The organism is Nonomuraea deserti (assembly GCF_004348685.1).
Lineage (GTDB): Bacteria > Actinomycetota > Actinomycetes > Streptosporangiales > Streptosporangiaceae > Nonomuraea > Nonomuraea deserti.
In genome coordinates, this window is record NZ_SMKO01000020.1 from 1 (window position 1) to 55,437 (window position 55,437).

The 55,437-nt window shown below is 70.4% G+C and carries 53 protein-coding genes and 4 tRNA genes; 32 read left to right on the forward strand and 25 right to left on the reverse strand.

Annotated features, from left to right (window positions below; all coding sequences use genetic code 11):
- Window positions 1-104 precede the first annotated feature (104 nt).
- Genes E1292_RS11020 through E1292_RS11030 form a run of 3 tightly spaced genes read left to right on the forward strand, consistent with a single transcriptional unit; the run spans window position 105 to window position 2,442 of the window.
- Window positions 105-944 (forward strand): replication initiator, encoded by an 840-nt coding sequence (locus E1292_RS11020; RefSeq protein ID WP_342775639.1) that lies wholly within the window; start codon window positions 105-107, stop codon window positions 942-944.
- A complete protein-coding gene (locus E1292_RS11025; RefSeq protein WP_132594695.1) occupies window positions 944-1,126 on the forward strand; it encodes a helix-turn-helix domain-containing protein in 183 nt (60 codons plus the stop codon). Before E1292_RS11020 ends, E1292_RS11025 begins: the two co-directional genes overlap by 1 nt.
- Window positions 1,126-2,442, forward strand: a complete 1,317-nt coding sequence (locus E1292_RS11030) for a tyrosine-type recombinase/integrase (protein WP_220446765.1) — start codon at window positions 1,126-1,128, stop codon at window positions 2,440-2,442. Before E1292_RS11025 ends, E1292_RS11030 begins: the two co-directional genes overlap by 1 nt.
- A 71-nt stretch (window positions 2,443-2,513) precedes the next feature.
- On the opposite strand, the gene E1292_RS11035 is transcribed toward E1292_RS11030, so the two are convergent.
- Together E1292_RS11035 and E1292_RS11040 are read right to left on the reverse strand one after the other, a co-directional pair.
- Window positions 2,514-2,586, reverse strand: a tRNA-Lys gene (locus E1292_RS11035).
- Window positions 2,587-2,635: 49 nt separating this feature from the next.
- Window positions 2,636-3,790 (reverse strand): acyl-CoA dehydrogenase family protein, encoded by a 1,155-nt coding sequence (locus tag E1292_RS11040; protein WP_132594697.1) that lies wholly within the window; start codon window positions 3,788-3,790, stop codon window positions 2,636-2,638.
- A 93-nt stretch (window positions 3,791-3,883) separates the two neighbouring features.
- On the opposite strand from E1292_RS11040, the gene E1292_RS11045 reads away from it, so the two are divergent.
- The gene (locus tag E1292_RS11045) at window positions 3,884-4,174 is read left to right on the forward strand and encodes a PspC domain-containing protein (protein WP_132594699.1); all 291 of its coding nucleotides are present in this window, start codon (window positions 3,884-3,886) and stop codon (window positions 4,172-4,174) included.
- Here E1292_RS11045 and E1292_RS11050 read toward each other — a convergent pair whose 3' ends face one another.
- Together E1292_RS11050 and E1292_RS11055 are read right to left on the reverse strand one after the other, a co-directional pair.
- Window positions 4,175-5,440, reverse strand: a complete 1,266-nt coding sequence (locus tag E1292_RS11050) for an MFS transporter (protein WP_342775640.1) — start codon at window positions 5,438-5,440, stop codon at window positions 4,175-4,177.
- A 110-nt stretch (window positions 5,441-5,550) separates the two neighbouring features.
- Window positions 5,551-5,901 carry a metallopeptidase family protein gene (locus E1292_RS11055; protein ID WP_220446766.1) on the reverse strand — a complete coding sequence of 117 codons (351 nt, stop codon included), beginning with the start codon at window positions 5,899-5,901 and terminating at the stop codon, window positions 5,551-5,553.
- A gap of 33 nt (window positions 5,902-5,934) precedes the next feature.
- On the opposite strand from E1292_RS11055, the gene E1292_RS11060 reads away from it, so the two are divergent.
- The 7 genes from E1292_RS11060 to E1292_RS11090 all read left to right on the forward strand — a co-directional run bounded on the left by E1292_RS11060 (window position 5,935) and on the right by E1292_RS11090 (window position 9,455).
- Window positions 5,935-7,494 carry a metallophosphoesterase family protein gene (locus E1292_RS11060; RefSeq protein WP_132594705.1) on the forward strand — a complete coding sequence of 520 codons (1,560 nt, stop codon included), beginning with the start codon at window positions 5,935-5,937 and terminating at the stop codon, window positions 7,492-7,494.
- A tRNA-Glu gene (locus E1292_RS11065) sits at window positions 7,495-7,567 on the forward strand. It abuts the gene before it with no gap.
- 89 nt (window positions 7,568-7,656) lie between these two features.
- Window positions 7,657-7,731 (forward strand) — tRNA-Asp (locus tag E1292_RS11070).
- 5 nt (window positions 7,732-7,736) lie between these two features.
- Window positions 7,737-7,810, forward strand: a tRNA-Phe gene (locus E1292_RS11075).
- 85 nt (window positions 7,811-7,895) lie between these two features.
- Window positions 7,896-8,048: a CPCC family cysteine-rich protein gene (locus E1292_RS55705; RefSeq protein ID WP_132594824.1), complete on the forward strand. Its 153-nt coding sequence runs from the start codon at window positions 7,896-7,898 to the stop codon at window positions 8,046-8,048.
- A gap of 223 nt (window positions 8,049-8,271) precedes the next feature.
- On the forward strand, window positions 8,272-9,081 hold the full coding sequence (locus tag E1292_RS11085; RefSeq protein ID WP_132594707.1) for a hypothetical protein: 810 nt from the start codon (window positions 8,272-8,274) through the stop codon (window positions 9,079-9,081).
- Window positions 9,078-9,455 (forward strand): GntR family transcriptional regulator, encoded by a 378-nt coding sequence (locus tag E1292_RS11090; RefSeq protein ID WP_132594709.1) that lies wholly within the window; start codon window positions 9,078-9,080, stop codon window positions 9,453-9,455. The genes E1292_RS11085 and E1292_RS11090 overlap by 4 nt, the downstream gene beginning before the upstream one ends.
- 273 nt (window positions 9,456-9,728) lie before the next feature.
- Here the strand turns inward: E1292_RS11090 and E1292_RS11095 are convergent, their stop codons facing one another.
- The gene (locus E1292_RS11095) at window positions 9,729-10,103 is read right to left on the reverse strand and encodes a hypothetical protein (protein ID WP_220446767.1); all 375 of its coding nucleotides are present in this window, start codon (window positions 10,101-10,103) and stop codon (window positions 9,729-9,731) included.
- Window positions 10,104-10,254: 151 nt separating this feature from the next.
- Between E1292_RS11095 and E1292_RS11100 the strand changes: the two genes are divergently transcribed.
- The 4 genes from E1292_RS11100 to E1292_RS11115 all read left to right on the forward strand — a co-directional run bounded on the left by E1292_RS11100 (window position 10,255) and on the right by E1292_RS11115 (window position 15,566).
- Window positions 10,255-10,776 (forward strand): ATP-binding protein, encoded by a 522-nt coding sequence (locus E1292_RS11100; RefSeq protein WP_132594711.1) that lies wholly within the window; start codon window positions 10,255-10,257, stop codon window positions 10,774-10,776.
- A 99-nt stretch (window positions 10,777-10,875) separates the two neighbouring features.
- Window positions 10,876-11,448: an RNA polymerase sigma factor gene (locus E1292_RS11105; protein ID WP_132594713.1), complete on the forward strand. Its 573-nt coding sequence runs from the start codon at window positions 10,876-10,878 to the stop codon at window positions 11,446-11,448.
- Window positions 11,441-12,319 (forward strand): CU044_5270 family protein, encoded by an 879-nt coding sequence (locus E1292_RS11110; RefSeq protein ID WP_132594715.1) that lies wholly within the window; start codon window positions 11,441-11,443, stop codon window positions 12,317-12,319. Before E1292_RS11105 ends, E1292_RS11110 begins: the two co-directional genes overlap by 8 nt.
- 88 nt (window positions 12,320-12,407) lie before the next feature.
- Window positions 12,408-15,566: a S8 family serine peptidase gene (locus tag E1292_RS11115; protein ID WP_132594717.1), complete on the forward strand. Its 3,159-nt coding sequence runs from the start codon at window positions 12,408-12,410 to the stop codon at window positions 15,564-15,566.
- Window positions 15,567-15,572: 6 nt separating this feature from the next.
- Here E1292_RS11115 and E1292_RS11120 read toward each other — a convergent pair whose 3' ends face one another.
- Window positions 15,573-17,612 carry a cellulose binding domain-containing protein gene (locus E1292_RS11120; protein ID WP_132594719.1) on the reverse strand — a complete coding sequence of 680 codons (2,040 nt, stop codon included), beginning with the start codon at window positions 17,610-17,612 and terminating at the stop codon, window positions 15,573-15,575.
- Window positions 17,613-17,786: 174 nt separating this feature from the next.
- On the opposite strand from E1292_RS11120, the gene E1292_RS11125 reads away from it, so the two are divergent.
- Window positions 17,787-18,776 carry a helix-turn-helix domain-containing protein gene (locus E1292_RS11125; RefSeq protein ID WP_132594721.1) on the forward strand — a complete coding sequence of 330 codons (990 nt, stop codon included), beginning with the start codon at window positions 17,787-17,789 and terminating at the stop codon, window positions 18,774-18,776.
- Here the strand turns inward: E1292_RS11125 and E1292_RS11130 are convergent, their stop codons facing one another.
- Window positions 18,777-22,400 (reverse strand): S8 family peptidase, encoded by a 3,624-nt coding sequence (locus tag E1292_RS11130; RefSeq protein ID WP_132594723.1) that lies wholly within the window; start codon window positions 22,398-22,400, stop codon window positions 18,777-18,779.
- 131 nt (window positions 22,401-22,531) lie between these two features.
- A complete protein-coding gene (locus E1292_RS11135; RefSeq protein ID WP_132594725.1) occupies window positions 22,532-23,890 on the reverse strand; it encodes an alpha/beta hydrolase in 1,359 nt (452 codons plus the stop codon).
- Window positions 23,891-23,989: 99 nt separating this feature from the next.
- Here E1292_RS11135 and E1292_RS11140 point away from each other — a divergent pair, with 99 nt between their 5' ends.
- The 3 genes from E1292_RS11140 (at window position 23,990) to E1292_RS11150 (ending at window position 26,414) form a co-directional block, all read left to right on the forward strand.
- Window positions 23,990-25,039: a sensor histidine kinase gene (locus E1292_RS11140; protein WP_132594727.1), complete on the forward strand. Its 1,050-nt coding sequence runs from the start codon at window positions 23,990-23,992 to the stop codon at window positions 25,037-25,039.
- Window positions 25,036-25,668, forward strand: coding sequence for a response regulator (locus E1292_RS11145; RefSeq protein WP_132594729.1), 633 nt, complete (start codon window positions 25,036-25,038; stop codon window positions 25,666-25,668). The genes E1292_RS11140 and E1292_RS11145 overlap by 4 nt, the downstream gene beginning before the upstream one ends.
- Before the next feature lie 158 nt (window positions 25,669-25,826).
- Window positions 25,827-26,414, forward strand: a complete 588-nt coding sequence (locus tag E1292_RS11150) for a class I SAM-dependent methyltransferase (RefSeq protein ID WP_132594731.1) — start codon at window positions 25,827-25,829, stop codon at window positions 26,412-26,414.
- On the opposite strand, the gene E1292_RS11155 is transcribed toward E1292_RS11150, so the two are convergent.
- On the reverse strand, window positions 26,399-27,019 hold the full coding sequence (locus E1292_RS11155) for a TetR/AcrR family transcriptional regulator (RefSeq protein WP_132594733.1): 621 nt from the start codon (window positions 27,017-27,019) through the stop codon (window positions 26,399-26,401). The genes E1292_RS11150 and E1292_RS11155 overlap by 16 nt on opposite strands.
- Before the next feature lie 134 nt (window positions 27,020-27,153).
- Window positions 27,154-28,005 (reverse strand): alpha/beta fold hydrolase, encoded by an 852-nt coding sequence (locus E1292_RS11160; RefSeq protein ID WP_132594735.1) that lies wholly within the window; start codon window positions 28,003-28,005, stop codon window positions 27,154-27,156.
- 80 nt (window positions 28,006-28,085) lie between these two features.
- Between E1292_RS11160 and E1292_RS11165 the strand changes: the two genes are divergently transcribed.
- The gene (locus E1292_RS11165) at window positions 28,086-28,946 is read left to right on the forward strand and encodes a fructosamine kinase family protein (protein WP_132594737.1); all 861 of its coding nucleotides are present in this window, start codon (window positions 28,086-28,088) and stop codon (window positions 28,944-28,946) included.
- A 7-nt stretch (window positions 28,947-28,953) separates the two neighbouring features.
- Here the strand turns inward: E1292_RS11165 and E1292_RS11170 are convergent, their stop codons facing one another.
- From E1292_RS11170 to E1292_RS11180, 3 genes are all read right to left on the reverse strand, one after another.
- Window positions 28,954-29,445: a hypothetical protein gene (locus E1292_RS11170; protein WP_246090050.1), complete on the reverse strand. Its 492-nt coding sequence runs from the start codon at window positions 29,443-29,445 to the stop codon at window positions 28,954-28,956.
- Between the two features lie 154 nt (window positions 29,446-29,599).
- Complete coding sequence (lpdA, locus tag E1292_RS11175; RefSeq protein WP_132594739.1) at window positions 29,600-30,979, reverse strand: dihydrolipoyl dehydrogenase; 1,380 nt, start codon at window positions 30,977-30,979, stop codon at window positions 29,600-29,602.
- A 39-nt stretch (window positions 30,980-31,018) separates the two neighbouring features.
- Window positions 31,019-31,393, reverse strand: a complete 375-nt coding sequence (locus tag E1292_RS11180; RefSeq protein WP_132594741.1) for a tautomerase family protein — start codon at window positions 31,391-31,393, stop codon at window positions 31,019-31,021.
- Window positions 31,394-31,412: 19 nt separating this feature from the next.
- Between E1292_RS11180 and E1292_RS11185 the strand changes: the two genes are divergently transcribed.
- Genes E1292_RS11185 through E1292_RS11195 form a run of 3 tightly spaced genes read left to right on the forward strand, consistent with a single transcriptional unit; the run spans window position 31,413 to window position 33,692 of the window.
- Entirely contained in the window at window positions 31,413-32,063 is a 651-nt protein-coding gene (locus E1292_RS11185) for a response regulator (protein WP_132594743.1), read from the forward strand.
- A gap of 6 nt (window positions 32,064-32,069) precedes the next feature.
- Entirely contained in the window at window positions 32,070-33,122 is a 1,053-nt protein-coding gene (locus E1292_RS11190) for a quinone-dependent dihydroorotate dehydrogenase (protein WP_132594745.1), read from the forward strand.
- A gap of 15 nt (window positions 33,123-33,137) precedes the next feature.
- A complete protein-coding gene (locus E1292_RS11195) occupies window positions 33,138-33,692 on the forward strand; it encodes a GNAT family N-acetyltransferase (protein WP_132594747.1) in 555 nt (184 codons plus the stop codon).
- A gap of 115 nt (window positions 33,693-33,807) precedes the next feature.
- Here the strand turns inward: E1292_RS11195 and E1292_RS11200 are convergent, their stop codons facing one another.
- The 4 genes from E1292_RS11200 to E1292_RS11215 form a co-directional block, all read right to left on the reverse strand.
- On the reverse strand, window positions 33,808-35,400 hold the full coding sequence (locus tag E1292_RS11200; RefSeq protein WP_132594749.1) for a beta-N-acetylhexosaminidase: 1,593 nt from the start codon (window positions 35,398-35,400) through the stop codon (window positions 33,808-33,810).
- The gene (locus E1292_RS11205; protein ID WP_132594751.1) at window positions 35,397-36,296 is read right to left on the reverse strand and encodes an N-acetylmuramoyl-L-alanine amidase; all 900 of its coding nucleotides are present in this window, start codon (window positions 36,294-36,296) and stop codon (window positions 35,397-35,399) included. The genes E1292_RS11200 and E1292_RS11205 overlap by 4 nt, the downstream gene beginning before the upstream one ends.
- An 87-nt stretch (window positions 36,297-36,383) precedes the next feature.
- Window positions 36,384-36,632 (reverse strand): hypothetical protein, encoded by a 249-nt coding sequence (locus tag E1292_RS11210; RefSeq protein WP_132594753.1) that lies wholly within the window; start codon window positions 36,630-36,632, stop codon window positions 36,384-36,386.
- 152 nt (window positions 36,633-36,784) lie between these two features.
- Window positions 36,785-37,834, reverse strand: coding sequence for a LacI family DNA-binding transcriptional regulator (locus E1292_RS11215; protein WP_246090051.1), 1,050 nt, complete (start codon window positions 37,832-37,834; stop codon window positions 36,785-36,787).
- A 145-nt stretch (window positions 37,835-37,979) separates the two neighbouring features.
- On the opposite strand from E1292_RS11215, the gene E1292_RS11220 reads away from it, so the two are divergent.
- A complete protein-coding gene (locus tag E1292_RS11220) occupies window positions 37,980-38,630 on the forward strand; it encodes a TetR/AcrR family transcriptional regulator (protein ID WP_246090052.1) in 651 nt (216 codons plus the stop codon).
- Window positions 38,631-38,776: 146 nt separating this feature from the next.
- Here the strand turns inward: E1292_RS11220 and bldC are convergent, their stop codons facing one another.
- Both bldC and E1292_RS11230 read right to left on the reverse strand, forming a co-directional pair.
- The gene (gene bldC, locus E1292_RS11225) at window positions 38,777-38,980 is read right to left on the reverse strand and encodes a developmental transcriptional regulator BldC (protein WP_013133571.1); all 204 of its coding nucleotides are present in this window, start codon (window positions 38,978-38,980) and stop codon (window positions 38,777-38,779) included.
- A gap of 322 nt (window positions 38,981-39,302) precedes the next feature.
- The gene (locus E1292_RS11230) at window positions 39,303-40,166 is read right to left on the reverse strand and encodes a DUF8083 family protein (RefSeq protein ID WP_132594755.1); all 864 of its coding nucleotides are present in this window, start codon (window positions 40,164-40,166) and stop codon (window positions 39,303-39,305) included.
- Window positions 40,167-40,270: 104 nt separating this feature from the next.
- Here E1292_RS11230 and E1292_RS11235 point away from each other — a divergent pair, with 104 nt between their 5' ends.
- The 3 genes from E1292_RS11235 (at window position 40,271) to E1292_RS11245 (ending at window position 42,663) form a co-directional block, all read left to right on the forward strand.
- Window positions 40,271-41,350, forward strand: a complete 1,080-nt coding sequence (locus E1292_RS11235) for a Glu/Leu/Phe/Val family dehydrogenase (RefSeq protein ID WP_132594757.1) — start codon at window positions 40,271-40,273, stop codon at window positions 41,348-41,350.
- 151 nt (window positions 41,351-41,501) lie between these two features.
- Window positions 41,502-41,729, forward strand: a complete 228-nt coding sequence (locus E1292_RS11240; RefSeq protein WP_132508344.1) for a DUF3073 domain-containing protein — start codon at window positions 41,502-41,504, stop codon at window positions 41,727-41,729.
- A gap of 379 nt (window positions 41,730-42,108) precedes the next feature.
- Window positions 42,109-42,663: a CGNR zinc finger domain-containing protein gene (locus tag E1292_RS11245; RefSeq protein ID WP_132594759.1), complete on the forward strand. Its 555-nt coding sequence runs from the start codon at window positions 42,109-42,111 to the stop codon at window positions 42,661-42,663.
- A gap of 4 nt (window positions 42,664-42,667) precedes the next feature.
- On the opposite strand, the gene purM is transcribed toward E1292_RS11245, so the two are convergent.
- The 4 genes from purM to E1292_RS11265 all read right to left on the reverse strand — a co-directional run bounded on the left by purM (window position 42,668) and on the right by E1292_RS11265 (window position 46,421).
- Window positions 42,668-43,693, reverse strand: a complete 1,026-nt coding sequence (gene purM / locus E1292_RS11250; protein ID WP_132594761.1) for a phosphoribosylformylglycinamidine cyclo-ligase — start codon at window positions 43,691-43,693, stop codon at window positions 42,668-42,670.
- A complete protein-coding gene (gene purF, locus E1292_RS11255) occupies window positions 43,690-45,126 on the reverse strand; it encodes an amidophosphoribosyltransferase (protein WP_132594763.1) in 1,437 nt (478 codons plus the stop codon). Before purF ends, purM begins: the two co-directional genes overlap by 4 nt.
- Window positions 45,127-45,177: 51 nt before the next feature.
- The gene (locus tag E1292_RS11260; RefSeq protein ID WP_132594765.1) at window positions 45,178-45,924 is read right to left on the reverse strand and encodes an SDR family NAD(P)-dependent oxidoreductase; all 747 of its coding nucleotides are present in this window, start codon (window positions 45,922-45,924) and stop codon (window positions 45,178-45,180) included.
- An 89-nt stretch (window positions 45,925-46,013) separates the two neighbouring features.
- On the reverse strand, window positions 46,014-46,421 hold the full coding sequence (locus E1292_RS11265) for a MarR family winged helix-turn-helix transcriptional regulator (RefSeq protein WP_132594767.1): 408 nt from the start codon (window positions 46,419-46,421) through the stop codon (window positions 46,014-46,016).
- Between the two features lie 142 nt (window positions 46,422-46,563).
- Between E1292_RS11265 and E1292_RS54850 the strand changes: the two genes are divergently transcribed.
- The gene (locus E1292_RS54850; RefSeq protein WP_132594769.1) at window positions 46,564-48,009 is read left to right on the forward strand and encodes a DUF4190 domain-containing protein; all 1,446 of its coding nucleotides are present in this window, start codon (window positions 46,564-46,566) and stop codon (window positions 48,007-48,009) included.
- An 8-nt stretch (window positions 48,010-48,017) separates the two neighbouring features.
- Here the strand turns inward: E1292_RS54850 and E1292_RS11275 are convergent, their stop codons facing one another.
- Window positions 48,018-48,455 (reverse strand): sterol carrier family protein, encoded by a 438-nt coding sequence (locus E1292_RS11275; RefSeq protein ID WP_132594771.1) that lies wholly within the window; start codon window positions 48,453-48,455, stop codon window positions 48,018-48,020.
- A 113-nt stretch (window positions 48,456-48,568) separates the two neighbouring features.
- Between E1292_RS11275 and E1292_RS11280 the strand changes: the two genes are divergently transcribed.
- Both E1292_RS11280 and E1292_RS11285 read left to right on the forward strand, forming a co-directional pair.
- A complete protein-coding gene (locus tag E1292_RS11280; protein ID WP_132594773.1) occupies window positions 48,569-50,632 on the forward strand; it encodes a PhoX family protein in 2,064 nt (687 codons plus the stop codon).
- 34 nt (window positions 50,633-50,666) lie between these two features.
- Complete coding sequence (locus E1292_RS11285) at window positions 50,667-52,547, forward strand: ABC transporter ATP-binding protein (RefSeq protein ID WP_132594775.1); 1,881 nt, start codon at window positions 50,667-50,669, stop codon at window positions 52,545-52,547.
- Here the strand turns inward: E1292_RS11285 and E1292_RS11290 are convergent.
- The gene (locus tag E1292_RS11290) at window positions 52,508-53,938 is read right to left on the reverse strand and encodes an MFS transporter (protein ID WP_246090053.1); all 1,431 of its coding nucleotides are present in this window, start codon (window positions 53,936-53,938) and stop codon (window positions 52,508-52,510) included. The genes E1292_RS11285 and E1292_RS11290 overlap by 40 nt on opposite strands.
- 72 nt (window positions 53,939-54,010) lie before the next feature.
- Between E1292_RS11290 and E1292_RS11295 the strand changes: the two genes are divergently transcribed.
- Together E1292_RS11295 and E1292_RS11300 are read left to right on the forward strand one after the other, a co-directional pair.
- Window positions 54,011-54,664, forward strand: a complete 654-nt coding sequence (locus tag E1292_RS11295; RefSeq protein ID WP_246090056.1) for a TetR/AcrR family transcriptional regulator — start codon at window positions 54,011-54,013, stop codon at window positions 54,662-54,664.
- 11 nt (window positions 54,665-54,675) lie between these two features.
- Complete coding sequence (locus E1292_RS11300) at window positions 54,676-55,425, forward strand: methylenetetrahydrofolate reductase (protein ID WP_132594779.1); 750 nt, start codon at window positions 54,676-54,678, stop codon at window positions 55,423-55,425.
- Window positions 55,426-55,437 lie beyond the last annotated feature (12 nt).

Here is a 55,437-nt window from a genome sequence, read left to right on the forward strand (position 1 = left end):
CTCGATCTGCTTCGCCAGCCACTGCGCGGGCGTCACACTGTTGTCTGCGGCCATCGCCTGGATCTCCTTCGAATCTTGATCTTTGCTACTCGAAGGATCACGCGATGGCCGTCTTCATTTCACGACGTCACGCCTGTGACCAGGCCAAACTCGTACACCACTCCTGTGGACGCAACCACCCCGGGTCGGAGCGTTCGGTCAGTACGGCGGGGCCAGCGTGCGGTGCCCTGCCCGGTGTCCCGCCGCCGTCCGGGACCGGCCCCCAGGCCGCACGCCCGGACGGAGGGCGGGCGGAGGGCCGGGGGCACGGCGGCGCGCCGCGCCGCCGCCTTGACGAGGACGCCGAACCGCTCCACGTCCTCCGCTTCGGCGAACAAGTCGATGTCCAGGGCGTGCTGGCTGGCACTCCGGACGCCGACCAGTGCATCCGCTACCTGTCCAAGTACCTGACCAAGTCCATCGGCGACACCCTCGACGGCGGCCAGGCCCAGCAGGAGCACGCCGCCCGCATGCTCGACGCCCTCCGCTACGAACCCTGCTCGCCCACCTGCCCGAACTGGCTGCGCTACGGCCTCCAGCCCAAGAGGGCTAAAGCCGGCATGCAGCCCGGCCGTTGCCGGGGCAAGGCACACAAGCCCGAACACCTCGGCTATGCCGGACGTCGCGTCCTGGTTTCCCGTAAGTGGTCCAACAAGACCCTGGCCGAGCACAAGCAGGACCGCCGTACCTGGGTCCTGGAAGCCCTCGGCCAAACCGACGAACCCATCGACCCACACCGCTACATCTGGCGCCCCGTTCCGACTGGAGACGCCAACGTGCCACCCCCCGCCGTACGGCTCCTCCGCTCCGTCCATGAACGGCAACGCTGGCGAGCCCACCTCAGGGAGTTGGAAGCCAGAGCAGACGGCCAAGATCTTTCGGCAGCAGAAGGGAAGGCAGCCTGATGGAAAGGCTCTTCTACCGGCCGAACGACGCGGCCACGGTCCTGGGAATGAGCCGTACGGCAATTTTCCGGCTGATCAAAACCGGAGAGCTCCGGTCGATCAAGCGCGACGGGTACCGTCTGATCCCTGCCGCTGCCCTCCTCGACTTCGCCCGCGCCCTGGAGAGTACGGAGGTGGCCTGATGGCGCGCAAACCCAATGGACGTTCCTCCATCTTCCTCGGCAAGGACGGTAAGTGGCACGGCTGGGTGACCATGGGCGTCAAGGACGACGGCTCTCCCGACCGTCGTCATCGCATCGGCAACTCCGAAACCGAGGTGACACGCAAGGTACGTGAGCTGGAGAAACAACGGGACTCCGGCAAGACCGACAAGCCGGGACGCGCTCCGACAGTCGCCGAGTGGATGCGCATCTACCTGGACGAGATCGCGCCGCTGAAGGTCAGTGATCTCACGCTGGTGAGCACGTACCGCCCCAAGGTCGAACACTGGATCATCCCGCGACTGGGCGCCCATCGGCTCGACCGGCTGCGCCCGGAACACCTGGACGCCTTCTACGCCTATCTCGCCAAGCAGGGCCTCGCCCAGAACACGATTCTCCAGATCCACCGGATCCTTTCCCGCGCGCTGAAGATCGCGGTGCGCCGAGAGAAGGTCGCCCGCAACGTCTGCACGCTGATCGACGCTCCCACCGCCGAAGACGTGGAGATCGAACCGCTCGACGCCGACGAGGCCCGCGATGTCCTCGACGTGGCCGGCAGCCAGAGGAACGGAACACGTTGGTCCGTGGCGCTGGCTCTCGGCCTTCGGCAGTGTGAAGCGCTCGGTCTTCGCTGGAAGTACGTGGACCTCAAGAAAGGCGTCATCCGCGTCTTCTGGCAGATCAAGCACCAGCGCTACCGCCACGGCTGCAAGGACCCGCACGCCTGCGGCGAACGGCTCCACCGCTACCCGTGCCCGAAGGACTGCCCCAAGGCCAAGCGCACCTCCGGCCGCAAGCACGTGTGCGACAAGGCAGGGCAGAAATTCTGCCCTCCCGACTGCGCCAAGCACGCGCCCTCATGCCCCGAACGCGTGGGCGGTTGGACCTTCGTGAAGCCCAAGGGCAAGAGCAAGCGAACCGTCATGATCCCGCCCCCGCTGATCCCGCTCCTCAAGCTCCACCAAGAGGCCCAGCGTGCCGAGAAGGAAGCGGCGGGGGAGCGGTGGCAGGACTATGACCTCGTCTGGTGCCATCCGGACGGACGACCCATAGACGCCGGCCAGGACTGGGACGAGTGGAAGGAACTCCTACGCCTGGCCGAAGTCGACAAGGACGCCCGCGTCCACGATGCCCGCCACACCGCCGCAACACTCCTCATCGAACAAGGCGTGGACATCAGCGTTGTTCAGGAGATCCTCGGCCACTCACAACTGACCACGACGAAGCGCTACACCCACATCACGGCGACACTCTCAACCGAAGCAGCAGCCCGCATGGGCCGCGCGCTCTGGGGATAACTGCAACTGAAAACGCAACCGGGCGGACTTTCTGATCATGAAGATCGGGGAGTCCGCCCAGGTCATTCGGGTAGGGCGCCCGGGGCTCGAACCCGGAACCTACGGATTAAAAGTCCGCAGCTCTGCCAATTGAGCTAACGCCCCTAGCTACAGCAAGGGTACAGAGATTACCTTCCTGCCCGCGACGCCTCCATCATCGGTAGGCCGCCAGCCCGGTCAGCGCTTCCCCCAGCACCAGCGTATGGATCTCCTGCGTCCCTTCGTACGTCAGCACACTCTCCAGGTTGTTCATGTGCCTGATCACAGGGTACTCCAGGGTGATCCCGTTCCCGCCCAGGATGGATCGGGCCTGGCGGGCGATGTCGAGGGCGGCGCGTACGTTGGCCAGCTTGCCGAAGCTGATCTGCCGGGGTTCGAGGCGGCCCGCGTCCTTCAGTTCGCCCAGGTGCAGGGCGGTGAGCTGGGCCTGGGCGGCGCCCACGTACATCCAGGCGAGTTTCTCCTGCGTCAGCTGGAACGCGCCGATCGGTTTGTCGAACTGGACGCGGGTCTTCGCGTAGTCGACGGCCGCCTCGAGGCAGGCGCGGGCGGCGCCGACGACGCCCCAGACGATGCCGTAGCGGGCTTCGGAGAGGCATGACAGCGGGCCCTTGAGGCCGGTGACTCCGGGCAGGGCGGCGGAGGCGGGCAGGCGGAGGTCGTCGAAGTAGAGGGAGGAGGTGACGGAGGCTCTCAGGGAGAGTTTCTTGTGGATCTCGGGGGCGGTGAAGCCGGGGGTGGAGGTGGGGACGACGAAGCCGCGGACGCCTTCGTCGGTCTGGGCCCAGACCACGGCGACGTCGGCGATCGAGCCGTTGGTGATCCACATCTTGGCGCCGTTCAGGATCCAGTCGGATCCGTCCTTCTTGGCGTACGTGCGCATGTTGGCGGGGTCGGAGCCGTGGTCCGGTTCGGTCAGGCCGAAGCAGCCGATCGCCTCGCCGGCGGCCATCCGGGGCAGCCACTCCTCTTTCTGCTCATCCGAGCCGTACCGCCAGATCGGGAACATCGCCAGCGAACCCTGGACGGACACGAATGATCGCAGCCCGGAGTCGCCCGCTTCCAGCTCCCGGCAGGCCACCCCGTACGACACGGCGTCCGTGCCGGCGCAGCCGTAACCCTCCAGGTGCATGCCGAGCACGCCGAGCGACCCGAGCGCGGGCGCGAGTTCGCGCGCGGGGAAGGCGGCCTCCTCGAACCAGTCGCCCACGTGCGGGAGGACGCGGTCGGACACGAAGGACCTGACCGTGTCGCGGATCAGCCGCTGATCTGCGTTGAGCCGGTCGTCCAGGCGCAGCAGGTCGTCCATCGCAGAGGTCCTCTCGTCGCGTAAGGGACTACCAGGGTTCTACCAGGGAGAATCCGGATGTGCTAACACCAGCCTGCAGGGCAGTCTTGAGGCATGAGCGATGACAACGTCAAGAAGCTGCGCAGGACTCACAAAGGCCGGATCGTCGCGGGCGTCTGCGCGGGCGTCGGCGAGTATGTCGGGATCGACGCCAACATGGTACGGATCGCGCTGGCGATCGCGACGCTGTTCGGCGGGCTGGGCGTCGGCGTGTACGTGATCGGCTGGCTGCTGATCCCCGACGAGCAGGCAGAGACCTCGATCGTCCAGGACCTGGTCAACAAGCAGCAGAACCGTAGTACGCACACCGACTGGAGCAGCGGCGAGCACAAGCCCCAGCCATGATCATGACGGCGCGCGGATCTCACCCCGGGACTCGGTCCAGCCCATGGCGAGCACGGCGGCGGTGACCACTCCGGTCACCCCGGCCAGCGCGACCACCGGCTCAGGGCCGAGTCTCTCCGCCGCGAACCCGCCGACCAGGATCCCGATCCCCTGTACGGCCATCAACCCCGACTGGACGAGGCCGAACGCCTGGGCACGCCGTTCGGCCGGTACATTCTGGACGAAAGCGGCGTTGGCCGCGAGCTGGTACGCCCCGCCGATCCCCGACAGCACCCATGCCGCGAGCACCACGGCCAGCGGGGGCCGCAGCGCGGTCACGATCAGGGGCGCGCAGCTGAGCATGGCCATCCACCCCATGAGCCGCAGCCGCCGCGGCGGCGACACGAACCTGCTGAACAGGAACGCCCCCACGACCGTCCCGGTCGGCATGGCGGCCATCAGCAGCCCGGTGATCACCGGAATCGGCAGGGTTCCGGTGTGGAGGGTGGCCGCGTACGGCGCGGCGAGGCCCTCCGGCAGGATGTAGAAGCCGCACAACCAGGCGAACAGGACGATCGTCCGCAGTTTCTTCGACCCGAACACGAGCCGGGCTCCGGCCATGGTCATGGTCCACATGGACGGTCTGCCGCCCTCGCTGTGGGCGGCCGGGCGGCGGTGCACGCCGGAGACCAGGATCAACGCGGATCCGATGAACGTCGCGGCGTCGAGGGCGAGCGCGCGGTAGGGGCCCATGGTCGCGATCACCGCTCCGCCGGCCGCGAAACCGAGCATCTGGACGGCCTGGTTCGTCATGTTCTGCAGGGCCGAGCCGATGACGTACATGTCGCCTTCGAGCACCTCGGGCAGCAGCGCCGCCCGCGCCGCCGAGAACGGTGCGCTGAGCAGCACCACGAGGAACACCAGCGAGCACAGGGCCCAGAACGGCATGCCGGGCACGGCCATCACGGCCACCAGCGCGGCCCTGATCAGGTCGCAGGACAGCATGACGCCTCTGCGCGCGAACCGGTCGGCCAGGCCGGCCAGCAGCGGGCCGCCCACGATCGAGGGCAGGTAGGTCAGCGCGTAGACCGCGGCGGTGGCCAGCGCCGACTGGGTGCGGTCGTAGACGAGCACCGCGAGCGCCACCTGGGCGAGCTGGTCTCCGAGGAGGGAAAGGCCCTGGCCGTACCAGAGTGCCCGGAATTCTTTGATCGCGATGACTTCGCGATAGGTGACTTGTCGTCCTTCGGCACGCCGATGTCGTCCTGGCAGCCGTCGCGCCCGCATGGCCCCCATTGGACTCCGCTGTGCCTGACTCACTGTGTTCGGTATGTCACCTAAGGTTGCCGAACGCAATGGCAAGCCGCAACCCAAAGAAGTCAACCGGAAGCAAAGGGTTACCAGCCGAGCTCGTGAAGCCTCGCGTCGTCGATGCCGAAGTGGTGCCCGATCTCATGGATGACGGTGATGCGAACTTCGTCGATCACGTCCTCTTCCGTATCGCAGATCTGGCATATCGCATTGCGGTAGATCTCGATGCGGTCGGGAAGAACGGCCGAGTACCAGTCGCCACGTTCCGTCAGGGGGATGCCGGTGTACAGGCCGAGCAGATTGGGCTCTGGCGGATCGTCGACGACCGTGACGACGACGTTGCTCATGGTGCGTGCGAGGTCTGAGGGGATCGTGTCCAATGCCTCGGCCACGAGTTCCTCGAACTTCTCCCGGGTTACCTCGATCACACTTGCCATTGTGCCCCGCCCGTCGGGTATGCAAGAAACCGTATGAAGTTCGTCCACTGGTCAAAAGCAGCTATCCGGTCGAGGGCCTCGAAAGCCGTCGCGGTGCTCTTCGTCGCCGCTGTGGGCGCCTGGCTGGGCATCTTCTTCAGCGGCACCGTACGCGCCGAGATCGGTCCCGTGGAGACGGGCATGTCGCTGCGGCCGGCGTGGAGCGGCGAGACCGTCGTGGACGCCAGCCCGCTCGGCACGCTCACGTTCCGCACGCACGCGGCGCCGCTCAGGCTGCGCATCACCCTCGAGAACATCGACCAGGACCGCGCCCGAGCCCTCCTCGAGGACCCCCGGCTGGCCGACCGCCTGCCGGCGTTGATCGAGACCGACCTGCTGGACGGCGTGCGCGCGCTGGTCATCCGCTCCCTGCTGTGCGCGGGCGCGGGGGCGCTGATAGCGGTCCTGATGGTGTTCAGGAGGCCGCGCGTGGCGCTGGTGGGGCTGCTGGCCGCCTCCGTGGCGCTCGCCTGCACGGGAGCGCTCGCCGCGCTCACCTTCCGCCCCAACTCGCTCGTCGAGCCGCGCTACTCGGGCCTGGTCGCCGCGGCGCCGTCCCTGGTGGGCAGCGCCGAGTCGATCGTGACGCGTTTCGAGTCGTACCGGTCGCAGCTCACCAAACTGGTGACGAACGTCTCCAAGCTCTACGACACCGTCTCGACGCTGCCGTTGTACGAGGCCGACCCTAAAACCATTCGAGTCCTCCACGTTTCGGACATCCATATCAACCCCATCGCCTGGAACGTCATCCGGTCGCTCAAAGACCAGTTCGCCGTGGACATGATCATCGATACGGGCGACATCTCGGACCACGGCACCAAGGCCGAGAACAAATTCGTCAACGAGATCGGCCGGCTCGGGCTCCCGTACGTCTTCGTCCGCGGCAACCACGACTCGATGACCACCCAGAAGGCGGTCGCGAAGCAGAAGAACGCCATCGTCCTGGACGACAAGACCAAAACCGTCGAAGGGCTGACCATCTACGGCCTGGGCGATCCCCGCTTCACTCCGGACAAATCCGTGCCCGTCTCCGCGAAGCCCGGCACCCTCGACGAATATGCCCGCTCCCACCTGCCCAACGTCGACGAGCCGGACCTGATCGCCGTACACGACCCCGACGTGGCCGAAGGTTTCTCCGGAGCCGCCCCCATGATCCTGGCCGGCCACACCCACGACCGCAGGACCACGATGTTCCGCTCAGGCACCCGCATGCTCGTGCAGGGCTCCACGGGAGGCGCCGGCCTGCGTGCCCTCGAACACGCCGAGCCGACTCCGGTCCAGGCCTCGGTTCTGTACTTCGACAAGGAGACGAAACGCCTGCAAGCCTGGGACGACATCACCCTCGGCGGGCTGGGGGAACAGTCGGTCTACATCCAACGTCACGTGGAGGCCGACCCAGACCGTATGATTTCTCCAGAGCCAACGAACGCCCCGTCGCCAACGGGATCCGTCACTGGCCCACAGACGCCGACCGCCGGTTCGCCGCTTTGGCATCAGGGGCAATCGTCCCCTATGCTTCAGAGGTCTCCGACGGAAGGCGACAGGGAATCCTGAGCCCCCATCGTCTAGCGGCCTAGGACACCGCCCTTTCAAGGCGGCGGCACGGGTTCGAATCCCGTTGGGGGCACAGCGAGCGCCTGGCACACCGGAAAACGGCTGGTCGAGGATCACCGGAAAGCTGGTAAGCTAAGCGAGCGCAAACAGCAAGAAACGCAAGGTCCTGTAGAGCAGTTTGGAGTGCTCGCCACCCTGTCAAGGTGGAGGTCGCGGGTTCAAGTCCCGTCAGGACCGCTCTGGGTCAGGTAGCTCAGTTGGTACGAGCGTCCGCCTGAAAAGCGGAAGGTCGGCGGTTCGACCCCGCCCCTGACCACCTCACACGACCAGCAAAAACGCCCCGGACGGATCGCCGTTCGGGGCTTTCTGATCTCCAGTGGCAGAAGCTAGCGGACCATCGCCTGCGACGCGATGCGGCTGACATTGCGGGGGGACCGAACTGCGAGCTGAGTCTTGTGCAAGGACGGCGAAAATTCGTGGAGTTCGGCGCGAGTCGTAGACCGGACCTGCCCCATGTCCGTTCTCCTCGCCCTGACGAGCATCCCAGCATGTGATCTTGCTAACGCTGTTGCCGACGACAAGCCTGGACGGCCATAGACGGGCGTGGGGGTCTCTGATGCCGGACACCCCTTCCGAGCAGGTGCTCATGTCGCCGATGGACGCCTATTGACATCTCCTGGCTCGCGCCACCGGAACGACGGGAACCCACGGGCCATTGACTTTGTCGCAAGGAATGACGCACTCTATTGAGACAAGCCTTGCGACAAAGGAGGCGCTATGACCCGTGGACCGTTTCCGGACGCCGGCCCGCCGGCGAGTGCGGCCGACCTGCGACTGGCGGGTGAGTGGCTGGTCCAGCACGACTTGGCCGATGCCCGCCCCACCCCGCTGCTGGCCAGCCGGCTGGCGGTCCGCAGACGCGCCCGCCTCGCCGCTCAGATCATCCTGACCGTGCTGATCCTCGCGAGCGCGCTCGCCGCCACTTCCGCCTTCGGCGGCTTCCAGCCGCATCGCCCGCTGCTGGCCCTGACCGCGCTGGTGGCCGGGCTGCTGCTGGCACAGTCGCTGCTCGACTGGTGGGTGCGACGCGTCGACCAGCGGGCGGGCGCGACGCTGTCCCGCAGGGCCGCCCATCTGATCCAGCCCGGCTGGCGGGCCGTGCTCGGCCGGCCGTACGCCGTCTTCGCGGCCGCCACGTTCACCGGTGCGATGGCGCTGGCCGGAAGCGCCCTGGCCGTTCCCGACCCCACCGTGCGGCAGCTGGCCATCGTCCTGCTGATCGGCGTGCTCGGCGTGACGGCCATCATCGCCATGCAACTGCGCCACCTGCTCAGGCGACCGGTCATGGCAGAGGACGAGGAGTCGCTGACCGCCGACGTCATCATGCGCGTCGAGGACGCCCGCGAGCTCACCATGCCGAGCGTGCAGTGGTCGCTGCCCATGGTGCTGCTGTTCGGCACCGCTCCCGGCTGGTGGAGCGCCGCTGCGGTCGCCTACCTGATTCTGGGCCTGGCCGCGTGCGTTGCGCTCCAGGCCAGGACGCCGTCGAGTGCGACGGTGGCCCGGCGGGCCATGAGCCCCCGATGATCGTCATCGACGCGGACTCGCCGGTGCCGCCGTTCGAGCAACTGCGGGCCCAGCTCGCCCGGCAGATCCAGGACCGCACCCTGGCCGTGGGCGCCCGGCTGCCGACCATCCGCCACCTCGCGGCCGACCTCGGCCTGGCCGTCAACACGGTCGGCCGGGCCTACCGGGAGCTGGAGGAGGCGGGGCTGATCGAGACGCGCGGGCGGGCAGGCTCGTTCGTGTCGGCCGCCGGCGAGGAGGGCCGGGAGCGGGCCCGCCGGGCCGCCGCCGACTACGCGGCCGTGATCGCCAGCGTCGGCATCGACACGGGTGAGGCGATCCGCATCGTACAGGCGGCTCTGACTTCCGGCACGGCAGCACCGGCCTCGTCCTGACAGCATCGAGCCGGGTGCCGTGGTCGAAGGAGATGTCGTTTGCCATGCCGGGCACAACCAACAGGTGAGGATCAGAATGGTCGCACCCGAAGACGTCGCGGAGCGACGACTCCGGGATGCCAGAACCACCCGTGCGCACCACCTCAGGGGCATCACCGGGCTTGAGCTTGCCGAGAGCGCGCTGATCAGCACACCCTTCCGGCCTTGGACTTCCTCGCCTGCACTCGCGCACCGGCCGGATCCGGATGAAGCGCGCCGTCCCCTGCGGGATGCCTAGCCGAGGGAGAGGGCCGTGACGAGGATCAGCAGGAGCAGGAGCGCCAGCCCGCCGCCCGCGATCACCAAAAGGGTGATCATGCAGCCCTGCCCGTTCCACGGTTGGGGAGCGGGGCCGAGGGCGCCTCGGGCGTAGGCCCACACGGGGGCGCGATATTCGACGTCGAACGCCATCCCGGGCTGGAGCCAGACCGTGAAGTCCGCGGGGCCGATCTGCGCGGGGAACAGATAGGGCAGGTGGACGTGGAGGTGATGCTGGCCGGGAGGAAGCGGGATCACATTGCGGCCCCACCGGCCCAGCATCGGCCGGCCGTTCAGGATGATCTTGGGGGTGATCATGGCGAGCATGAAACCCATCCAATGCCGCTTCACGTCGAGGACGAGATGCGCCTGACCTCCTGGAGGGCCTCCTGGAGGACCCCCTGGAGGCACTCCGAAAGGGGCGGGTGGAGGTGGCTGGTTCCACGGGTGGTGCGGGCCGGGCGGATGCATGGCGGCTATGCTAGTGCGCTCCGGCCCTTTCATGATCACCTGGAGCGCGGGCATGCGGGTCCTGGTGCTGTCCGGGCCTCCGGCGGCGGGCAAGAGCACGTTGGGGCGGCGGGTCGCGGGCACGCGCGCCCGATGCGCCTTCATCGACGTGGACGACGTGCGCCAGCTCGTGCTCGCCGGGGCGGTCGCTCCGTGGGACGGCGCCGAAGGGCGCAGGCAGCGGCGGCTCAGCGCGGTCAACGCGTGCAGCCTGGCCGGCAACTTCGTGGCCGCCGGGATGGACGTCGTCGTCGCCGACGTGCTGAACGAGGAGACGCTCGCGGTGTACCGGGCGTCCCTGCGGGATCTGCTGGTGATGCGGCTGCGGGTGGCGTACGCATGCGCGCGCGAGCGGGCCATGGGGCGGCCGGTCCACTTTACCTGGGACGGATTCGCGATGCTGTTCCGGGAGCAGGAGTCGGTGGCCGGAGCCGACCTGTGGCTGGACACCACCGAACTGACCGTAAACGAGACGGCCGGGAGGCTGCTGGCAATGTGGGCGCCGGTGGGATAACCGGTACGTGGGACGACGGAAGACGATCCTGGTGTGCGGCGAAGGAAGGGTGACCGTTGTTCGCGACCCGGGAGGCATGCTCATGAGTGAGATGGCGACTTGACCGCCGACGTGGGCGAGCAAGTGAGCGACGCCGAACTCGTCGCCCAGTACCGCAGGAACTCCGATCGGTTCACCGAGGTGCACGATCGGTACTTCCGCGACATCTACCTGTACGTGGCGGGCCGGCTGGATACGCAGGCCGCCGAGGACATAGCGGCCGAGACTTTTCTGCTGGCCTTCGACCAGCGTGACCGGTTCGACCCGGAACGCGGCGGGCTGCGGCTCTGGTTGTTCGGCATCGCCACCAATCTGGTCGCCAGGCACCGGCGCAAGGAGGCGCGCCATTACCGGGCGCTGTCCCGGATGGCGCTGGAGCCGGCGGCGGAAGGTCACGAGAACAGCGTGGTCACCTCGGTCTCCGCGCAGCGCATGCAGCCACGCCTGGCGCAGGCGCTGGCCACGCTGTCCAAAGGCGAGCGTGACGTCCTGATGCTCGTGGCGCTGGGCCAGCTCAGCTACGACGAGGTGGCCCAGGCACTCGGCATCTCCCCGGGCACGGTGGGTTCACGGCTCAGCCGGGCGCGTGCGAAGTTCCACGCCATCATCGACAAGGAGTCCGTACATGGATGACGACCTGAGGCCGATCGCCACCTTGCTGGCCAAGCCTGAGCCGCCCCGCGAGGTGGAGCTGTGCAGCAGGAACCGGCTGCTGGCGAGGATGGGCGCGCGCCCGCGCCGGCGCTTCGGATGGCTCGTGCCGGGTTTCGGTATGGTCGCCGCGGCGGTGCTCGCGCTGGTGGTCGGGGTGACGATGGTCGGCACGACCTCCGCGCCGGGCTCGGGCAGGGAGGTCCTGCTGGTGGCGGCCACGAGTGCGGAACGGTCACCCGAGGATCCAGGGAGGTACTGGTACACCAGGGCCGAAGCGGACCACAGCGAGCTGGTCATGGAGAACTGGGTCAGCCGCGATGGCCGGCGCTGGTCCAGGGGCACGCCCGCCAATCCCGACAAGGTGGGGCCCGGCCACCCGAGACCGTTCGTCATGGGGGATGTGGAGCTGACGTGGGACGAGCTCCAAGCGTTGCCGGCCGATCCCGAGAGGTTGACGGCCTGGATCCGCGATACCCACGAACCTGAGGACCACCCGGCGGCGGTCGAGGAGCTTGAGGATCTCGGCGTGACGGCGGCCGATGAAGAGCGCTCCGACGTCGTCCACGGGCTCGCTGCGCTGATCACTTCGATGCCGGCGCCTTCGGACGTCCGCGCGGCGGCGTTCCGGGCGCTCGCCGACCTGCCGGGCGTCGAGAGCCGGGGCGCGGTCGAGGGAGGCGAGGCTCTCTCGATCCCGACGTCGTGGGGTTCAGAGATCAAGCTGGTCGTTGACCCTGAGACCTCGCGGGTGAGCCGCGCGAACGTCGTCGTGGGCAACGACGGAAGCGTCCTGGGCGGCCGTACCGGCTACCGGCTGACCTCGGAGTGGACGAATCAACTGTCCCGGTGAACGCCGCTGTGCCCATGACGGAGCCACCAGGCAGGCGTGCGCGCCGAGGACTGGACGGCCGGAGCGACGCACATCCAAGGAAAGGTCAATGGTGAAATTACGAGAATCGTTCGCCGCCGTTCTCATGGCGGCAACGGTCGTCGCCACACCGGCGGTATCGGCAGCGCAGGCCCCGCCGGCGGCGGGGGAGGAGGTGACACTGATCACCGGTGACCGTGTCGTGCTCACCGGATCAGGGCATCGGGTGGAGCCGGGTGCGGGGCGGAAGGTGGCGTTCAGGAGCCAGGTGCGTGAGGGCCATCTCCACGTGGTTCCTTCTGACGCGGAGCCGCTGCTCGCACAAGGGGTGCTCGACCGGAGGCTGTTCGACGTCACGCAACTGGTTGAGTGGGGGTACGGCGACGCCGCCAGGGCCGATATCCCCGTGATCTCGCAGGGCACGAGCGGGCAGGCGTTCGCGCCGCAGAACTCCCGGCAGGTCAAGCGGCTGTCGAGCATCGGGATGAGCACGGCGCGCGTGCCCAAGGCGGACGCCTTGAACACCTGGAAGGACCTGACCGGCGGCGCTCGCACGCTGGCGGTGAGCGGCACGAAACTGTGGCTGGACGGCCGTCGGTCCTTCTTCCTGGACGAGAGCGTCAAGCAGATCGGCGCGCCGCAGGCGTGGCAGCAGGGGTTCACCGGTAAGGGCGTCACGGTCGCGGTCCTCGACTCCGGCTACGACCCCGATCACCGGGACCTCAAGGACGCGGTGGCCTACGAGCACAACTTCAGCGACTCTCCCGATATGCGTGACACCCTCGGTCATGGCACACATGTCGCCTCGACGGTGGCGGGCCGGGGCGAGAAGTACCGCGGCGTGGCGCCGGGGGCCAAGCTGGCCATCGGCAAGGTTGGCGCATCGTCTCCTACCGACTCGGCCATTCTTGCCGGCATGGAGTGGGCGGCCGTCGAGGTCAAGGCCAAGGTCGTCAACATGAGCTTCGGCACTCTGGACGGCCCCGGCCTCGACCCGGTGGAGCAGGCGGTCAACACGCTGTCGGAGCAGACCGGCGCGCTGTTCGTGGCGGCCGCAGGGAACAACGGCCGTCCCGGTTCGGTGGCCAGCCCCGGCAGCGCCGACGCGGCGCTGACCGTGGGAGCGGTGGACAAGCAGGGCCGGACGGCCGACTTCTCCAGTCGCGGGCCACGCACAGGTGACCACGCGATCAAGCCCGATGTGGTGGCGCCGGGGGTGGACATCATGGCCCCCGCGGCGGCGGGCACCGCCGACGGCCCCTACCGGTCGATGAGCGGCACCTCGATGGCCGCCCCGCACGTGGTGGGCGCCGCCGCGATCATGGCGCAGCGCCATCCGGAGTGGACGGGCGCGCGGTTGAAGGCGGCGCTGATCGGCAGCGCCGCGCCCAAGGGGGACGCGACCCTCTACGAGCAGGGCGCGGGGCTGGTCGACCTGACGCGAGGGCTGAATCAGCAGGTGGTGGCCGAGCCGGCCAACCTGTGGGCCGCCTTCCCCTGGGACGGTGCCGACGAGCGGGTGGCGACCAGGACGATCACCTATGCGAACGAGGGCGACACCCCGGTCACCCTCGACCTGTCGGCGCAGGGTGACGTGCTGAAGCTCAAGGACGCCCGGGTCACGGTTCCTGCCAAGGGCAAGGCGGAGGTCACGCTCACCATCGACGCCCGCGACCAGCAAACCGGCGACCACCCGGGGACGATCAACGCCACGTCGGGGGAGACGGTGGTCCGCACGCCGGCCGGCGCGTACGTCGAGCCGGAGTCGTACAACCTCACCATCACCACGATCGGCAGGGAGGGGCGGAAGGCGGACCCCTTCTTCGCGCAGATCTACGACGCGAAGACAGGGGCCTTTCACTTGCCCGCATTCGAGGACGGCGTGGCGACGATCCGGCTGCCCAAGGGCGACTGGCACCTCTACACCGACCAGTGGGAGAAGAGCACCTCCACCATCGCCGTCACGCCCGCGCACATCGACGGCGAGGACCGGAGCCTGACGGTGGACGCGCGCCAGGGCAAGGCCGTGGAGGTCACCGTCGACGATCCGGATGCCGAACGGCAGGACGGCGTCGAGCAATCCTTGGCTCATGGCGGGTGGAACGCCGGCGGGATCTACCACGGCCTCGAAGGGGGCTTTTTCGTCGTCCCCAGCCGCGTGTCCGGCCTGACTTACACGTTCAAGACCCTGTGGACCAGCAAGGATGTGTCGCCAAGCCCATACGTCTACCACCTCGCCTACCGACGCTCCGGCGGCCTGCCCGAGGATCCGGCCTACCACGCCAAGCGCGATGAGCTGGCGAAGGTCACCACGACCTACCGGGCCTCCGGAGTAGCCGCCACGGGAACGCCGCTTGCGGGGATAGGAACGTCCAAGCTGCCTGGCACGGGAATGAGCGCGCTGGTCGGTGAGATCGATCTGCCCGCCACGCTCGTGCAGTACCGGACTCCCGGTCTGGCGTACGAGAGCGGGCTCAGCACCGGCACCGCCACCATGGTCGACGGTGGACGGGTCGCCAGGCGCGGTGAAACCGGCGAGGTGTGGAACGCCGCGGTCACCGGGCCGTCGTTCCTGGTGCCGGGCGGCAGCCGTACCGGAGATCGGCTGATCTTCTCGGGGGCGGGACTGTTCGCGGACGGCGGCGAGGGCCGGTCGGGCTTCGACACGGCCGCCACCGGCACCGCGACCCTGGCCAGGGACGGGCGCGAGGTGGCGAGGGCCGACCTGACCTCCTGCAGCACGTATCAGCCGGAGACATGTCAGCTGCGGGCCGCGCTTCCCGCGGAGGCGGGCGCGTACACGCTGGCCGCCTCCATGCGCAGGCAGGTCGAGCATTCGGCACTGTCCACAGGCGTGGAGTCGGTGTGGACGTTCCGGTCGGAGAGCACGTCCGAGGAGCGGGCGCTGCCTCTGATGGCCGTCCGGTACAGCCCCGAGGGGCTGGACGCGTACAACCGCGCCAAGAAGGGCAGCCTGACGCGGGTGCCTTTGTGGATCGGGCGCAATTCCGGATCCGGGGAGGCGAAGGTCGGAAAGGTCGCGGTGGAGATGTCCGCCGACGACGGTGCGACCTGGCGCCGGGTCCCGGTCACCCGTGACGGCTCCAGGTGGGCCGCGAAGGTACGCAACCCCGACGCGGCCGGGTTCGTCTCCCTGCGGGCGGTGGTGACGAGTGCGGATGGCGCCGGGCTGACCCAGACGATCACCCGCGCCTACGCCGTCGGCTGACCGGCGTCACAGCGGCCCGGACGTGCAGACCGCTCCGTTCAGCTTGAAGACGGAGGGCAGCACGTTCGGGCCGGTGTAGTCGCCGACGAAGCCGATCGAGGTCGACGCGCCGGTGGCGAGCGTGCCGTTGCCGGGTTCGTTGACGACCTTGACGTCCCGCCCGTCCTCCGTCCAGACCCCGCCCCAGCCGCTGCCGAGGCTCTGCCACGACCTGGGCCAGGAGAAGGTCAGCGTCCAGCCGTTCACGGGGGCGCCGTCGTTGGTGATGTCGATGGCGCCGACGTAGCCGCTGGCCCAGTCGGACTGGATGCTCAGCCGCGCCGTGCAGGAGCTGGTGGCGGGTGTCGTGGTCGTGAACGTCAGCGGCGGGGACGACCAGGACAGGCCGCCCCCGCTGTCACGGGCGATCACGTTGACCGTGTGGCGGGTGCCCGGTTCGAGGTTGTCCACGGTGAACGACGTGCCGGCGGTCTCGCCGAGTTGTTCGCTGACGGCGCCGTTCCGGCGGTGCAGCTCGTACTTGGCGATCGGGCGCGAGCCGGCCGTGGCGCGCGGCCAGGTGATCGTGGCGGTGGTGGCGGTCACGTTCGTGGCGGTGGGCTGCCCGGGCGCGCCGGGGCGGCCGGTATCGGGTGTCTCCGGGTGCAGGACGAGCGTGGTCAGCGAGAGCGGCGGGAGGGTCTGGGCGGTGGCGCTGCCCGTGGCCGTGGTGGTGATGGACGTGGCGCCGTTGGTGTGGGTCAGTACGGTGGGCGGCCCGGCGGCGGGCGTGTAGCCCTCGTAGTCGATGGTCACGGGGTGGGACGTGCCGGACGAGGTGTTGATCAGCAGGACGGCGAGGTCGCCGCCGGGACGGCGGACGGCGTGCGCGGAGACGGCGGGCTGGTCGGTCGCGGCGGTGACGAACTGGTCACCGGGCCGGGCGAACTCGCTCATCATCCGCAGCGCGTGGTAGGGCGCGAAGGGGGTGTTCAGCGGCGGCTCGCAGACGCTGCCGTCAGCAGTGCACGCCGCGCTCGACAGCAGGCCGAAGTCGCCGTAGTCGGTGTGCCCCTCGACCTCGGTGACGGCGCCGATGCCGTTGTGGACGTTCCACCAGTCGACCGTGAACACCCCGTTCGCCAGCAGCGTCGCGTAGGAGTCGGCGGCGGCCAGCGCGCCGGGCTGGGTGTTCGTGCCGTTGCTGCTCGAGCCGGTGTTGAACTCGGTCATGGCGATGCCGATCCGGCCCGCGTCCGGCCCTGCGTGCCGGGCGATCTGCTCGCGGGTGAGCTGGATCATGTCGGGTACGTGGCCCACCCGGTCGAGGGCGCCGGGATACCAGTGCAGGACCACGAAGTCGATCTTGGGCCCGGCGGTCGACAGGACGACCTCGTTCCAGCTGCCGGCGTCGCCCTCGGCCACGATCGCGTCGGGCCAGTTGGCGGGCGTGGTCAGCACCGCGCCGACCTTGATGTCCGGGTCGACGGCCTTCATCGCGTCGGAGTAGGCGACGACGTGGCGGGCGTACTCGGCCGGGCTCTTGTCGGGGTGGTCGTCGGCCTCCCACGCGGCGCCGTAGTGGCCGTTGCCGTAGTTCTCGTTGCCGATCTCCCAGTACGTGATGCCGTAGCCCTTGGTGACGTTGGCGTGCCGTACCCAGGCTGCGGCCTCCTCCGCCGTTCCTGTGCCGTAGTTGGCGGTCACCATCGCCTGGGCGCCGGTGCGCCGTACACCGCGCATGAAGGTGTCGAAGTCGGTGCCGGGCGCGACGTAGCCGCCTGGGGCGGTGTGGTCGGCCCAGTGGTAGATGTCGGAGTAGGAGCCGCCGGGGTAGCGCAGCAGTTTCACGCCCGCGCCCTTGAGCCGGTCGGCGGTCTCGTCGGAGCCCAGGTGGGTGTCCCAGATGGCATGGTTGGCGCCGATGCCCGTGTCGGGGACGGTGGCGAGGGCGGCCCGCGTGTTGACGGTCACCTCCACCGGGACGTCGGCGTACGCCGTGGGAGTGTTGAGCGCGGTCAGCGTCAGCAGCAGCGCGGACGCGGCCCGCAGCAGGGTTGTCGGCATCGGTGCACCTCGCCCGTGGACAGTGGTCATCACTCGACGCCTCCTCCTGACCAGGAGGCAGCATGATCATGAGCGGCGGGCGGCGGGCTCGTCAACCGGCGATGAAACTTTCACCGCGCGCTGCACCATATGTGCGTATATGTGCCCTTTGGTGTGCATGTCATCATGGGGGACATGCTGGAGGTTGCCGGGCTGGGCGAGGTGGAGGAGCGGGCGTACCGGTTACTCGTACGGGCCGGCGAGGCGGATCTGACCGGACTGGCCGAGGAACTGGACCTCACGCGGGAGGCGGCGGCCGCCGCGCTGGCGTCCATGGCGGGCATGGGGCTCGTCCGCGAGGTCGCGGGCAGCGCAGGGCGCAGGTTCGCGCCGGTCGCGCCCGAGGTCGCGCTCGGGCCGCGGCTGGTGCGGCAGCAGGAGACGATCGACTGGGCACGGCAGGCGGTCGACCAGCTCGCCGAGGAATACCGCGCGAGCCTGCGCCGCAGCGACGCCGACCGGCTGATCGAGGTGCTGCCGAGCCGGGCCGCGCTGCGCGAGCAGGTACGCCACCTTCAGGACAGCGCCCGCGAGGAGGTCATGTATTTCTGCCGGGCCGGCCACGTCGTGATGCCGTCCACGGACAACACCGAGGAGCTCGAGGCGCTCGGACGCGGCGTGGCCTACCGGGTCATCTACGAACGGGCCCTGCTGGAGGAGGCAGGGATGGTGGCCAACGTGGCGTTCGGCATCAAGCTGGGCGAGCAGGCGCGGGCCGTGCGGTTCCTGCCCGTGCGGATGATGATCGCCGACCGGTCCACCGCGCTGCTGCCGCTGGTGCAGTACGCCGGCCGGACGACCGAGCCGACCGCCGCGCTGGTGCATGGGAGCAGCCTGCTGGAGGCGCTGATCGCGTTGTTCGAGGCCCAGTGGGAGCGGGCCACGCCGATCAGGTTCCTGGAGGACGGGCAGGTCACCGACACCGCCCCTGGCTGCCCGCTGGACGCCGACGAGCTCTACCTGCTCTCGCTGCTGGTCGCCGGGGTGCCGGAGAAGTCGATCGCCAGCCAGCTCGGGCTCAGCCTGCGTACGGTACAGCGCCGCGTCTACCACCTGATGCGGCTCGCGGGCGCGCAGACCAGGATGCAACTTGCCTGGCATGCGGCCCGCGAGCGCTGGTTGTAGCTACTTCACCCCGTACGCCCGGGTGATGGTCTGCTCGAACCGCTCGCCCGAAGAGCCGGTCGCGACGACCCGCAGCGACACCCCGGTGTCGGACCCGCGATGCGAGACCAGCGCCTTGTACCGGCCCTGCCCCAGGGGGAGGAGCGGCAGCCTGCGCCAGGTCCTGCCGTCGTCGTACGACATCTCCGCGGTCAGCTTCCTCGCGTCCCGCGCGGTGAAGCCCAGCGCGACCGGCAGCGTACGGCGCACCTTCCCTTCCAGGTCGGCGGGCACGTCGTAGTCCACGCCGAGCAGCGGCAGCCGCTGCTCGCCCGCCGGCCGGGCGGACCTGAACGTCCAGGAGCTCTCGGTGGCCGTGGCGTACCGCCACTCCTCCGAGGTCCGGGTCGTGGACAGCTCCAGGCGGTACTCGGCGTCACCTTCCACGGCGGCGATGTCGCCCCGCAGGTTGTTCCGCTCCTCCACCAGCTCGCCGTCGCGGTAGACCCGGGCCGCGGTGGTGTCCTTGTCGCCGCTCCCGCCCGCGTAGCCGTAGTGGCCGTCGGCGTCCACGAACTCGGGCACGTGCACCGACAGGGCGTCACCCGTGCGCGTGGCGGACAGCGCGGCCGGGCGTACGACGGGGGCGAACCACCGCTCCCTGGCGATCTCGCCCGCCCGGTACGTCCTGGGCTGGTCGGTCAGGCCGCCGCGCAGCCGGTTCATCGACTCCCACGTGTGCATGTGCTGGACCACGTGTTGCCACTGGGTGTCGCCCGAGCTGATGTACTCGGCCCTGCGCAGCGGGGTGCGCACCACGCGCTGCGTCTCCATCTGCAGGTCCAGGTCGTACGTCTGCCACGGCCGCCAACCGAACCGCTGGTCCTTGCCGTACGAGCCGCCGCCGGACTCCTGGTAGCCGGCGTCGACCCTGGCGGTGTTGCGCCAGGTGACCTCGTGGACGATCCGCTCGGGCACCCGGCCGGAGGAGACCTGCATGACCTCGTAAAGGTAGGGCGTCGCGAACTGGCCCGTCACGTCGAGCCTGGCGCCGCCGGCCCTGGTCTTCTCCAGCAACACCTGGCCGCGGTCGTGTGTGATCATGAGCGTGGGCAGCGGGTCACGGTCGCCGACCGGCGACCACGGCTGCCACATGGCCCGGCCGTCCGGCCCGACCACGACCACCGCCGCCGCGCCGGCCGCGGCGATGTCCTTCAGCTTGCTCACCCAGTCGCCGAACGACGCGCTGGTGATGACGACCGCCTTGCCCTTGACGTCGAGCCCGCTCACGTCGCCCGTGCCGCCGTCGACCAGCCGCCAGCGCTTCCTGCCGTCGATCTCCGGCGACCGGATCGTCGGGCGGACCACCAGCGGGTCGCGGCCCAGCCGGGCGCTCACCCGGGGCGCGGCCAGCTGCCAGCGCGAGGAGAACTCGAAGGTGCCGTTGCGCACCGGCGCGGTGGGGGTGACCGCGAGCCCGTCGACCGAGGGGAAGTTCATCGAGCTCAGGCTGATCCTGCGGGAGCCGTACGTGCGGTGGGTGAAGTAGGTGGAGATGCCCTCCTGCATCACTTCCTGCGAGGTCCTGATCTCGACGGGCACGGCGGTCCTCGCGTCGAGCACGACCTCCATGTCCGACGTGACCGGCAGTTCGGGGTTGAGGATGAGGGAGTCGACGGGCAGCTCGTCGCTCGTCTCACCCATGATCGCCTGCATGTGGTAGGTGCCCTCGGGCACCTCGACAGTCCAGCCCTCGTGCTCGCGCAGGATGTAGCCGTAGGCGTCGTCCCTGGCGGCGGCGCCGTACATGGTGATCAGCGGCACGCGGGCGGGGCTGCCGTCCCGCTCGACGCCGGTGAAGTGCACCTTGTGCATCTTGCCGCGACGGGTCAGCGCGAGCGTGGTGTGCGCGGCCACCGAGCCGTCCGCCGTGGTGGCGGTGACGTAGCCGACGTGCCTGCCGTGCACCAGCTTGGTCAGGTCCACGGTGGTCTCGACGGTCGCGCTCGCCCCGGCGTCCACGGTGACGCTCGTCGCCGACAGGTTCACGGCCCCGTCGCCGGGGGCGTCGCCGTCCAGGTTGCTCAGGGTGGCGGCGACCGTCAGCGAGACGGGCTCCTGGCCGGTGTTGGTGTAGGTGATGGTGCCGCCGGGGGTGTCAGTGCCGCCGTCCTCGTGCACGCCCATGCTGAGCGACGCGGTGGCCGAGACCGCCTGCCGCACGGCGCGGGCCACGTCGAGGCGGCCGCCGCCCTGCTCGTACGGCGTCTGTCCCTCGACGGTCTTCGCCGTGGACACCAGGGCGTCCTTCAGCTGCCCGGCCTTCCACTCGGGGTGGCGCTGGGCCAGCACCGCCGCCGCGCCCGCCACGTGCGGCGTGGCCATCGACGTGCCCGACAGCTTCGTGTACCGGTCGTCGACCGGCGTGCCCAGCCCGGTGCCCGCCGCCCGCGCGGCGACGATGTCCACGCCCGGGGCGGTGATGTCCGGCTTGATCGCCTCGTCCAGGCGCGGGCCGCGGCTGGAGAACGGCGCCAGCGCGTCGTTCCTGTCGACCGCGCCGACGGTCAGCGCCGAGGTGGCGGCTCCCGGCGAGCCCACCGAGTAGTCGTCGCCGTCGTTGCCCGCGGCGATGACGAACAGGCTGCCGGTCTCCTCCGTCAGCACGTCCACCGCCTTGCTGAGCGGGTCGGTGCCGTCGGTGGGGCCGCCGCCGAGGCTCATGTTGACGATGTCGGCACCGCTCTCCCGAGCGGCCCACTCCATGCCCGCGAGCACCTGCGACTCGGTGCCGCTGCCGCTGGCGTCCAGCACCTTGCCGATGACCAGTTCCGCGCCGGGCGCGACGCCCTTGCGCAGCCCGCCGGACGCCTCGCCGGTGCCCGCCACCGTGGCGGCGACGTGGGTGCCGTGGCCGTGCTCGTCCTTGGCCGAGGGGTCGTCGGTGAAGTTGCGGGTCTGGGTGACCTTGGCCGCGACGTCGGGGTGGGCCTCGTCGATCCCGGTGTCCAGGACGGCGACCTTCACCCCCTTGCCGTCGTACCCGTCCTGCCAGGCCTGCGGCGCTCCCACCTGCGGGACGCTGTGCTCCAGCGACGCGGTGACCTTCCCGTCGAGCCAGATCTTGGCCAGCCCGTCGCGCAGCCGCGGCTCGCCTCCGCGAGCTCCGGCGCGCTCGGCTTCCCAGAGCACGGGCAGCGCGTCCTTGTCCGCCCGCATGGCGCGCGCGTTGACGCTCTTCAGCGTGACGGCCTGCCGGTTCTCCTTGTACGCCAGGATCAGCGGCAGGACGTCGCTGCTCTCGTCGTCGTACCCCTGCTCGATCAGGTCGCTGACCGAGAACAGCCGCTCGTCCATGAGCCCCTGCGAGAGGTAGGGGACCATGTCGGCGGGGGTGACCACCAGGTCGCCGTTCTCCTCCTTGGTGAAGAACCTGACGTCCTCGCGGCCCTTGCCGGGCTGCACGGTCGCCGCGTGCTTGCCGCCCGCGAACTCCTGGACCGTCACCACGTCGCCGGTGATCAGCGTCACCCGGCGCGGGTCTGAGCCGGCCGCCGGCTCGGGGGCTGCCGCGTGCGCGGGCACCGGTACGGCAATCATCGCCAGGCCCGCGCCGACGGCGGCGAGGCGGGTGATCCATCGCATGAACGAACCGATCTGTCGGTGGGGGTGACCTAGGCTTCACTCGTTCAAGAGAATGGAGCATCGCGCCTGCTCGTAGCGGATTTTCTGCCTGGGCAAACAACGACATGTCGCGAAAACGACAGCCGAAGTGGTCAGGCGCACTCGATGTTGCGCGGCGGGAGCTTGCGCGTGGTGACGTACGCGCTGACGTGGTCGATGACGCACGCGTTCGCCATCGCGGCGAAGAGGTTGTGCCCCGGGCCGTCAAACTTGATCATCCGGCTGCCCTTGACCTGCTCGACGACCCGTGACGTCGGCGCATAGTCCAGCCACGTCCCGGCCCCCAGCATGGGCGGCAGCTTCCCCGGCAGCGGCGACGGCGGGTTGGCGACCTGCGCGGGCCAGCCCGCGCAGGTGAGCGGGGCGTGCCAGGCCAGCGGGAACGCGGCCCCCATGCTGGGCGCGACCTTCCGCAGGCGCTTGACCGTGCGCGCCAGCTTCCGCTGACTATCCGGCCTGGGGAAGTCGAGGCACTCCTTCACGCCGCCACCCATGAGAGCGGGGTACGGGTCCGGCCCGCGCGGCGCGAACCCCGAGGCGTCGCCGCCCTCCGCCGCCTTGATGGCCGCCAGCAGGGCATCCCACTCGGCGGGGCCGCGCTTCCCCTTCTGGACGGCGAGGAAGCGCAACTGCGTGCCGTCGTAGCGGGCCTTCACCTTCGGCGCGGGGATAGGCTCCTTGCCGGCCCTGGCCACCAGCTCACGCCAGCGCCGCTCCGTGCCCTTGGGCGCCCAGGCGAAGAACCGGTCCATCAGCCGCTCGTGGTCGCGGGCGATGGCGGTCAGCTCGCGCTCCCAGTTCCGGGTGCTGTGGTTGCCGGTGCCGTCGACGTACATCGTCCGCACCCGGTCGGGGAACTGCCGGGCGTACGCCTGGGCGATGGTGCCCCCGTACGAGGTGCCGATGAAGTTCATCCTGTCCTCGCCGAGCGCGCGCCGGACGGCCTCGGCGTCGCGGGCGTCGCTCGCGGAGTCCATGTGGTCGAAGAGCTCGGGATCCGTGCTCCGGCACCGGTCGCCTCTGGCCTTGTTCGCGGCGGCGAGCCGGTCCAGCCCGGCCTGGTCGTCGGGGAATGCGGGGGTGCGCAGCGGGCCCCAGTCGCACTGGAGCACCGGTTCGCTGAGTCCGGGGTAGCCGCGCGGGTCCCAGGTCACGACGTCCATCGACTGCCGGATCTTCGTGAAGATCTTCGCCCAGGACCGCATGATGGCGATCTGGTCACCCTGAGGGCCGCCGAAGTTGATCATCACGGTGCCCTTCTTCTCGCCGGTCGCAGGCAGCCGGGCCACCTTCAGGGTGAGCTTCCTGTCGCTGCCGGGGGCGATCGCGACGGGCAGGTCCGCGCATTCGAGCTCGGACTTGGTGTCTCCGGGGCAGGCGGTCCACTGGAGGTCCTGCGCGGCCGGGGCGGGTGTGGTGAGCACGGTGAGTGCCAGGAGAGTTCGGATCACGTCGGCACGCTACGAGCCGGCGGGCCCGCCCGTCTGCCGCCGGAAGTCGCCGGAGATTGTTCTCCAAAGTTGACGGATGCCGTGAGTAGGGTGAGGCGTATGGCCTGGGTTGTGGCGGTAGCGGCCGCCGATACGGCGCTGTTGTGGCTGGTCGGGACGGAAGGCTGGGCCCTGGCCGCGTTCGCCGCGGTGACGGGCCTGGCCATGGCGGTGTCCCCGCGCAGGCCGCTCGCCGCGTTCCTGGTCGCCCTGAGCCTGGCGGTGCTCACCGGTGGCTCGTACGCGTTGCTCGTCTGCACCGGCTACCAAGCCGGGCACCGCATCTCCGCACGGTGGCACGCGATCGTGGCGCTCGCCGCGACCGTCGCCCACCTGGGCTTGCTGCTGATGATCGCGCAGCGCACCGCGTTCGCGCCCGAGCCGTTCGTGGTGCTGGCCCGCGCCGGGGTGCTGACCGCGCTGCCGGTGCTGGCCGGTCGCTACCTCGCCCAGCAGCGCGAGCACCAGCGCAGGGAACGGGAGCTCACCGCCGAGCGCGAACGGCTGCGCGAGCGGCTGCGCATCGCCCGCGACATGCACGACTCGCTCGGCCACCTCCTCGGCCTGGTCTCCGTGCAGGCGGCCGCGCTGGAGGTCGCCGCGCTGCCCGCCGAGCAGCGCGGCGCCGTACGCAGCCTGGCGAGCACGGCCCGTACGGCCATGACGGAGCTGCACGAGGTGGTCGGCGCGCTACGCCACGCGGACCGGCCGGGCGTGGAGGGCATCGACGACCTCGTGGCCAGGGCCGCGGCGGCGGGCCTCACGGTGACGGTCGAGCGGTCCGGCCCGGCCGCGCCGCTCGCGGAGGCGGACGCCGGCCACGCCGCCCACCGGGTCGTCCAGGAAGGGCTGACCAACGCGGCCAAACACGCGCCCGGCGCGCCGATCCGCGTGTCGCTCGACTGGCAGCCCGACGCCCTCCTGGTCAGCGTGGCCAACCCGGCCGTCACCCGCACCGGGCCGGCGACGTCGGGCGGCGCAGGGCTGGCCGGGCTGTCCGAGCGGGTGCGCGCGGCGGGCGGGCTGCTGCGGGTGCACGCGGAGCCGTACGAGTTCCGGGTGGTCGCGATGTTGCCGCTGGCGCGGGACGCGGTGGGGGCGCCGGCGTGATCAGGGTGCTGATCGCCGACGACGAGCCGCTCATCACGGCCGGCATCCGCGCCGTTCTGGAGTCGGCGGGCGACATCGAGGTGGTGGCGTGCGCGGGCGACGGGCGGGCGGCGGTGCTCGCCGCCCGCCGCCTGCACGTGGACGTGGCGCTGCTCGACATCGCGATGCCGGTGCTCGACGGGCTGGCCGCGGCTGCGGAATTGGGGGAGACGCGGGTGGTGATGCTGACCGCGTTCGGTGACGAGGAGAACGTACGGCTGGCCCTCCAGCGGAACGTTTCCGGATTTATCCTCAAAAGTTGTGATCCGGCGGAATTGATGAGGGCTGTTCGTGCCGCGCACGCGGGACATGCGTACCTGTCGCCCGAGGTGACGCGGCACGTGCTGGGCATGGTCTCGTCCGACGCGGGCGAGCGCGGTCGCGACGCCGAGCGGCGGCTGGGCGCGCTCACCCCGCGCGAGCTGGACGTGCTCCGGCAGGTGGCGGAAGGGCTGTCCAACGCCGAGGTCGGCAGGCGCGTCCACATGAGCGAGGCGACGGTCAAGACCTACGTGAGCCGCATCCTGACCAAGCTCGGCTGCGCGAACCGCGTCCAGGCGGCCCTGCTGCTCCGTGACGCCGCCTCCTGATGTTTCCTCCCAGAATGGCCCTTTCAGCAATTTCGAGCAGCCTTTCCGGTTCGCTTTCTTTTCGGCAAGGAAAGCGCGGAAAAAGGATCGCCACGGGTCCATCGTGCCTCGGGCCGAACCTATTCCTCGCGTTGTAGCGAATCTGGCAGAGTTCATCCATGGCCTTCGATCACAATGATCACTATCACGGGATGCTCCTGCGCCTGGTCCCCCGTGAGAGCCGCACCGCGCTCGACGTCGGATGCGGCACAGGACGCTTCGCGCGGCGGCTCACGGAGCTGGGCATGGAGGTCGACGCCGTCGACCCGTCGGCACGCGTGATCGCATCCGCCGTCGCGGCGTCGCCGGGCCGTGGAGGGCCGCGTTTCCGCTGCGCCGACATCACGGAGACGGAGCTGCTCAAAGACCACTACGACTACATCTCGTGCCTGGCCAGCATCCACCACGTGCCGTTCGGCACCGTCGCCATGCTGCGCGACGCGCTCGCCCCCGGCGGCGTGCTGGCCATTCTGGGCTGCTACCGCGAGTCGACGCCCACCGACCTGGCCTGGAGCCTGGCCGCCGTCCCGGTGAACGCGGCGGTCAGTCTCGCCATGGCCGGCCGGGGCGAGCCGTCCCCCGCGCCGGTCCAGCAGCCCCGGATGACGCTGGCGGAGATCCGGCAGGAGGCGGGCGTCCTGCTGCCCGGCTTCCGCCTGCGGCGGCTGCTGTTCTGGAGATACCTGCTCGCCTACCGCAAACCCTGACGCGGCAGGGCCAGGAGGACGAGCGCGTCGGCCAGGAGGAGGGTCTGCCGCTCGCAGCTCGCCTCGTCCGACGTCTCCGCGAACTCGAAGACCAGGCCGTCCATCCGGTGGATGAGGAACCGGGCCAGCTCGGGCACCGGCACGGCCGTGCGCAGGCCGTCCCGCTCCGCCGCGGCGGTCAGGGCGGAGTCGATGAGGTCACCGCCGAGCGGGGCGTTGATCTCGGCCCAGACGTCCCGGCCGGGGACGACCGCCTCCTTGTTGCGGATGGCCCACATGAGCAGCTCCATCAGCGCGAGATGCAGCCCGTGGTGGTCGCGGATCCACCGCCAGTACGTCGCCACGACCTCGCGCACGGTCACCTCGAACCCGGCCCCCCGGTCGAGCTCCTCGAAGGCGGCCAGCATCGTGGCGCGGCCGCGCCCGAGGATGAGCAGGTTGAGCTCGTCCTTGTTGCGGAAGCAGTAGTGCAGGGTGCCGAGCGGCACCCCCGCCTGCTCCGCGATGCGGCGGGTGGTCGCGCGGGCCAGGCCCTCGGTGGCGATCACGCGGACGGCGGCGTCGACGATGACGCGCCGCCGCTCGTCGGCGGACAGGTACGTCATCGCGGCGCCCCGCTGACCGCGGCGGGGAAGGTGGTCATGGCGCCCCGCTGACCGCGGCGGGGAAGGTGGTCATGGCGCCCCGCTGACCGCGGCGGGGAAGGTGGTCATGTCTCGCTGAACGCGGCCGCGGATCGTCATGGCGCCTCGATGAAGGCGCGCAGGAGCGCGAAGAACCGTTCGCCCTCCGTGTCGGCGATGAAGTGGCCCGACTCCTCGAAGATCTCCAGCCGTGCCCCTGCGGGCAGGGCGGTCATGATCTCCCGCGCCGAGGCGAGCGGTGTGATCGGGTCATGCGCGCCGGCCGCCACCAGCGCCGGGCAGCGGACGTCGCGGAGCTCGCCCCGCAGGTCGAACCGCTCCCGCGACATGAACCTCATCGTCAGCTCCGGGTTGGGGATCATCCGCATCATCGCCTGGATGTCCTCGGGGGAGGGGAAGGCCGGATCCGGGCTGTAGGAGGGCGCGCACAACCGCCCGAACCCCGCGAACGTCTCAGGCGTGCCTTCCGTGAGGAACGCCTTGGCCGCCAGCGCCGCCGCCTCGCCCGCCTCCGCGCGGAACCCCTCGACGACCTGGTCGACGTCCATGCGGGCCATCGTGCTCTGCAGGATCAGCTTCGCGGGGTGATCGGGGTGCCTGGCGGCGTAGTGCATGGCGACGATGCCGCCGAACGACCAGCCGAGCACGATCGGCTTGGTGATGCCGAGAGCGTCGCACAGGGCGGGGATGTCGTCGGCCCACTGGTCGAGGTGCCAGGTGGAAGGGTCGGAGTCCTGGCTGCGGCCGTTGCCGCGCTGGTCGACGTAGACGATCTGGACGAGGTCGGCCAGCCGCGCGTACGCCGGTTTGAAGATCGAGTGGTCGTGGCCCGGGCCGCCGTGCAGCAGGAGGAGCGTGGGCTTGTCTCGCATCGTGTCACCGTCGGGCACGAGGGCGGGGCCCTCGACGTCCACGAACAACGACGTGCCGTTCACCGTGACGCGCATGCAGGCTTCCTCTCCGTAAATGCTGGTCGCATGACCAAGTCATGTGACCAACATAGCCGGTTCGGGTTGGATATGTGGTCATGGACCTTCTTCTCGACCGGCTGCGTACGGCCGGATTCGACGCGGTGGCGGCGGAGGCCGCTCAGGGCGGGGTGGTGGCGCTGGCCGGGCTGGCGACCCTGCGCGACGGTTCCCGCGTGTTCGCCAAGACGCTGCGCGCCGACGTCCCCGACCTGTTCGAGGTCGAGGCGGAGGGGCTGCGCGTGCTGCGTGCCATGGGCGGCGTCACCACGCCCGAGGTGCTGGCGGTCACGCCCCGCCTGCTCGTGCTGGAGCCGTTACCGCCGCGCCGCGACGACGACGGACGCTTCTGGGAAGAGCTGGCCCGTGCCGTCGCCCACCTGCACACCACCACGCAGAGCGACCGGTTCGGCTGGCACCGGGACGGCTGGCTCGGGCGCCTGCGGCAGGACAACACCTGGGACACCGACGGGCACGCCTTCCTCGCGCGGCGCCGGATCCTGCGCTGGCTCCCGGAACCACGCGTGGAAGCGGCTTTCGACGCCGCAGAACGGCGCGCGCTCGAACGCCTCTGCGCCGCCCTGCCCGACTTGCTGCCGCCACGGCCGCCGGTGCTGACGCACGGCGACCTGTGGCGCGAGAACATCCTCTCCGGCCGGACCGGCGGCCCGGCGCTGATCGACCCGGCCGTCTCCTACAGCTGGGCGGAGGCCGACCTCAGCATGTTGTGGTGCTCGCCGCGCCCGCCCGCCTCCGACCGTTTCTTCGAGGTGTACGCGGACGCGGCGGGTCTCGACGGCGGCTGGCGGGACCGCCTGCCCCTGTTCCACCTGCGGGAGCTGCTGAGCAGCATCGCGCACGACGACCACGCCGCCGAGTGCGCCGAGGCCGTGCGCGAGATCGTCGCGCCGTTCGCCTAGCGGCGGCTCATCGCGCCGGCCGCTGGACCGTCGAGACCAGCAAGAGCAGCAGCGCGCTCTGCGCGAGCATGCCGGGCGCGAGCGGGGGCGCGTTGCCGACCGACTTGGTCAGCGCCGACCACCACTGGGCGAGCGGCGACAACGAGTCCCACGCGGGGTCCATCGCGCCCATGCCGTGGTTGACGGACACGTGGGTGAACACGCCGTACGCCGCCGCGAGCAGCACGATCAGGGCGAGCGCCCGGACCACGGTGAGCGTGCCGGGGGAGTCGCGGAGGGCGACCAGCACCAGCGCGACCGTCAGCAGCGCCAGCGTCGCCCACGGGATCAGCTGCGTCGGGCTGCCCCAGTGGCGTTCGAAGGCGAGCTCGGCCGCAGCGCCCGCGATGCCGATCGCGACCAGGGCCAGCAGGCCGAGCCTGAGCATCGAAGGGCCGGCGGGGGCACGCCGGCGGCGGGCCGACTGCACAGTGGTGTCTTCGGCGGGGGTGGAGGTCATGCGGGACACCGTCCGATGCGAAGGGTTCTTCGGTCGACTCCAAACTCTCCAGGCATCCTGGGAGAAAAATGGACGGTTTCTGAAGATCTGGTGAGAAAACGCCGCTGCACCAGCTGATCGGTACGGCGGCCCGCCGTACCGATCGCCGGCGGTCCTACATGTTGATCATGTGTCCGGCGAGGCCGTGCACGGCCTCCTTGACCGCCTCGCCGAGCGTCGGGTGCGCGTGCACGTTGCGCGCGACCTCGTGCACCGTCAGGTCCCACTGCTGGGCCAGGGTCAGCTCGGGCAGCAGCTCGGTGACGTCCGGCCCGATCAGGTGGGCGCCGACCAGCTCGCCGTGCGTGTTGTCACTGATGATCTTGACGAAGCCGGCGCTGTCGCCCAGCCCGTGCGCCTTGCCGTTGGCCGTGAACGGGAACTTCGCCACCTTCACGTCGTAGCCCAGGTCGCGCGCCTGCGCCTCGGTGTAGCCGAAGCTCGCGACCTGCGGCTGGCAGTAGGTCGCCCGCGGGATCATCACGTAGTCGAGCTCCATGGTCTCCGCGTCGCCGATCGTCTCGGCCGCGATGATGCCCATGGCCTCCGCGGCGTGCGCCAGCATGAGCTTGGCGGTGACGTCGCCGATGGCGAAGATGTGCGGCACGTTCGTCCGGCAGCGCCCGTCGACGGCGATCGCCCCCCGGTCGGTCAGCGCCACGCCCGTCTTCTCCAACCCGTAGCCGTCGACGCGCGGCTGGAAACCGATGGCCTGCAGGACCTTGTCGGCCTCCAGCACCTGCGTCTGGCCGCCCTTGGTGACGGTGACCTTGACGGAGGAGCCGGTGTCCTCGATGCCGTCGACGCGGGTGGAGGTCATCACCTCGATGCCGAGCCGCTTGTACCGCTTGGCCAGCTCGGCCGACACCTCCTCGTCCTCCAGCGGCACGACCCGGTCGAGGAACTCCACGATCGTCACCTTGACGCCGTAGTTGTGCAGCACGTACGCGAACTCCACCCCGATCGCGCCGGCGCCCGCGATGATGATGCTGCCCGGCAGGTCCTCGGTGAGGATCTGCTCTTCGTACGTCACCACGCGCTCCGACAGCTGCGTGCCCGGGATGAGCCTGGTGGTGGCCCCGGCCGCGATGATGCAGTGGGAGAACGTGATCGTCTCGCCGTTCACCTGGAGGGTGTTGGCGTCCAGGAACGTGCCCCGGCCGTCGTACTCCGTGATGCCGTTCTTCTTCATCAGGTAGTGGACGCCCTTGACCCGCCCGTCCGCCACCTTGCGGCTGCGCTGGAAGGCCGCGCCGAAGTCGAAGCTGACCTCGCCGCTGATGCCGAAGGTCTTGGCCTCGTGGTTGAAGATGTGGGCCAGCTCCGCGTTGCGCAGCAGCGCCTTGGAGGGGATGCAGCCCACGTTCAGGCAGACGCCACCCCAGTATTTCTCCTCGACGACCGCGGTCCGCAGTCCGAGCTGGGCGGCGCGGACGGCGGCCGTATATCCTCCTGGACCCGCGCCGAGAACGACGACGTCATAGTGAGTGCTCATGAGTCGGACCATACCGTCCGGCCGCCGTCACCCCACACGTCAGACCTCCACGTTGTACGGCAGGGCGAGCTCGTCAGCGGGAACCCCGCGGATGCCCCAGTTGACCTTGGGCATCTCGATGATGGTGATCTCAACGTCTTCGGGATCATAGCCGGATCTGGCGTAGATCTCCCGGATCAGCGCCCGCTTGGCATCGTCGCTGCGGCCGGTGAAGCAGACCACCTCGATGACGAGATAACGCTCCCCCCGCTGCGGGCAGACGAAGTCGTCGGCGTCCAGCAGCAGGAACCGGTGGAACCTCTTCTCCTCGGGCAGCCCCCAGGCGCTCACCAGACACGACTGGATGAGGTCCGACACCTCACGCTGCCGGCCCGCCCACACGTCCCTGCGCCCGTACACCTTCACCTGTGCCATGGGGGCCAATATAGAAGGTGTGATCCGCATACTCCTCGCCGACGACGAGGCCATGATCAGAGCGGGTGTCCGGGCGATCCTCGCGTCCGACCCGTCGCTCGAGGTGGTGGCCGAGGCCGCCGACGGCAGGCAGGCCGTCGACCTGGCCATCAGCCACCGGCCCGACGTGGCGCTGCTCGACATCCGCATGCCCAGGCTCGACGGGCTGGCGGCCGCGGCCGAGCTGCGCAGGGCCGCGCCGGGCGTGGCCGTGGTGATGCTCACCACGTTCGGGGAGGACGACTACATCGCCAAGGCGCTCGACGTGGGAGCAGGCGGGTTCCTGCTCAAGTCGGGAGACCCGCGGGAGCTGATCGCCGGGATCCACGCGGTCGCCGAGGGGGCGGCGTACCTGTCGCCCAAGGTCGCCCATCGGGTGATCACCCAGCTGTCGGGCGGCCGGATGGCCAGAGGCGCCGAGGCGCGTGACCGCGTCGAGAGCCTCACCGACCGCGAGCGGGAGGTGCTCGCCCTGCTCGGCGCCGGCCTGTCCAACGCCGAGATCGCCCGCAGGCTGCACATCGTGGAGGGCACGGTGAAGGCGTACGTCAGCGCCATCCTCACCCGGCTCGACGTGCGCAACCGGGTGCAGGCCGCGATCATCGCCTACGAGGCCGGGTTGGTAGCCTGACCCGTGATGTATCGCCTCGTGTTCACGCAGGTCTTGCGACGTTTCGACGCCGAGGCCGTGCACCACCTCACCGTGAGCGCCCTCGCGCTCCTCGCGCGGCTGCCGCTGCTCAAGCGGCTGCTGCACCGGGCCTTCGCGCCGCACGACCCGGCCCTGCGGGTGACGGCGTTCGGGGTGCACTTCCCCGGCCCGCTCGGGCTGGCCGCCGGGTTCGACAAGGACGCCGCGTGCGCCGAGGGCATCGCCGCGCTCGGCTTCGGGCACGTCGAGGTCGGCACCATCACCGCCCACGGCCAGCCGGGCAACCCCCGGCCGCGCCTGTTCAGGCTGGTGCGGGAGCGGGCGGTGATCAACCGGATGGGCTTCAACAACGCCGGCGCGGCGGCCGCGGCCCGCAGGTTGCGCCGCACGCGCGGCCTCCCGGTCGTGATCGGGGTGAACATCGGCAAGACCAAGGTGGTGCCCGAGTCCGAGGCGGTGGCCGACTACGTCACCGCCGCCAAGGAGCTCGCCCCCATGGCCGACTACCTGGTGGTCAACGTCAGCTCGCCCAACACCCCGGGCCTGCGCAACCTGCAGGCGGTCGCCCTGCTGCGGCCGTTGCTGACCGCGGTCAAGGAGGTCGCCGACAGCACGCCGCGCCGCACGCCGCTGCTGGTGAAGATCGCGCCCGACCTCGCCGACGACGACGTCGACGCGGTCGCCGACCTGGCGGTGGAGCTCGGCCTCGACGGGATCATCGCGACCAACACCACGATCAGGCACGGCGGCGAGACCGGCGGGCTTTCCGGGCGCCCGCTCAAGGCCCGCTCGCTGGAGGTGCTGCGACGGCTCAGGGCCAGGGTGGGCGACCGCCTCACGCTGGTGTCGGCAGGCGGCGTGGAGGACGCCGACGACGTCTGGGAGCGGCTGCTGGCCGGGGCGACGCTGGTGCAGGGTTACACCGGCTGGATCTACGGCGGCCCGCTGTGGGCCTCGCGCATCCACCGGCAGCTCTCCCGCCGGGTGCGCCGCCACGGCATGACGTCGATCGCCGACGCGATCGGCCGCACCGCCTGACACTAGGCTGTGACGGTGATTCCCGAGGTGCCCCTCCCAGACGGCGTCGTCCTGCGCCTGGCCGCCGAGCGCGACGCCGAGGCCCTGCTTCACGCCTACGTCCGCAACAGCGAGCATCTGCGCCGGTGGGAGCCCCGGCGGCCAGCCGACTTCTTCACCCTGCCCGGCCAGGCCCACCGGCTCAAAGACCTGCTCGCGCAGCAGCAGCAGGGCCGGGCGGTGCCGTGGCTGCTCCTCCACGGCGAGCGTGTCGTGGGCCGCATGACGCTCAGCAACATCGTCCGCGGCCCATGGCTCAGCGCCGACCTCGGCTACTGGATCGACGCCGGCCATGCGGGGCGCGGCCTGGCCACCCGGGCGGTGCTGGAGGTGTGCCGGATGGCCGACCAGGACGTCGGCCTGCACCGGATCGCGGCGGGCACCCTGCTCGACAACGTGGCCTCGCAGAGCGTGCTCCGCAAGGCCGGTTTCGAGCTCTACGGCACCGCGCCGCGCTATCTGGAGATCGACGGGCGCTGGCAGGACCACCGGCTCTTCCAGCGCATCCTCAACGACCGCCCGGCCCGCTGACCGGCCGCGCGGCGAGCGCGTCCCCGACGTGCCCGCCCGGCCCTCTGACCGGTCGCGCGGCGAGCGCGTCCCCGCGAGGCCCTCTCACCGGCGGTCCCGGGAGCGCCCGGCCGGCTCACAGGCTGGGCCTGGTCGACTCCGGGTCGTGCGTCATGGCCTCGATGCGGGCCATCCGCTCGGACATGGGAATCTCGCTCGGCCGGTGCGGGCGCCGCCGCTGCCACGGGTGCGGCCCCGCGAGCGGCCGGTATTCCACCCCGATGGCGTCGAGCCGGCCCAGGTGCCGCTCCAGGCGGTCCGCGAAGCCCCCGGCGGCCCCGCCCGACCAGGCCACTTCGGCGAGCGCGCAGGCCCGCGGCCACAGCTTGTAGTCGACCGTGCGGGCGTCGGGCACGCGCTCGCTCCAGAGCTGCGCCTGGGCGCCCACGACCCGGGCGCGCTCGTCGTCCGTCCAGTCCTCGGGCGCCGGGCGGAAGGCGGCGACATCCCCAAGGGTGATGGTGTCGCCGATGGCTCTCGGCTCGTCGGGGGAGCCGGACTCCGCGTAGTCGAAATACAGCGGGAACACCGGGGTCGCGACCACGTCGTGCCCCGCGGCGGCGGCACGGCGGCCCACGCCCATGCCGCGCCACGGCATGACGATCGTGTCCTGACGCAGCCCGCCTCCGACGAACGCCTCGTCCCACACCACGGTCCGCGCCCCCCGCTCGGCCAGCACGTCGGCCAGCCGCCGCAGGAACCACGCCTGCAACTCGACGGACGTGGACAGGTCCAGGGAGTCGCGGTAGGCGGCGATCTCCGCCGAACCGGTCCAGTGGTCGAGCACCACCTCGTCGCCGCCGATGTGCACGTAGGGGGTCTCGCCCAGCGCCCCGATCAGCTCGTCGAAGATCGCGGTGAGGAACTCGACGGTCGGCGGCAGCGGCGACAGGATCGCGGGGGAGATGCCGCACCGGTCGAGCACGTCGTAGCGCTCGCCGGTGGCGCCCAGCGACGGGTAGGCGGCCAGGATCGCCGAGGCGTGCCCCGGCACGTCGATCTCGGGCACGATCGTGACGCACCTGGCGCGGGCGTAGGCGCCGATCTCCGCCAGGTCGTCGAGCGTGTAGTAGCCGCCGTGCGGGACGTCGTCGTACGCGGACGGCTCGCCGTGGGCGTTGACCGCCGTGCGCGGCCGGTGCGAGGAGACCTCGTGCAGCAGCGGGTAGGCCCGGCTCTCCACCCGCCACCCCTGGTCGTCGACCAGGTGCAGGTGCAGCCGGTTGAGCTTGTGCACCGCCATCAGGTCGATCAGGCGGAGGAGCTCCCGCTTGGGGAAGAAGTGCCGGGCCACGTCGAGGTGCAGCCCGCGCCAGGCGAAGCGCGGCGCGTCCTCGATCCGCACCCCTGGGACGGGCCACGACGCCTGCTCGGAGAACCGGTAGGAGGCGTCGGGCAGCAACTGGTGCAGCGACTGGGCCGCGTAGAACGCGCCCGCCCGTCCGCCGGCCACGATCTCGACACCCCTGGACCCGGTGGTCAGCCGGTAGGCCTCCGCGCCGAGCGCGGCGTCCTGCCGGACGTCGATCTCACCCGAGTCGCCCGGCCGCAGGTCGAGCAGGGGAAGGGCGAGGCGGACGGCGTCGGCCAGATCGCCGGACACCGTGGCGCCTGCGGCCAGCTCGAAGGAAACGGACAGATCACTGTGCAGCGTAGGGTGAGGAATCATGTTTTGAGATAGTGCTGCAATCCGTTGGCCAGCGCCACCGCGATCTTCTGCCGGAACTTCGGCCGCTGGAACTTGGCCGCCTCGGCGGCGTTGCGCATGTTGCCGCACTCGACGAAGATCTTCGGCACCCTCGACAGGTTGAGCCCGCCGAGGTCGTTGCGGTAGTCGAGCGCCTTCCTGCCGATGTAGGTGGAGTAGGGCAGGCCGGTGCCTTCGGCGAAGGCGTTACGCACCGCGATGCCGAGCCGGTTCGAATCGTCCACGACCTCGTCGACCGGACCGTTGATCTTCCTGGGCATGATGACGTGGAAGCCGTGGTTGGCCGGCCCCGCCCCGTCGGCGTGCACGGAGATCGCGGCGTCCGCTCCAGCCTTGTTGCCGATGGCGGCGCGCCGGGTGATGCAGGGGCCGACGCCGTCGTTGCTCGACCTGGTCAGCTTGACCGTGGCGCCGCGCCTTTCGAGGATCTCGACCATCCGGGTGGACACGTCCCAGGTGAACGCGGCCTCGCTGTAGCCGTTGTTGGTGGCGGTGCCGGTGGTGTCGCAGGCCTTCTTCTTGGTCAGCACGTCGACCTGGCGGTTGATGGCCTTCGGAGCGCGGTAGTTGCCGCCGTTGTGGCCCGGGTCGATGACGATGACCATCCCGTCGAGCGGCCGCGCCTGCTGCGTCTCCTCAGGCTCGGCGGTTTCCGCGGGCTCCGCGGTCTTCACGGGATCGACGGGTTCGACGGGGTCGAGGGTTTCGCTGGGCTCGGCGGGCGCCGTGGACGGGGCCTGCTCCTCCGTGCTCGTGGTGGCGGCCTGACCTGCCGCGGCGTCACCGGAGCCGGTGGCGCCACACGCGGAGGCGATCAGGCCGCAGACGGCGAGGACCGTGACGGGAAGAGCACGCATGCCGTCCAACTTACGTGAACCCCGGAGACAGGGCGGCTCATATGCCGAGTGCGGTGCGAACGCGCCGCGTCCTCGCCGGATGTGCTCCTACCAGACGCGCTCGCCGACCTCCTGCCGTTCGAGCAGGGCGGCCAGCTCCCGCGCGTCCTCGGCGTCGAGGCCGAGGACGACGCGGGGACGGCCCCACGGATGGTCGAGAGAGTGGGCGACGTAGCTGGCGACCGACTCGGCGGTGGCGTCGGCGCCCCGCCCCCGGCCCGCTCGCCAGTGGCCCCAGGCGCGCTCTAGCTCCGCCGCGGCGCGCTGGGCGCAGGACACCAGTTCCGGATCACGCATGACTGTTCCCCCGGATCAGACCGTGACCGGACCGAGCCGGCCACTCTTAGCATGACCCTGACGAGTAAACCGGCGCGTCATCGCGCCGCCACGCGGCTTGACCCAGGTTTGGGCAACAGGAAACCTGCAGCGGCGCAGGCTTCCCGTTCGCCTCAGGCGGGCCCCGTGCTCCGTCGCACGATCAGTTCGGAACGCACCTCCCGCAGGCGGGAGCCCTTGGCGGGGTCCCCGATGCGGTCGCTGAGCAGCGCCGCCGCCGACCTGCCCATGGCGCGGCGGGGTTGGTCGACCGAGGTGAGCGAGATGTGGCGGGAGGCCGCGAGGTGCGTGTTGTCGTAGCCGACCACCGACAGGTCCTCGGGCACGCGCAGGCCGAGGTCGTCGGCGGCCGAGAGCACGCCGAGCGCGACCGCGTCACTGGCCGCGAAGATCGCCGTCGGCCTGGGGTCGCGGGTCAGCAGGGCGAGCGCCGCCTCCCTGCCGCTGTCCTCGGTCGCGTCCGCCGCCTCGACCATGATGTACGGGGCCAGCGAGTGCCTGCGCATCGCCACGAGGTAACCCTCGCAGCGCGACGAGCGGGGGCCCTCGATGTGCGCGATCCGCTTGTGGCCGAGCTCGACCAGGTGGTCGATGGCCAGGCGGGCGCCGAGCTGGTCGTCGTCGACCACGATGTCGACGCCGTCGAGATCGATGTCACGTTCCCCTACGACGACCGTGGGCGTGTAGGAGGTGGCCTCGATCAGCGTCTCGCTGGTCGGAGCGATGCCCAGCAGGACCAGCCCGTCGACTCTGAGCTCGAGGAAGGCCTCCACGGCCTCGTCCTCGAAGGCCGGATCCCACTGGCTGTTCCCGATCAGCATACGCAGGCCGTCGCCGTGCAGGCTCTCCTGCAGTCCGTCGAGGAACTCGGCGTAGAACGGGTTGTGCAGGTTGGCGACGAGCGCTCCCACCAGGTGGGTACGCCCTTCGACCAGGCTTCGCGCGACCGCGTTCGGCCGGTAGCCGAGCTCGCGTGCGGCCTGCAGCACGGCCTGGCGCCGGTGCTCGCTCACGTGCGGAGATCCGCGCAGCACGAGTGAGACCAGCGATTTCGAGACGCCGGCTCGTTCGGCGACGTTGCGGATGGTGGGTCTGGGCCGAGGCAGGGTATCTACCTCTCTGAGCTCGGCGATGGATGACGTGTTGACGGGCGGTCCTGACATGTGTCTCCCCCGCGATGCGGATATGGGCACCTGTCTGACCAAACGATCGAGTTAGCCGCAGGGTACGGCTTCCGTTACAGAGAGCCCGATATTGGCCGAACAGGCGCCACCTTCGGCCGGGGCACAGGTCGGATACTGTGCAGATGTGACACCAGGTAAGTCAGCCGAGAAGGCGCGCCCGGCTCGGCGCAGGCTCAGCGTCGACCGGCGTCGCGAGGAGCTCATGGCGGCGGCTCTGGAGCTGTTCAGCACGCGCGACGCGGAAGATGTCTCGATCGACGACGTGGCGTCGGCGGCGGGGGCTTCGCGGGCCCTGGTCTACCACTATTTCGGCGGCAAGCAGGAGCTCTACGTGGCCGCGCTGAGAAGCGCGGCGGAGCAGCTGGAGTCGCGGCTGCGGCCGCATGAGGGCGGCAGGCCGCTCGACGAGCTGGCCTCCGGGCTCAAGCGTTATTTCGACTTCGTCGAGGAGCACGCGGCCGGGTTCGCCGCGCTCCTGCGCGGCGGTCCCGCCAACAGGGCGGGCGAGGTCGGCGAGATCGTCGACGGCGTGCGCCGGCGCCTCTTCCGCCTCATCCAGAAGCAGATGCGCGTCGAGGAGCCCAGCCCGGTGCTGCGCACGACCCTGAGGTCGTGGATCGCCTCCGTGGAGACGGCCGGCCTCGACTGGCTGGAGCACCGCGACGTGGAGCGACCGACGCTAGAGAAGATGCTGGTCGATCACATGGTCGCGCTGCTCGGCGTCGCCGCGAGGTATGACGGCGACGTCGCCGGGCTGCTGGAGCGGCTGGCGTAACGGTGGGAGGCGGAAGCCGGGAAGGATGGCGCCGGGCGGGCGGCGCCAACTTCCCATGCGACGTCACGTCGTCACACGGTGGACCGGGCTCCGTTGCGTGCCTGGTCCACCCTCAACCCCCCTGAGGTCCGTGACGACCCTCTCGGCTACTCCGAGCGCTGCTGCGGGATCCCCGCGAGCAGTGCGCGGACCTCGGTCTCCCGGTAACGCCGATGACCGCCGAGGGTACGAATCGACGTCAACTTGCCCGCCTTGGCCCACCGCGTAACGGTCTTGGGGTCGACCCTGAACATGGTCGCGACCTCAGCGGGCGTGAGCAGCGGCTCGGCCTCGGGTGTACGAGCTGACATTTGTGCGGCCTCTCCTCCGTGTGGACCGGCTTAGCGATCCTGTGACTGCCTTTGCGCGTGTCACGGATGTCCCCCTATGGCGCAGAGCGTGCGGCTTTTCCGAGCCATATGCGGCATCACCCGATGTGACCATACCGCCACGCAGAGCGATTGGCGAGCCCTTCTTTGACCCAACTGCCCGCCCCCGTGGCCATGTCACGCTCGGTGATTCTAGCGACACGGTTCGTGGTATCGCAGTGAAAACGGCAAACTACTCAGTTCGCAGAAGAGAGCAGCCGCGAGACGTGACCTACTCATGCAGGTCAGACGGTCGTATTGGGGTTCAGTTGGCAGATTCCAGTTGTTGCATTGACTTCCACCGCAGGATGACCCTCTGATACATGGCGTAGGCAAGTTCTTCTTGACCCGTGTCCAGGCCCGTGAGGGCGGCGGACAGCTCGGCGACCGACTGGTCGGCCTGCAGCGCGTCGTCGTCCATGAGGTGCACGAGACCGCCGTAGTCGAGCTCGACCAGCGAGTGCGGATGGAACTCCTCCAGCCACCTGGCGATGTCCTCGACGTCGAAGTTGGACGCCACGTCGCCGAGGTGCCGGCGCAGCACGTTGAGCGCCCGCGCCGCCCGCCGCCTGGCCTGCGCCATGGAGGTGACATAGATGAGGTTACGCCCCGTAGCCGTCGTCACGTCCTGCCCCGGGCCGGCGGAGCCGAGCACCAGCCAGCGCTCGTTGCCGTCGAACGGCACGAACCAGGCCGGTGGTACGTGCCATGCCGTGGTGCGGATGTGCGTGCGCAGCGCGGACGAGCCCGCCTTACGCTTGTAGCGATCAAAGTCGTCGGCGGTCTGCTCGGCGATCGCCTTGGGCACGAGACGGTCCATCAGCCTCGCCGGCGTGGCGCCGCGCAGCCTTGAGAACGCCAGCCACGAGCGCAGACGGGTCTGCCACGGGCAGACGTACAGACGGTCCTCAACGCGCCGCAGATAGGCGTTGGGGCTCTCCTGGGCGGGAACGGGATGAGGGGGCATGCCGAGCAGGCGCATGACCGACTCGCCGTGCTCCGCGTTGAGCGCGTTCGCGCGCCGCGGACGGTCGCGTGAGTCGGCGTAGTCGGCCCACACCTTGCGCTCGGGCTCGGCGAACGCGGTCAGTGGCTCATAGACGCGGAGGTAGGCGGCATAGGGCAGCACGGAGGCATCGTGTCACGAAGCGAACCCTGCGCGCACTGTCGAGACTAGGCTATGAGGCGATCTCCGCCGCGAAGGTGCGGTGGACCGGACAGGGAGTCACTACCGTGACCGACGTCTTCGGAGCGTCCCATAAGGACGTGCATGAGCAGGTCGTCTTCTGCGCCGACGAGCAGAGCGGCCTGCGTGCCATCATCGCCATCCACAACACGGCGCTGGGCCCGGCGCTGGGAGGCACCCGCTTCTATCCGTACGAGAACGAGCAGGCGGCGCTGGCCGACGTGCTCAACCTCGCCAGGGGCATGTCCTACAAGAACGCGCTGGCCGGCCTCGACCTGGGCGGCGGCAAGGCCGTCATCATCGGCGACCCGACGCGCGACAAGAGCGAGGCGCTGCTGCGCGCCTACGGCAGGTTCGTCGAGTCGCTCGGCGGCCGCTACATCACTGCCTGCGACGTGGGCACCTACAGCGAGGACATGGACGTCATCGCCCGTGAGTCGCGCCATGTGACGGGCCGCACGCCGGCCCACGGCGGGGCCGGCGACTCGTCCATCCTGACGGCCTTCGGAGTGTTCCAGGGCATGCGGGCCTCGGCCGAGCGCGTCTACGGCACGCCGTCGCTCCACGGCAGGAGAGTCGGCGTGGAAGGAGTGGGCAAGGTGGGTCACCGCCTGGTCGAGCTGCTGCGCGAAGACGGCGCCGAGGTGGTGATCTGCGACGTCGCCCCCAAGGCGGTCGAACGCGTGCGCGCCCGCCGCCCCGAGGTCGACGTGGTGGCCGACGCGCGTGCCATGGCGCGCTCCGACATCGACGTCTTCGCGCCCTGCGCGCTGGGCGGGGTGCTCGACGACGAGATGGTCGCGGAGCTCCGCGCGAAGATCGTCTGCGGGGCGGCCAACAACCAGCTCGCGCATTCCGGCGTGGAGAAACAGCTCGCCGAACGTGAGATCCTGTACGCGCCCGACTATGTCGTCAACTCGGGCGGCGTCATCCAGGTCGCCGACGAGACCGAGGGCTTCGACATGGAGCGGGCCCGGTCCAAGGCCACCCAGATCTATGACACGACATTGAAAATTTTCGCGATAGCGGCCGACGAGGGCGTTCCTCCCGCGGTCGCAGCAGATAGGCTGGCGGAGCGCAGAATGTCGGAAGTCGGGCGGATACGGGCCATTTGGCTGGGCCACTGACGCCCCGCGCCCATACGACGTACCGAGCTGGGCACAAAACAGGTACGGTAATAGGCGAACGATAGGCTGACGCCCGGAGTCAGGCGGCGTCAGTGTGTGGTGCGTTAGCGACGAGGGGTCGGGGACGACCCCACACGAGGGGGTCGAGCCAATGGGGCGCGGCCGAGCAAAGGCCAAGCAGGTCAAGGTTGCTCGCCAGCTGAAGTACAACAGCGGTGGCACGGATCTTGACCGTCTTCGCGACGAACTCGGGGTCGGAGACTCCAGCCGCAATGACGACGCCGACGACCTCAACGATGAGCTGGCGGATCGCTATGCCGATTACGCCGATGACTATGGCGCAGGAGACGACGACGACGGCCGCGCCGGTCGCCGATAGCCGTTCTTCTGGGTGACGTGGCGGAGAGCCCGGCGTTCGCGCCGGATCTTCGCCCGCACTCGTCGGGCCCCACGGGTAACCGTGGGGCTTTCGTCACGTGGGCCGCCTTTTCCGTGGCCGGCTCGTCGGGAAAATCGGTGATGAGGGGCTCGGCGAAGATCGGGTCTTTTCCGCAACCCGAAGGTGAGGGCGGCGCTCGCGCGCCATTCGGCTGAGCGCGTGGTCGCTCCGCTGGCCGAGGCCCGGGTGCGTTCCTCGATGGTGGCGTGTGCCCGAAGCCCGGTCGGGCGTGCGCAGGCGCCACAGGACCTGTGCGGGTGTGAGGCGGGTCCTCCCAGCGGCTAATGCGTCTACGGCGAAAGGTCCTACCATTAGGCGCATGGATCTGCTGACAGGCGAGCCCCTCGCACTCGACCTGGTCAACACGGGCGTCCGCACCCCGTCGGGCGGCGACCACGACGCCCTGGCGACCGCGGAAGGTCTTCATGCCTGGCTCGCGAAGCAGGCCGGCCGGCTGGCCGTGCCCGAGGCTCCGCTCGGCCCTGACGACCTGGCCGCCGTCCGCGACCTGCGCGGTCACGTGGAGCGGGCCCTGGAGGCGGCGCGCCAGGCCGCACCGCCGCCGCCCGGGGCGATCGACGCGATCAACCAGGCTCTTCGCGTCGCCCCCGCGTATCCCCGCCTGGAGGTGCGGGGCGCGGTGCTACGGCGCGGCGCGGAGCGCGACGGCACGCCGCTCGCCCGCCTGCTGACCGAGCTGGCCGAGGCCGCCGTGGCCCTGCTCACCGACCCCGACGTGGGCAAGGTGCGCGGCTGCGAAGGGCCGGGATGCCGCCGGCTCTTCCTCCCCGCCCATCCGCGGCGTCGCTGGTGCTCGCCCGACCTGTGCGGCAACCGCGTCCGCGTGGCCCGCTATTACCAGCGGCACAAGTGACCGGTCAGCGGTAGCGCGCCCGGCCCTCGCCGGGGACGACCTCGCCCAGCACCCAGGCGTCGACGTCGCGGGCCGCCAGCACCCTGAGGGCCTCGCCGGCCGAGTCGGCGGCCACCACGGCGGCCATCCCGACCCCGAGGTTGAACGTACGGTCCATGTCGTGCTGCGCGATCGAGCCGTGGCCCGCGAGCACCCCGAAGACGGCCGGCGGCGTCCACGACGAGCGGTCGAGCAGCGCGTCGAGGTGGCCGGGCAGCGACCTCGACAGGTTGCTCTCGATGCCGCCGCCCGTGATGTGGGCGTAGGCGTGCACCTCGGCGGAGCGCGCCAGCTCCAGGCAGTCGAGGGAGTAGATCCGGGTGGGCTCCAGCAGCTCCTCGCCCAGCGGCCGCCCCAGCTCGGGCAGCTCGGTGTCGAGGGAGAGCGAGGCCTTGCGCAGCACGTGCCGCACCAGCGAGTAGCCGTTGGAGTGCACGCCCGAGGAGGCCAGCGCGAGCACCACGTCGCCGGCGCGCACCCGCGAGGGCCCCAGCAGGCCGGCGGCCTCGACGACGCCGGTGCCGGCGCCCGCGAGGTCGTATTCGTCCGGGCCCATCGCTCCCGGATGCTCGGCGGTCTCCCCGCCCACCAGCGCGGCCCCGGCCAGCCGGCAACCCTCGGCCACACCGCCGACGATCTCCGCGACGCGCTCGGGCACCACCTTCCCGCAGGCGATGTAGTCGGTCATGAACAGCGGCTCGGCCCCGCAGACCACAAGGTCGTCGAGGACCATGCCGACCAGGTCGATGCCGATCGTGTCGTGCTTGCCGTAGCGCTGGGCGATCATGACCTTGGTGCCGACGCCGTCGGTGGAGGAGGCCAGCAGCGGCCGCTGGTAGCGCAGCAGGGCCGAGGCGTCGAACAGGCCGGCGAAGCCGCTGGCGTCGTCGACCACCTCGGGCCGCCGTGCCCGCGCCACCCTGTCCTTCATCAGCGCGACGGCCCGGTCGCCTGCCTCGATGTCGACCCCGGCGGCCTCGTAGGTGCTCATGCCTTGCTCTCCAGGACGAACTTGCCCACGTTGTCCTCGTCGATGGGAATGGGATAGGAGCCGGTGAAGCAGGCCATGCAGAGGCGGTCGGAAGGAATGGTGGTGGCCATGGTCAGGCCCTCAAGCGAGATGTAGCCGAGCGAGTCGGCGCCCAGCGAGGCCCGGATCTCCTCGACCGTCAGCGAGCCCGCGATCAGCTCGGCCCTGGTGGCGAAGTCGATGCCGTAGAAGCACGGCCAGGCCACCGGCGGCGAGGAGATGCGGACGTGCACCTCCTTGGCGCCCGCCTCGCGCAACATCTTGACGATGGCGCGCTGGGTGTTGCCGCGCACGATCGAGTCGTCCACGACCACCAGGCGTTTGCCCTCGACGACCTCGCGCAGCGGATTGAGCTTGAGCCGGATGCCGAGCTGGCGGATGGTCTGCGAGGGCTCGATGAACGTGCGGCCGACGTAGGAGTTCTTCACCAGGCCCTGGCCGTAGGGGATGCCGCTCTCCTGCGCGTAGCCGACGGCGGCCGGCGTGCCGGACTCGGGCGTGGGGATGACCAGGTCGGCCTCCACCGGGTGCTCGCGGGCCAGCACGCGGCCCACCTCGACCCTGGTGACCTGGACGCCGCGCCCGGCGATGGTGGTGTCGGGGCGGGCGAGATAGACGTATTCGAACAGGCAGCCCTTCGGCTCGGCCAGCGCGAACCTGCGCGAACGCACGCCGCGCTCGTCGATGGTGAGCAGCTCGCCCGGCTCGATCTCGCGGACGAACGTGGCGCCCACGATGTCGAGCGCCGCCGTCTCGGAGGCCACCACCCAGCCCCGCTCCAGCCGGCCCAGGACCATCGGGCGGACACCCTGCGGGTCGCGGGCCGCGTAGAGCGTCGTCTCGTCCATGAAGACCAGCGAGTAGGCGCCCTTGACCTGCGGGAGCAGCTCGGCCGCGGCCTCCTCGACGGTGCGCGTGCGGTCTTGGGCGAGCAGCGAGGTCAGGACCTCGGTGTCGGTGGTCGCCCGGGTGGAGCCGGGGGCCAGGCGCTGCGCCAGCTCCGGCGTGTTGATCAGGTTGCCGTTGTGGGCGAGCGCGAGGCCGCCTACCTCGGTCGAGCTCAGCGTGGGCTGCGCGTTCTCCCACACGCTGGACCCGGTGGTGGAGTAGCGGCAGTGGCCGATGGCCAGGTGGCCGCGCAGGGTGCCCAGCACCGACTCGTCGAAGACCTGGGCGACCAGGCCCATGTCTTTGTAGACGAGGATGCGGCTGCCCTCGCTGACCGCGATGCCCGCGGACTCCTGGCCGCGGTGCTGCAACGCGTACAGCCCGTAGTAGGTGAGTTTGGAAACTTCCTCGCCTGGCGCCCAGACGCCGAAGACGCCACAGGCGTCTTTGGGAGCGTTGTCTTGGGGGTCCAGGTCATGGCCGAGCCGGCCGTCGCCCTTCAGCACATGCCTCAGTCTAGGTTGGCGGCTTCCGTGCTCGCACACTCGGGTCGGAGGTCAGACGATGTGGACTGACCTGCCCGCATTGGAGCCGTCGCGGATGATCTCTCCGGTGAGGTTGCGGTTGTCCGCCGAGCCGAGGAAGACGATCAGCGCCGCCATGTCGTCCGCCGTGCTCAGCCTGCGGGTGGGGGTCCTGGACGCGATCTCGTCGAGCAGCTGCGGGGGGATCGGGCGCTGGGCTCCGGTGATGGTGAGCCCGGCCACGGCCACGTTGACCAGGATGCCGTCCCTGCCCGCCTCCCACGCGATGGCGCGGGCCATGCCGTGCAGCGCCATCTTCGCGGTGCCGTACGGGCCGGGGCCCGGCTGCCCCTCCTCGGCCGCCCCTGACGAGACGAGCACGATCCGGCCGAACGTCCTGCGCCGCATCTGCGGCAGCACCGCCTGGATCAGCAGGGCGTTGCCGACCACGTTGGCGTGCAGGGCGGCGGACCACTCCGCGGCCGGCACGTCCTCGAACGCCATGCCGCCGGGCATGACGGTGCCCCAGCGGACGGCGTTGGCCACGAGCGCGTCCACCGGGCCGGCCGCGGAGACGGCCGGCGCGACGGTGGCGTGGTCCTCCAGATCCAGGTGTACGGCCGCCGCCTCGCCGCCCTCCTCCTCGATCCGCTTGACCACCTCGGCGGCACGGTCGGCGCCCGAGTTGTACGTGATCGTGACCCGCGCGCCGGCCCGGGCGTAGGCGAGTGCGGTGGCGGCGCCGATGCCGGACGAGCCGCCGGTGACCAGTGCGTGCATGAGAGCCCCTCTTGATGATTAGCCGACTAATTAGCCAGCTAACAAGAAGGGTGGCGCGGCCGCAAGGAGTTTTCGCCCGTGGTGAAACGTCAGGGCATGGCGCGGCGGATCAGCTGCGCGAGCAGGTCACGCTCGCCGGGATCGAAACCGCGCAGGAGATCTTCGTCCATCGTGGTCCAGATCTGCTCGACGGGCTCGCGCAGCGCCTTGCCCGCATCGGTGAGACGGACACGGGACACCCTCGGCCGGTCAGGGTCGGGAACCCGGTAGACGAAGCCCGTACGCTCCAGGCGCTGCAGGGTCTTGGTGACGGTGGGAGGCTCGACGCCGAGGCGGGCGATGAGCTCGCCCTGGGTCAGGCCGTCCTCCTTCCACAGCTGGTTGAGGAGCATCTCCTGCCCCACGTGCAGGCCGAGCGGGGACAGCGCGGCGGCCATCCGGTTGCGTTGGGTCTTCACGACCTTGATCAGCGCATACGACAGGGTCTCGTCCAGCATCCCCCCATCTTGCCCGCGGGCAGGGCCTTTGGCGCATGGTGACCCAAGGATGAGCGGCCTCTTACCGTGTCGTGCGGTTTAGGCGTCGCCCTGCGCGAAAGGGTGAAGTATCCGGCATGTAGACCCGTCGGGAGACGCAGACGTGACCACACCTGGGGACCCGGACGAGACCCGCCGCGGGCAGGATCCGCACGAAGGCCGTCCGGAAGAGGGCGCGCCCCGCCACGCTCCGCCGCAACACGAGCCCGAGTGGTGGCGCGAGGGCACGCTGGACGAAGAGGAGCGGGGGCCCACGCTCAGACCGTACGAGCCGGGGCCCACGGGCGGCGACCGGCCTCCGGAGGAGTGGTCCGCCGGTGGGCCCGGCGCCGGGCCCACCGGCGGCGCGGCGCCGGACGTTCCCGCCGGCGGGCGTGCTGGAGGCGGCGACGCCGAGTCCATGGGCGTCGGCGGCGAGTTCCGGAGCGAGGAGTCCGAGGGCCCCGGTCGGCAGGGTGAAGGCGCCGGCCCGCAGGGTGAGGGCGCCGGTCGGCAGGGTGAAGGCGCCGGGTCCCGGGGTGAAGGGCCCGGGCCGCAGGGTGAGGGCGCCGGTGAGGAGGGCGAGGAGCCGATCGCTCCCGCGCCACCCATCGTGCCGCGTCCGGACGTGCCGCCCACGCATGAGCCCAGACCGGTCGGCGAGCCTCGCCATCCCGACCTGCCCACCTCACCGGAGGTGCCACAGCCGACAGGGGGTGACGCCGAGGAGACCCAGGTGTTCCCGATCCCCGGTGGCACGCCGCCGTACCCGGGCTGGACGTCCGACCCGTCAGAGGGGGAGGGGCCGGGCAGGCCCGCGCCGTCGCGCTACGAGCAGGGCGACCAGCCGAGCTTCGAACCGCCGGGAGGCGGCTCGCGCGGGGGAACACCGTCGCCTGAGGGCGGCACCCCGGCCCAGGAGGGCCGCCGAACCTCGGAAGGCCAGGGCGGCCAGGAGGGCTGGCAGGGCCAGGAAGGCTGGCAGGGCCAGGAAGGTTGGCAGGGCCAGGAAGGTTGGCAGGGCCGGGAAGGCCAGGGCGGCCAGGAAGGCCGGCAGGGCGAGGAGAGGCGGCAGGGCCAGGAGGGCTGGCCGGGCCAGGAGGGACGGGGCGGGTCGCCGTACCAGGCCGGGGGCACGCCGCGGGACGACGAGCCGACCGTGCCGGGCACGGTGCCCTCCAGCCCGTACGGTGGCCCGCCCGGCTACGGCCCCGGCCCCGAATCCCCGTACGGCATGCCGGGAGCCGGTTACCAGCAGGCGAAGCCGGGCAGCGGCCTGGCCACCGCCTCGCTCGTGCTGGGCGTGGCCAGCCCGTTCCTGGTGTTCGTGTGCTTCACGGGTGTGATCACCGCCATTCTGTCGATAGTCTTCGGCTGCGTGGCCCTCGCCAAGCGCGCCGGCAAGGGTCGCGCCATCGCCGGCATCGTGCTGAGCGTCCTGTCGCTGATCCTGTTCGCGATCGTGGCCATCTGGTTGTGGAACGTGGCGCAGGAGTGCGCCGGCCTCCCCGGCCAGCTCGCCGACCGTTGTTTCGAGAGCCAGTTCCCCTGGATGAACAGCGGCCGTTAGAGGGGCCGTCAGAGCGGCAGGTGCGCTGACAGGTCCGCGCGTGCCCCGCTGGCGGAGACGGCGCCGCGGGCCAGGGCCTCGGCCCAGGTGAGGCGGCCGAGCGCGAGCTCGATCCACGTGCGGCCGTCCATCTCGACCACGTTGGGCGGGGTGCCGCGCGTGTGGCGGGGCCCGGCGATGGCCTGCACGGCCGCGTACGGTGGCACGCGGACCTCGACGGTCCTGCCGGGTGCGGCGGTGGCCAGCCGGTCGAGCAGGTGGCGCACCGCCTGCCTGGCCGCGTCGCGCTCGGGCTTCAGCCCGCGGTCGTAGGCGGTCAGCACGGCGGCCACGAGCGCGTCGGGCAGGGCGGACGCGGGCCCGTCGTAGGGGGGTTGGTCGAGGGCGACGAGCTGGCCGTCGAGGGCCGATCTCAGCTTCTCCTGGTCGAGCTTGCGTGGTGGCACGCGACCATTGTCTCCCGGGAAGCGTTCATCAAGACGGAGGTCTTCGTTCACCTGTGGTTTCGCCGGTGGCCGTAGCGTTCCCCGCCGTACGACCGCACTTCGATGGAGGACCTGTGTCGAACCCCGAAGCGGGAGGTCGGCTGCTTCCGCTGATCTCCACCCCGCACAATGGTGGCCGATCCGCGCTGACCTGTCAGTTCCGCTGCGGCAACGCGTGCGCGCATGAGGTGGCCAACACCACCGGCAACGCCTATTTCGGTGATGTGGTGAAGGAGGCGCTGTCGCGGCGCGGCGTGCTGCGCGCCGGGGCGCTCGGCGCTCTCGTGGCGGGCGTGGGTGCGGCGGGGGCGGCGCCGGCGCTGGCCGAGGAGCCCAGGGCGGTGCCGAAGGAGCAGCATGGCGGCCGAGGCGGTGATCTCCGTTTCACGCCGGTGCGGCCGAACAAGGACGACAAGCTGACCATCCCGGAGAACTACCGCTCCTCGGTGGTCGTGCGCTGGGGCGACCCGGTGTTGCCCGACGCGCCGGCGTTCGACTTCGACAACCAGAGCGCCGAGGCGCAGAGCAAGCAGTTCGGCTACAACTGTGACTACGTGACGATGTTCCCGATGGGCCGCGACCGGGCGCTGTTGTGGGTGAACCACGAGTACACCGACGAGAGCCTGATGTTCCGCGACTACCCGGGCGGCGCGGAGGCCACCGAGGAGCAGATCAGGATCGGCCTGGCCGGGCACGGCGGTTCGGTCGTGGAGATCGAGCGGGAGGGTCGCGCCGGCGAGTGGAAGCTGGTCACCAAGGGGCGTCGCCGCTACAACCGGCGCATCACCGCCGAGACCCCCATGAAGTTCTCCGGGCCGGCGGCGGGCAGCGACCTGCTCAGGACGGACGCCGACCCCGAGGGCCGCAAGCCCGTCGGCATGCTGAACAACTGCGCGGGCGGCACGACCCCGTGGGGCACGGTGCTGACCGCCGAGGAGAACTTCGACCAGTACTTCGTCAACGGCGACAAGGTGCCGGCGAAGCAGCGGCCGTACGTCGAGCGCTACACGATCGCGGAGGGCACGCCGGAGATCAGCCGCCGGTTCGACCGGGTGGACGAGCGTTTCGACCTGGCCAAGCACCCGCAGGAGTGCAACAGGTTCGGGTGGATCGTGGAGATCGACCCGTTCGACCCGGACTCCACGCCGGTCAAGCGCACCGCGCTCGGCCGGTTCAAGCACGAGGCGGCCAACACGACGCTGGCCCGCGACGGCCGCCTGGTCGTTTACATGGGTGACGACTCGCGCTTCGAGTACATCTACAAGTTCGTCTCGAAGGACCGCTACCGGCAGGGGGCCGACCGGCACAACCGCGACCTGCTCGACGAGGGCACCCTGTATGTCGCCAAGTTCACCGGCGACAGCCCGGAGAAGGAGATCGACGGGTCCGGCAAGCTGCCCGAGGACGGCGAGTTCGACGGCTCCGGCGAGTGGATCCCGCTGGTCTCGGGCGACAGGTCGTACGTGCAGGGCATGACCGCGGAGGAGGTGCTCGTCTACACGCGGGTGGCGGCCGACAAGGTGGGCGCGACCAAGATGGACCGCCCCGAGGACATCGAGCGCAACCTGGTCACGGGCGGCGTGTACGTCGCGCTGACCAACAACTCCGACCGCACCGCGGCCCAGGCGGACGAGGCCAACCCGCGCGCCGCCAACAAGCACGGCCACGTCCTGGAGATCATCGAGCGGCGCGACGACGCCGGGGCGAGGAGCTTCGCCTGGTCGGTGCCGCTGGTCTGCGGCGACCCGGACGACGCGAACACCTATTTCGCCGGCTACGACAAGAAGAAGGTCTCGCCGATCTCCTGCCCCGACAACGTGACGTTCGACCGCGACGGCAACCTGTGGATCTCCACGGACGGCAACGCGCTCGGCACCAACGACGGGCTGTTCGTGATGCCCGTGCGCGGCAGGGAGCGCGGCCATCTGCGCCAGTTCCTCACGGTTCCGGTCGGCGCCGAGACGTGCGGCCCGATGGTCACGAAGGACCAGCGCAGCGTGTTCGTCGCGGTGCAGCATCCGGGTGAGATCGACGGCGCCGGCCCCGACAATCCGGGCAGCCGCTGGCCCGACGGCGACCAGCCGCGCCCGTCGGTGGCGGTCGTCTGGCACCGGAAGGGCCTGAAGATCGGCTCTTGACCTCAAGTTAACCTGAGGCTCTAATGTCCATGCCATGAGCATGGAAATGACCGCGTGGCACCAGTTGTACTCGATGAACAACCGGCAGGAGCGTCGCTCTGTCTCCAGGGCGACGCTCCGGCGTATCGCCGGGTTCGCCCGCCCGCACCGGCGGAGGCTCGCGCTGTTCCTGCTGCTGAGCGTGGTGATGGCGGGACTGGCGGTGGGCTCACCGCTGCTCGCGGGACGCGTGATCGACGCCATCTTCAACGCGGAGCCGCTCAGCGTGGTGGTCGTGGTGGCGCTGATGATCGCGGGCCTGGCGGTGGCGGAGGCGGGGATCGGGCTGCTCAACCGGTGGCTCTCCGCGGGGCTGGGGGAGAGCCTGATCCTCGACCTGCGCACGGCCGTCTTCGACCACGTGCAGCGCATGCCGATCGCGTTCTTCACCAGGACCCGCACGGGCGCGCTGGTCAGCCGGCTCAACAACGACGTCATCGGCGCGCAGCGGGCGTTCACCGACACCCTGTCCAGCGTGGCGGGCAACGTCGTGACGCTCGCGCTGACGCTCGTCGCGATGGTCGCCATCTCCTGGCAGATCACGCTGCTCGCGCTGCTGCTCCTGCCCGTGTTCATGGTGCCCGCGCGGCGCATGGGCACCCGCATCGCCAGGCTGCGGCGCGAGGCGGCCGACCACAACGCCGCCATGGGCAACCAGATGACCGAGCGGTTCTCCGCGCCCGGCGCGACCCTGGTCAAGCTGTTCGGCCGCCCAGCGCACGAGTCGGCGGAGTTCGCCTCCCGGGCCCGCCGGGTGCGCGACATCGGCGTACGCACCGCCATGACCCAGACGGTCTTCGTGACCGCGCTGACGCTGGTGTCGGCGCTGGCCCTGGCTCTCGTGTACGGGCTCGGCGGCTTCTACGCGCTGCGCAGCCAGCTCGCCCCCGGCGCGGTGGTGTCGATGGCCATGCTGCTCACCCGCCTGTACGCCCCGCTGACCGCGCTGGCCAGCGCCCGCGTGGACGTCATGAGCGCGGTCGTCAGCTTCGAGCGCGTCTTCGAGGTGCTCGACCTCAAGCCGCTCATCCAGGAGAAGCCCGACGCCCGCGAGGTGCCCGAGGGCCCCGTGTCGGTCGAGTTCGACGACGTGCGCTTCGCCTACCCGTCGGCGGACAAGGTCTCGCTCGCCTCGCTGGAGGAGGTCGCCACGCTGGACACGCGCGGCGGCGTCGAGGTGCTGCACGGTGTCTCGTTCCGGGCCGAGCCCGGCCAGATGGTGGCGCTGGTCGGCTCGTCCGGCGCGGGCAAGTCCACCATCGCGCAGCTCCTGCCCAGGTTGTACGACGTCGACGCGGGTGCCGTCCGGCTCGGCGGCGTCGACGTGCGCGACCTGACCGCCGACTCGATCCGCGACACGCTCGGCATGGTCACCCAGGACGGCCACCTGTTCCACGACACGATCAGGGCCAACCTGCTCCTGGCCAGGCCGGAGGCGAGCGAGGACGACCTGTGGGACGCGCTCACCAGGGCCCGGCTGGCCGCGCTGATCGAGTCGTTGCCCGACGGGCTCGACACGGTGGTGGGCGAGCGCGGTTACCGGCTGTCGGGCGGCGAGCGCCAGCGCCTGACGATCGCCCGGCTGCTGCTGGCCAGGCCCAGGGTGGTGATCCTGGACGAGGCCACGGCCGCGCTCGACTCCACGTCGGAGGCGGCTGTGCAGGCGGCGCTCGGCGAGGCGCTGGAAGGCCGTACGGCCGTGGTGATCGCCCACCGGCTGTCCACGATCCGCGCCGCCGACGTCATCCTGGTGATCGAGGACGGGCGGGTGGTCGAGCGCGGCACGCATGCCGAGCTGCTGGAGGCCGCGGGGCGCTACGAGGAGCTGTACCGCACTCAGTTCGCGGAGCCCATGGTGGCCGAGGCGGTGGCCTGAGGCCCGGCGGGCTCGGCGGGCTCGTCGCCTGGGGCGGGCTCGCGCAGCGCGTGCAGCGCGACCGGGATGCCCGCCAGCATCACGGCCGCCGCCACGACAAGGGTGAACTGGTAGCCGTCGAGGAAGGCGAGCAGCGGCGCCCGGTCGACGGCGGCCTGCCTGGCGCTCAGGATCGCGCCCAGCAGCGTGATGCCGAGCAGCCCGAACACCTCACGTGACACGTTGAGCATGCCCGACGCCACGCCCGACCTGTCCTTGGGCATCCCGTTGAGCACCGCGGACGTCAGGGGCACCAGCATGCCGCCGCCCAGGCCGTACAGCAGGAACCAGGGAAGGACGTCCGGGTAGCCGCCGCCGGCGCCGACGCGGGAGATCAGGAAGATCGCCACGCCCATGAGCGCCATCCCGAGCCCGACCGTGCGCCCGATGCCGAGCCAGGCGCTGACGCGCTGCGACGACATCGCGACCACGGCCATGACCAGCGCCATCGGCACGAACGCGGCGCCGGCCTCGGTGGGGGAGAAGCCCAGCACGTTCTGCAGCCACAGCGCGCTGAAGAAGTAGATCCCGAACACGCCGAACGACCAGATCCCGCTGGTCAGGAGCCCGCCGCTGAACACCCGCGAGCGGAACAACACCATCGCCACCATCGGCTCGGCGGCCCGCGACTCGGCCAGCAGGAACGCCGCGGCCGCCGCCGCCGACACGCCGAACGCGGCCAGGATCCGGGGCGAGGTCCAGCCGGCCGCCTCCCCTTCGATGAGCGCGTACGTCAAGGCGGACAGGGCGACGGCGGAGGCCGCCAGGCCGGGCAGGTCGAGGCTGCGCCGTACCCGCGTGAAGGCGGGCTTGACCGCCCAGAGCGCGAGGCCGAAGGCCGCCAGGCCGAGCGGGACGTTGATCAGATAGATCCAGCCCCAGTGCAGGTGCTCGCTGACGAAACCGCCGGCGAACGGGCCGAACGCCATGGAGAGCGCCCCCGCGGAGCTCCAGATGCCCACCGCCCGGCCGCGTTCGCCGGGGTCGGGGAAGATCTGGCCGATCAGGGCCAGCGCCGTGGGCGTGAGCAGCGCCGCGCCGACGCCCTGAACGGCCCGCGCGGCGATGAGCGCCGCGCCCGTGGTCGCCAGGCCGGCGGCCAGCGAGGACAGCGTGAAGATCGTCAGGCCGCCCAGGAACACCCGGCGGGCGCCGTACACGTCGGCGAGCCGGCCGCCGGCCAGCATGAGCCCCGCGAAGAGCAGGATGTACGAGCTCACGATCCACTCCAGGTCGGAGATCGACAGCCCGAGCTCCCGCTGGATCGTCGGCAGGGCGACGTTCCCCACGTTGTTGTCGAGGTACGTCATGAACGTCCCCAGGGTCACCGCGCCAAGCGCCCACCATCGCACGACAGTTCCTCCTATACAGCGTACTTGTACGTCGTATAGTTGAACGTGTACGTCGTATAGTTGTCAACCGTGATGGGAAAACTGACCGCGCGGGCGATCGCGGAGCGGGCCTTGGAGATCGGCGACGCCGAAGGGCTTGACGCCGTCACGATCCGGCGGCTGGCCTCCGACCTGGGCGTCACCCCGATGGCTCTCTACTGGCACTTCAAGAACAAGGAGCAGCTGATCATCGGCATGGCCGACCACCTGATCGGCGGCTTCGCGCCCAAGCCCGCCGACGAGCGCCCGTGGCAGGAGCAACTGCGCGACCTGACCGAGGGCCTGATCAACACCCTGCGCACACACCCCTGCGCCAAGCACGTGATCGAGCAGATCGACGCCGTCGCGGTGCCGAACTTCCTGGCCGTCTGGGACCAGGCGCTCGGGCTGGCTCGCGCGGCCGGGTTCAGCGTGGAGGAGAGCTGTCTGATCACGAAATATCTGCTGCAGAGCGCCATCGCCATCGCCGACGCCCCGGTCCATCACCAGGCCTACCTGTCCGGCGAGGATTTCGCGCAGCAGGTCAGCTTCAAGCGGCTCGGCCTGCAGTCGCTGCCCGGCGAGCGCTACCCGCACCTGGTGGAGATGGCCGGCCCGCTGGTCGAGCCGATGGACCCGCACCTGTACGACACGTTCGGCGTCGACCTGGTGCTCAGCGGCATAGAAGCGCTGGCGGCCCGGCGTTAGAGTCGTGACTCATGGCCTTCGAGCTGATCTGTGAGATCGAACCGCCGACCAAGCCCGATCTGAAGCACGTCAGGCACCAGATCGACACCATGAGCAAGGTCGCCCACGCCTTCCTCATCCCCGACAACCACATCGGCCGCGCGACGGTGTCCAGCGTCGCGGTGGCGCACGAGGTCGAGGCGATGGGCGGGCGCGGCATCGCCTGCCTCAATTCGCGCGACCGCAACCTGCTCGGCTTCCGCCGCGACCTGCTGACGGCGGCCGCGTACGGCGTGGAGCAGTTCCTGTTCGTCTACGGCGACAAGCCGGCGAGCGGCAACCGTACGAGCGATCTCACGGTGCGCTCCATGATCGCGGAGGCGAGGGAGTTCTCGCCCGGCTCCCGCCTGGGCGCCGCGGCGGGGCTGCGCCCGCTGCCGGCCTGGAAACGCGCGGCCGACTTCCTCTTCCTCCAGGTCTCCTTCTCGGTGGAGGCCCAGCTGCGCTGGCGCGAGGCGCACCCGGTGGACGTGCCCGTCTACGCGGGTGTCATGGTGCTGGCCAGCGCCGGCCACGCCCGCGGCCTGGCCGCCGCGATCCCCGACATCGCGCTGCCCGACGCCCTGGTGGAGCAGGTGGCCGCCGACCGCCAGGCGGGCGTGGAGGCGGCCTGCGAGCAGGCGCTCGCCCTGCGCGACTCCGGCGCCTTCGACGGCGTGCACCTCATCCCCGTCTCCCGCTACCGCGACGTGGAACGCATGCTCGCCTCCTCCTTCGGATGAGCCCGAGCTCCG

Excerpts from the sequence above, each read along its gene's own strand:
- E1292_RS11020 (WP_342775639.1), top strand. The coding sequence starts at position 105 with ATGGCCGTCTTCATTTCACGACGTCACGCCTGTGACCAGGCCAAACTC.
- E1292_RS11025 (WP_132594695.1), top strand. The coding sequence starts at position 944 with ATGGAAAGGCTCTTCTACCGGCCGAACGACGCGGCCACGGTCCTGGGA.
- E1292_RS11030 (WP_220446765.1), top strand. The coding sequence starts at position 1,126 with ATGGCGCGCAAACCCAATGGACGTTCCTCCATCTTCCTCGGCAAGGAC.
- E1292_RS11040 (WP_132594697.1), bottom strand. The coding sequence starts at position 3,790 with ATGGACGACCTGCTGCGCCTGGACGACCGGCTCAACGCAGATCAGCGG.
- E1292_RS11045 (WP_132594699.1), top strand. The coding sequence starts at position 3,884 with ATGAGCGATGACAACGTCAAGAAGCTGCGCAGGACTCACAAAGGCCGG.
- E1292_RS11050 (WP_342775640.1), bottom strand. The coding sequence starts at position 5,440 with ATGCGGGCGCGACGGCTGCCAGGACGACATCGGCGTGCCGAAGGACGA.
- E1292_RS11055 (WP_220446766.1), bottom strand. The coding sequence starts at position 5,901 with ATGGCAAGTGTGATCGAGGTAACCCGGGAGAAGTTCGAGGAACTCGTG.
- E1292_RS11060 (WP_132594705.1), top strand. The coding sequence starts at position 5,935 with ATGAAGTTCGTCCACTGGTCAAAAGCAGCTATCCGGTCGAGGGCCTCG.
- E1292_RS11085 (WP_132594707.1), top strand. The coding sequence starts at position 8,272 with ATGACCCGTGGACCGTTTCCGGACGCCGGCCCGCCGGCGAGTGCGGCC.
- E1292_RS11090 (WP_132594709.1), top strand. The coding sequence starts at position 9,078 with ATGATCGTCATCGACGCGGACTCGCCGGTGCCGCCGTTCGAGCAACTG.
- E1292_RS11100 (WP_132594711.1), top strand. The coding sequence starts at position 10,255 with ATGATCACCTGGAGCGCGGGCATGCGGGTCCTGGTGCTGTCCGGGCCT.
- E1292_RS11110 (WP_132594715.1), top strand. The coding sequence starts at position 11,441 with ATGGATGACGACCTGAGGCCGATCGCCACCTTGCTGGCCAAGCCTGAG.
- E1292_RS11115 (WP_132594717.1), top strand. The coding sequence starts at position 12,408 with ATGGTGAAATTACGAGAATCGTTCGCCGCCGTTCTCATGGCGGCAACG.
- E1292_RS11120 (WP_132594719.1), bottom strand. The coding sequence starts at position 17,612 with ATGCCGACAACCCTGCTGCGGGCCGCGTCCGCGCTGCTGCTGACGCTG.
- E1292_RS11125 (WP_132594721.1), top strand. The coding sequence starts at position 17,787 with ATGCTGGAGGTTGCCGGGCTGGGCGAGGTGGAGGAGCGGGCGTACCGG.
- E1292_RS11130 (WP_132594723.1), bottom strand. The coding sequence starts at position 22,400 with ATGCGATGGATCACCCGCCTCGCCGCCGTCGGCGCGGGCCTGGCGATG.
- E1292_RS11140 (WP_132594727.1), top strand. The coding sequence starts at position 23,990 with ATGGCCTGGGTTGTGGCGGTAGCGGCCGCCGATACGGCGCTGTTGTGG.
- E1292_RS11150 (WP_132594731.1), top strand. The coding sequence starts at position 25,827 with ATGGCCTTCGATCACAATGATCACTATCACGGGATGCTCCTGCGCCTG.
- E1292_RS11155 (WP_132594733.1), bottom strand. The coding sequence starts at position 27,019 with ATGACGTACCTGTCCGCCGACGAGCGGCGGCGCGTCATCGTCGACGCC.
- E1292_RS11160 (WP_132594735.1), bottom strand. The coding sequence starts at position 28,005 with ATGCGCGTCACGGTGAACGGCACGTCGTTGTTCGTGGACGTCGAGGGC.
- E1292_RS11165 (WP_132594737.1), top strand. The coding sequence starts at position 28,086 with ATGGACCTTCTTCTCGACCGGCTGCGTACGGCCGGATTCGACGCGGTG.
- E1292_RS11170 (WP_246090050.1), bottom strand. The coding sequence starts at position 29,445 with ATGACCTCCACCCCCGCCGAAGACACCACTGTGCAGTCGGCCCGCCGC.
- lpdA (WP_132594739.1), bottom strand. The coding sequence starts at position 30,979 with ATGAGCACTCACTATGACGTCGTCGTTCTCGGCGCGGGTCCAGGAGGA.
- E1292_RS11180 (WP_132594741.1), bottom strand. The coding sequence starts at position 31,393 with ATGGCACAGGTGAAGGTGTACGGGCGCAGGGACGTGTGGGCGGGCCGG.
- E1292_RS11190 (WP_132594745.1), top strand. The coding sequence starts at position 32,070 with ATGTATCGCCTCGTGTTCACGCAGGTCTTGCGACGTTTCGACGCCGAG.
- E1292_RS11200 (WP_132594749.1), bottom strand. The coding sequence starts at position 35,400 with ATGATTCCTCACCCTACGCTGCACAGTGATCTGTCCGTTTCCTTCGAG.
- E1292_RS11205 (WP_132594751.1), bottom strand. The coding sequence starts at position 36,296 with ATGCGTGCTCTTCCCGTCACGGTCCTCGCCGTCTGCGGCCTGATCGCC.
- E1292_RS11210 (WP_132594753.1), bottom strand. The coding sequence starts at position 36,632 with ATGCGTGATCCGGAACTGGTGTCCTGCGCCCAGCGCGCCGCGGCGGAG.
- E1292_RS11215 (WP_246090051.1), bottom strand. The coding sequence starts at position 37,834 with ATGTCAGGACCGCCCGTCAACACGTCATCCATCGCCGAGCTCAGAGAG.
- bldC (WP_013133571.1), bottom strand. The coding sequence starts at position 38,980 with ATGTCAGCTCGTACACCCGAGGCCGAGCCGCTGCTCACGCCCGCTGAG.
- E1292_RS11240 (WP_132508344.1), top strand. The coding sequence starts at position 41,502 with ATGGGGCGCGGCCGAGCAAAGGCCAAGCAGGTCAAGGTTGCTCGCCAG.
- E1292_RS11245 (WP_132594759.1), top strand. The coding sequence starts at position 42,109 with ATGGATCTGCTGACAGGCGAGCCCCTCGCACTCGACCTGGTCAACACG.
- purM (WP_132594761.1), bottom strand. The coding sequence starts at position 43,693 with ATGAGCACCTACGAGGCCGCCGGGGTCGACATCGAGGCAGGCGACCGG.
- E1292_RS11260 (WP_132594765.1), bottom strand. The coding sequence starts at position 45,924 with ATGCACGCACTGGTCACCGGCGGCTCGTCCGGCATCGGCGCCGCCACC.
- E1292_RS11265 (WP_132594767.1), bottom strand. The coding sequence starts at position 46,421 with ATGCTGGACGAGACCCTGTCGTATGCGCTGATCAAGGTCGTGAAGACC.
- E1292_RS11285 (WP_132594775.1), top strand. The coding sequence starts at position 50,667 with ATGAGCATGGAAATGACCGCGTGGCACCAGTTGTACTCGATGAACAAC.
- E1292_RS11295 (WP_246090056.1), top strand. The coding sequence starts at position 54,011 with ATGGGAAAACTGACCGCGCGGGCGATCGCGGAGCGGGCCTTGGAGATC.
- E1292_RS11300 (WP_132594779.1), top strand. The coding sequence starts at position 54,676 with ATGGCCTTCGAGCTGATCTGTGAGATCGAACCGCCGACCAAGCCCGAT.